Consider the following 55,818-nt stretch of genomic DNA (forward strand, 5'->3'; position numbering starts at 1 on the left):
CGGCCGGCACCGGCGGCGCGGCCACCGGCGGGACGACCACCGGCGGCACGGGCGGCGCCAACCCGGCCCCCACGGCCACCACCAGCGGCAACCCGATCGGCGGCGCGAGCGGCGGCAGCGGCAAGGTCGGCTTCGGCAACCCGCTGGCGCTCACCGCGACCGGCAGCTACCAGGGCAAGACCAAGGCCGACGTGACCCCGGTCTCGGTGGTCAAGGGCACCGCGGCCGAGATCGCGCCGTTCAACTTCAAGCCGGCCGACGTGGAGGGCAAGACCCCCTACTACGTCACCGTCTCGTTCACCAACCGCACCGGTGCCCCGCTGACCGACGAGTACTTCATGATGCGGTTCAAGGTGAACACGGACGCCAAGGCGTCCGGCATCCTGCCGGCCCCGGTCGTCATGAAGTCGATCCCGCAGTGCGACGCCGGCAAGAAGCCCGGCACCCTGCCGGACGGCCAGGCCCAGCAGCAGTGTGCGGTCTATCTCGTTCCGAACGGCACTCCGCCGCAGTTCCTCTCCTTCGGCAGCGTTCTGGACACCGAGCCGCTGGTCTGGAAGGTCGGCTAAGCCACCCGCCTGCCGATCGAAGGCAGGCACTGAGGGCGGTCCGGCGCGCGTCCCCGCACGCGTGCCGGACCGCCCCGCCGTACCCCTAAAGTAGGCAGGCATGCAGGTCATCCAGTCCAGCAAGCTCGCCAACGTCTGCTACGACATCCGCGGCCCGGTGCTCGACGAGGCGATGCGGCTGGAGGAGCAGGGCCACCGCATCCTGAAGCTCAACACCGGCAATCCCGCCGTGTTCGGCTTCGACGCGCCCCCCGAGATCCTCCAGGACATCCTGCGCAACCTCTCCTCCGCGCACGGGTACGGGGACTCCAAGGGCCTGCTCTCGGCCCGCCGCGCCGTGGTGATGCACTACGAGGACCGCGGCCTGCACGGCCTCACCGTCGAGGACGTCTTCCTCGGCAACGGCGTCTCCGAGCTGATCCAGCTGGCCATGACGGCCCTGCTGGACGACGGCGACGAGGTGCTCGTCCCCGCCCCGGACTACCCGCTCTGGACGGCCTCGGTCTCGCTGGCCGGCGGCACCGCCGTGCACTACCGCTGCGACGAGCAGTCCGAGTGGTACCCGGACCTCGCCGACATCGAGTCCAAGGTCACCGACCGGACCACGGCGATCGTGGTGATCAACCCGAACAACCCGACCGGCGCGGTCTACCCGCGCGAGGTCCTGGAGGGCCTGGTCGACATCGCCCGCCGGCACAAGCTCGTGGTCTACGCCGACGAGATCTACGACAAGATCCTCTACGACGACGCCGAGCACATCCCGCTGGCCACCCTGGCCCCGGACCTCTTCTGCGTCACGTTCAACGGCCTCTCCAAGGCCTACCGGGTCGCGGGCTTCCGCTCCGGCTGGATGGTGCTCTCCGGCGACCGGCAGCGCGCCCGCAGCTACATCGAGGGCCTGACCGTGCTCGCCTCGATGCGGCTCTGCGCCAACATGCCGGCCCAGCACGCCGTCGCCGCGGCGCTCGGCGGGCGGCAGTCGATCAAGGACCTCGTCCTCCCGGGCGGCCGGCTGCTGGAGTCCCGGGACACCGCGTGGCGGCTGCTCAACGACATCCCCGGGGTCAGCTGCGTCAAGCCGAAGGGCGCGCTCTACGCCTTCCCCCGGCTCGACCCGAAGGTCTACAAGATCAAGGACGACGCCCAGATGGTGCTGGACCTGCTGCGCGCCGAGCGGATCCTGCTGGTCCAGGGGACGGGCTTCAACTGGCCCGAACCGGACCACTTCCGCGTGGTCACCCTCCCCCGCGCGGAGGAGATCGCGGACGCCGTCACCCGCATCGGCGACTTCCTCGGCGGATACACCCAGCCCTGACGGCGTTCCTCCGCGAGCACGGCGCCTGGGCGGCCGCTCCCGGAAAAGCTACGGCCGGAGTCCCGGTCCGGACGATCTCCTTGGTCGGGGAAAGATCGTCCGGCGGGGCTCCGGCCGTCCTGTCGCTCGGTCGGTGCGCGATTCGTGCCACGCACCTCCGATGCACTCCGCTGAGGCTCAGGCTCAGCCGAGGCGCGCGACCAGGTCTCGGTACTCGTCCCACAGCTCGGTGGGCGTGTGGTCGCCGAACAGCTCCAGGTGGGCCGGGACGAGCGCGGCCTCCTGGCGCCAGATGTCGGCGTCGACGGTGAAGAGCAGGTCGAGGTCCTCCTTCGACAGCTCCAGGCCGTCCAGGTCGAAGCCCTCGACGGTCGGCAGCACGCCGATCGGGGTCTCGACGCCCTCGCCGGTGCCCTGCAGGCGCTCGACGATCCACTTCAGCACGCGGCTGTTCTCGCCGTAGCCGGGCCAGACGAACTTGCCCTCGCCGTTCTTGCGGAACCAGTTCACGTAGTAGATCTTCGGCAGCTTGGCCGCGTCCGCCTGGGCGCCGACCTTCAGCCAGTGGGCGAAGTAGTCACCCATGTTGTAGCCGCAGAACGGCAGCATCGCGAACGGGTCGCGGCGCAGCTCGCCGACGGTGCCCTCGGCGGCGGCGGTCTTCTCGGAGGCGATGTTGGCGCCCAGGAAGACGCCGTGCTTCCAGTCGAAGGACTCGGTCACCAGCGGGACGGCGGTGGCCCGGCGGCCGCCGAAGAGGATGGCCGAGATCGGCACACCCGCCTGGTCCTCCCACTCGGGGGCGATGGTCGGGCACTGCGCGGCCGGCACGGCGAAGCGGGCGTTCGGGTGGGCGGCCGGGGTGCCGGACTCCGGCGTCCAGCTGTTGCCGCGCCAGTCGGTCAGGTGGGCCGGCGGCTCGTCGGTCAGGCCCTCCCACCACACGTCGCCGTCGTCGGTCAGCGCGACGTTGGTGAAGACGGTGTTGCCCCAGAGCGTCTCGATGGCGTTGGCGTTGGTGTCCACGCCGGTGCCGGGGGCGACGCCGAAGAAGCCGGCCTCGGGGTTGATGGCGTACAGGCGGCCGTCGGCGCCGAAGCGCATCCAGGCGATGTCGTCGCCGATCGTCTCGACCTTCCAGCCCGGGATGGTCGGCTGGAGCATCGCCAGGTTGGTCTTGCCGCACGCGGACGGGAAGGCGGCCGCGACGTACTTGGGCTCTGCCTGGCCCGTGGCGTCGGCCGGCGGGGTGAGCTTGAGGATGAGCATGTGCTCGGCCAGCCAGCCCTCGTCGCGGGCCATGGTCGAGGCGATGCGCAGCGCGTAGCACTTCTTGCCGAGCAGGGCGTTGCCGCCGTAGCCGGAGCCGAAGGACCAGATCTCCCGGGTCTCCGGGAAGTGCGAGATGTACTTGGTGGTGTTGCACGGCCACGGCACGTCCGCCTGACCCTCGGCGAGCGGGGCACCGACGGTGTGCACGGCCTTGACGAAGTCGCCGTCCTCACCGAGCTGGTCCAGCACGGCCTGGCCCATGCGGGTCATCACGCGCATCGACACGGCGACGTAGGCGGAGTCGGTGATCTCGACGCCGTACGCGGCCAGCGGGGAGCCCACCGGGCCCATCGAGAAGGGCACCACGTACATGGTGCGGCCCTTCATCGCGCCGCGGAACAGACCGTTCTCCCCCTGGAAGACGGCCCGCATCTCGGCGGGGGCCTTCCAGTTGTTGGTCGGGCCGGCGTCCTTCTCCTGCTCGGAGCAGATGTAGGTGCGGTCCTCGACGCGCGCCACGTCCGTGGGGTCCGAGGCGGCGTAGTAGGAGTTGGGGCGCTTGTCCTCGTTGAGCTTCTTGAAGGTGCCCTGAGCCACCAGCAGGTCCGCGAGGCGCTGGTACTCCTCGTCCGAACCGTCGCACCACTCGATGCGCTCCGGCTGGGTGAGCTCCGCGATCTCGCTCACCCAGGCCAGCAGACGCTCGTGGCGGGTGGGCGCGGATGCGCTGAGAGCGAGGTTCTCGTTCGACACGATCGCTCCGTTTCACGCCATCTCGGCAGGGAGGCGGCGTAGCGGGGGTTTGAGGGTGCTTGCAGCGTAGCTCCGCCCTCCAGCCCCGAATACGGCGCAGCGGTGAAATTGACGCATCTTTTACTACATTCAGTCCGGTTACTGGTTGGTAATGCATCGCTTCCGGCCGGGCGGAGGCACCTCAACCCCACCCCCGAACACTCCAAAACGTCCAAGTAGTGATGAGCACCACTTCCTACGCGGCAGTAACCTACGGACCCGTAGGTAACAGGTAGCATGCAGCCCATGACTGCTGAGCTCGTGGAGAGCACGGAGCGTACGGAGAGCAAGCCGAAGTGGCGCGGCTGGCTGCACGCCGCGATGTTCCCCGCCACGGTGGCCGCCGGGATCGTGCTGATCTGCCAGGCCGGCTCCACATCCGCCAGGATCGCCTGCGCGATCTACTCGGCCAGCGCCTGGCTGCTGTTCGGCGTCAGCGCGGTCTACCACCGCTTCACCTGGGGCCCGCGCGGCGACGCCGTGCTGCGCCGGCTCGACCACGCGAACATCTTCCTGATCATCGCGGGCACCTACACCCCGTTCACCATCCTGCTGCTGGACGGCGGCGCGCGGCAGGCGCTGCTCTGGGTGGCCTGGGGCGGGGCGCTGGCCGGGATCGCGTTCCGGGTCTTCTGGGTCGGCGCGCCGCGCTGGCTGTACACGCCGGTGTACATCGCTCTGGGCTGGGCCGCCGTGTTCTTCCTGCCGGACTTCCTGCACACCGGCGGCGTCACGGTGGTGGTGCTGATGGTCGTCGGCGGAGTGCTCTACAGCATCGGCGGGGTGGTGTACGCGCTCAAGCGGCCCGATCCGTCACCGCAGTGGTTCGGCTTCCACGAGGTGTTCCACGCCTTCACCCTCGGGGCCTTCATCACCCAGTACGTCGGGGTCTCACTGGTGGCGTACAGTCCGGTCGGCTGAGCCGGGCACGCCATGACGGGCGGCCGACCGGTCCGGTGACCGGGTGGCCGCCCGTTCCGCTGTCCACTCCGGGGCGGGACGCGGCGGGCGGCCGTGATCGGGGCGACCGTGATCGGGACGGCCGCGGTCGGGGTCGGGGCGGTCGGGGTCGCGGTGCGCGGGACGGGCGCCCGCCGAACGGTCACGGACCTGGCGCTCGCGCGGCGCGCGCTCGTACGGCGCGCGCTCCTGCGACACCGCCGGGCGGGCCCGGCGCGGGCGGGAGCGGGCCCGGCGGGCGTCCAGCGCCTCGCGGGCCCGGCGGCAGCGCTCACAGTGCGCCGCGTCGGGGGTGACGCCGGCCGCCTGGTGGCCGCGCGGGGTGACCGGCTGGTGCAGCAGCCGCCAGCGGCGGCCGACGTACACCATCAGCAGCAGCACCTCGACCCCGGCGACCGCCAGCACCAGCGCGGCGCCGTTGATGAGATAAGCGGCGACCACGGCCAGCGCCGATCCCACCACCACGGCCGCACCCCAGATCTGGGCGCTCGACTCCCTGTCGGCCATTCGGTCTCCCCTTCCTGCGCCGGGCCAGTGGTCGGCTCCTGCCGCCCCACCCCTTCTCCGCTCTCGGCACGCGTCGGCCAGCACTGACCGATTGCCACATCGTATCTACCGACAGTCACCCGCAGCCGCCCCGAAGCGGCGAACGACAGATCAACGTTGCGTCAATTCCATGTGCGGAACGCGCACTTCCAGGACACATCACCGAGCGTGACGGCACGGGTACCACTCGGCGTATTGACGGTCACCATCTTTTGAGAGTTACTGTCATTTGACAGGAACTTCCCCGTCCTTCCGACCGGCTTCCGGAGGTTGCCCGTGTCCACCGCTCCCGCCCCGGCCCCGCCCGGGCCGCACCCACGACGCTGGCTGGCGCTGGTCGCCGTCGCGCTGAGCGTCCTGGTGATCAGTTTCGACATGACGATCCTCAACGTGGCCCTGCCCACCCTGGCCTCCCAGCTCCAGGCCACCACCGGGCAGCAGCAGTGGATCGTCGACTCGTACACCGTGGTCTTCGCGGCCGCGATGCTCCCGGCCGGGCTGATCGGAGACCGCTTCGGCCGCCGCCGCACCCTCACCGTGGGCCTCGCCCTGTTCGGCCTCGCCTCCGCGGTCGGCATGCTCGCCGACAGCCCCGGCACCCTGATCGCCGCCCGCGCCGCGATGGGCCTGGCCGGCGCGCTGGTCATGCCGATGTCCATGGCGGTCATCCCCGGGCTCTTCCCCTCCGGGGAGCAGCGCCGCGCCACCGCCCTGCTGGCCGCCGCACTGGCGGCCGGGGCCCCGCTCGGCCCGCTGATCGGCGGCTTCCTGCTCCAGCACTTCTGGTGGGGCGCGGTCTTCGTGATCAACATCCCGCTGACCGCCATCGGCATCGTCGCCTGCGTGCTGCTGCTCCCGGAGACCCGCAACCCCGCCGCTCCCGCGATCGACCTGCCGGCCACCGTGCTCGGCGCCGGCGGCCTGGCCGCCCTCACCTTCGGCATCATCGAGGGCCCCGACCGCGGCTGGGCCGACCCGCTGGTGCTCGGCATGATCGTCGGCTCGCTGGTCGCCCTCACCGCCCTGGTGCTGCGCAGCCGCCGCCAACGCGACCCGATGCTCGACCTCGCCCTGCTCGCCGACCCGACCTTCGGCTGGTCCGCGGTGGCCGCGACGCTGGTCTCGCTGGTCCTGTTCGGCGCCTTCTTCGTCCTGCCGCTCTACTTCCAGAGCGTGCTCGGCGCCGACGCCTTCGGCACCGGCCTGCGGCTGATGCCGATGATGCTCGGGCTGATGGTGGCCGCCAAGCTCAGCGACCGGCTGGTCACCCGGATCGGCGCCCGCGCGGTGATCACCGTCGGACTGGCCGTGCTGGCCGCCGCCCTGCTGCTCGGCAGCCGCACCGAGGCCTCCGACGGCTACGGCCTGGCCGCGGCCTGGCTCACCCTGCTCGGCCTGGGCATGGGCCTGTCGCTGATCACCGCCCAGGCCTCCGCCCTGCTCACCCTGCCGCCCGCCCGGGCCGGGGTCGGCGCCGGGCTGATCCAGACGCTGCGCCAGGTCGGCGGGGCGATCGGGGTGGCCGTCTTCGGCAGCCTGCTGGCCGGCTCGTACCGGGGGGCGCTGGACACCACCGCACTCTCCGCCGACGCCGCGCACAAGGCCGGGCAGTCGGTGGTCGCCGCCGACGCCGTGGCCGCCGCCACCGGGGACGGGGCGCTGGCCGCGTCCGCGCACGCCGCGTACGTCCACGGCATGACGGTCGTGCTGCTGGTCGCCGGGGGGATCGCGGTGCTGTCGGCGGTCCTGGTCGCGCTGCGGATGCCCGCCGTCGAGCCGCGCCCCGCCGAGGAGCGGGCCGGGACGGAGGAGGCGACGGAGGCGGCAGCCGCCGGGACGGGGCCGCGGCCCGGACCCCCGCCGGGGGCGTCGTCGGGGACGGCCACCGTGCCGGCCGCCGATCGCGGATAATCGAAGGTATGAGCGCAACGCGGCCGACAGCGGCACCCCCGGCAGCAGCCCCGGCCAACCCGGTCCAGGCCATGCTGGAGGCGCCGCTGTCGCTGCGCGAACGGAAGAAGCTGAAGACCCGCCAGGCGATCCGCCGCGAGGCGTACCGGCTGATCGCCGAACAGGGCTACGAGGGCACCACCGTGGAGCAGATCGCCGCGGCGGCCGAGGTGTCGCAGTCCACGTTCTTCCGGTACTTCGCCACCAAGGAGGACCTCGTCCTCACCGACGAGTACGACCCCGCGATGGTCACCGCGCTGCTCGCCCGCCCCTCTGACGAACCGTTTCTGCACTCCTGCCGCGAGGTCATGGTCGGACTGCTCCGCGAGCTGCTCCAGCACGAGCGCGACGAGCTGATCACCCGGATGCGGCTGGTCGACGAAGTCCCCGCGCTGCGGGCCCGGATGCACGAGACCGCCAACGACCCGCAGCGGCTCTACCTCACCGTGCTGGCCCAGCGTGCGGGGATCCCCGAGCCGACCTTCGAGATGCGGATCACCGCGGCCGCCATCGGCGCGGCCACCACCGAGACCGCGCTCCAGTGGGCCCAGGGCGGCGGCACCCAGGACATCGCCGACCTGGTCGACCAGGCCTTCGCCGTCCTGGAACGCGGGTTCACCGGACTGTAGGCGGTCCCGCGGGCGTGCACGCGGCGGCGGGGCCCGGCCGCCACGCCGGACCCCGCCGCCCCTCACCCGGTGGCGCTACCCGCGCCGGGCACCCGCCCGCCGCCGCAGCGCGACGCCCCCGCCCGCGAGCGCGGTGACGCCCAGGGCCGCGGCCGCCGTGACGGCGGGCAGCGCGGTACCGCCGCCCTGCGCCGCCTCCTGCACGGTGGCGTCCGGCTGGTAGCCGCCGCCCTTCCCCGCCCGGTCGTACGCCGAGCCGGGCAGCTTGTCCCCGTACCGCTGGCGGACCAGATTCTGGTACGCCGCCAGGCTCACCCCGGCCGCGCCGACCGAGCGCCTCGCCTCGTCGTCCAGCGGCAGCACCCGGCCGTCCCGCAGGACGTACCAGGCGTTGAGCTGCGGCTCGCGGAACGCCGTCCCGCCGCCGCTGCCGGCCGCCCGCGCCGCGTAGTCGTTCTCGTCACCGCCGGAGGCGATGTTGACGACCCGCCAGGAGCTTCCCTGCTTCACGGTCCAGACCGAGGCCACCTGGCCGTCCGCCGAGACGGCCCTGCTGGCGGTGAACTCCGCCTTCGCCACCGCCGCCCCCGGGGTCCCGGCCACGAACGCCGCATCCAGGGTGTAGACCGGCACGGTGTCGCCGGACAGCCTCGGCGCGGCCGCGCCCGCCGCCTGCGCCTCCTCGGCCGCGCCGATGGTCGACTGTTTGGTCGGCGGCACGCCCCTGCGGGCGAAGAAGTGGCCCAACTGCTCCAGGACGGCGGGGCTCTGGGCGGCGCCCCGGGCCTGCGCCAGCTCCTCGGCGGTGACCGGCGCGGGGGCGCCGGACCCGCTCTCGGCGTGGGCCGCAGGGGTGACGGCCAGACCGAGGCCGGCGGCGATCAGGACGGCCGCGGCCGCGTTACGGATGCTGGTCATGGTCGCCCCTCACGCGCCGATCCGGTACAGGGAGTGGGTCCAGGAGAACGTGCCGTTGGACACGTAGTAGTTGTAGTCCGCCCAGTTGTAGCGGTAGTTGGACGGCCACGGGTCGCCCCAGTAGACCTGGTTGCCGGCGGTGTCGTACCCGTACACGACGTGCATGTGGCCGCCGCCGGAGCTCCACTGGATCCGGGTCTCGATCGGGCGGTCGGCGTTCACCTCCGTCTGCACGGTGCTGTAGCGCAGGTACCCGGTGACGTACGAGCCCGGGTTGATGCCGACCCAGCTCAGGCCGTTCTGCACATCGCCCAGCGTGGCCTGGCTGTTGGGGCAGGTGGAGTTGGCCGAGCGGCCGAACGCGGCGTTGCAGAACTGGTTCTGGCTGTAGTCGTAGCCGAACCAGGTGGCGATGGTGTTGCCGCTCGCCGCCCAGCACCAGTTGGTCTGCTGTTGCTGCTGCATGGTGATGTTGAGCTTCTTGTACGTGCCGGCCAGGTCGGCCGTACTGCCCGCGGCGCCCGCCGGGCGGACGTGTGCGGTGGGGGCCGGCGCGCCGTTGGGGGCGGCGGAGGCCGGGGCGGTCGCGGCGACGGTGAACACCGGGCCGAGCACGCCGAGCGCGAGCACCGAGACCGCACGGCGCAGGCGTATCCGTGGAACTGACATGGGGGCGTTCCTCCTTGCACAGGCACAGGAGTGGAGAGGTGTGGGGGTGCGGTCCGGATCGCGTCACCGAGCATCCCGCCGTTGACAGAGCCTGGTCAACGGCCCTCCCGACCCCCGCCCGCAGATGTGAACGACCCCGCCCAGGTGTGAACGCCGCCCCCGGAACCGCCGCGCGGCAGCGCCTCCACCGGTGACAAACCGCCTTCCACATGTGAATATTCACGACCAACCGGAACCCGCCGGCCCGACCCCCGAAGAGGCCGCCATGCACCGCGGCGAACAGGCCGACCTCGCCACCGCCCTGCGCACCGGCCCGTTCCACCTCGCCCTGCGCACCGCCATCGCCGCCCGCGGTCTCGCCCTGCACCGCGTCCGCGAGCACCTCGCCCAACGCGGCGTCCAGGTCGGCATCACCAGCCTCAGCTACTGGCAGCAGGGCCGCCGCCGGCCCGAACGGGCCGAATCCCTGCGCGCGGTCCGGGTGCTGGAGGACGTCCTGGACCTCCCCGCGCACTCCCTCACCCGGCTCCTCGGTCCCCGCCGCGCCACCCCCGCCGACCCGGCCGGCCCGCCGGTCCTCCCCTACCGCGACCTCATCACCCCGGCCACCGCCGTCGACGACCTCCTCGCCACCATCGCGAGCCCGCGCGACACCGGCCTGCACACCATCACCCACATCGAACGGATCCGCGTCGGCCCCGACCGCCACCTCGTCCGCCGCGACTCCCAGCACGCCCTGCGCGCCCACCGCGACGGCATCGACCGCTACCTGGCCATCTACCAGGGCGATCCCGGCTGCGACATCACCCGCGTCGGCGTCCGTGCCGAGGAGAACTGCCGCCCCGGCCGCATCCGCCGCGACCCCGCCCACGACCTGCTCGTCGCCGAGCTCCTCCTCGACCGCCGCCTCCGGGCCGGCGACACCCACCTGCTCGGCTACGGCTTCGACGACGCCCCGTCACCCACGCCCAGCAGCGAGTACGTCCGCGGCTTCAACTCCGGCGCCGGCCAGTACGTCCTCCAGGTCACCTTCCACCCCGCGGCCCTCCCCGTCCGCTGCCACCGCTTCGCCCTCCACGCCCCAGGCGGGAAGCCGTACGGGACGGAGGAGCTGACGCTGGACGGCCACCACTGCGTCCACCTCGTGGGCTCGGCGCTCCAACCGTGCCTGCTGGGCATCCGGTGGGACTGGGAGTAGGACGACCGGGAGCACGAGCAGGACGGCCGCCGGGGTTCACGCCACCGGCCGGCCGCCGGCCAGCACCGGGCGCTCGGCGGCGCGGAGGGTGTCGTACGCCGGGTCGACGGTGCCGAAGAGCCGGTCCCAGACCGTGGTGTAGAAGCCCAGGTTGACCGCCGGGTCGGCGTGGTGGCCGGCGTGGAACATCGGCAGCGCGACCCACCGGAACACCACCCACCGCCGGACGCGGGCGGGGAACGGCTCGACGCCCAGATGGCCGAGCAGGCCGAAGACCAGGTTGACGCCGACGTACCCGGCCAGGGCCGCGGCGGAGATCTCGTGGAGGCCGAGCACCGCGAGCCAGGCGCCGCCGAAGCCCGCCACCTCCAGCGGGTGGAGCACGAAGAGGGTGGCCGGCCGCGGGTCGGGGTAGCGGTGGTGCATCTCGTGGGCCAGCCGGTAGAGCCGGCGGCGGTGGGCGGCCCAGTGGCCGCCGTACATCAGCCCGTCCATCACCAGCGTGAACACCAGGAGTTCGGCGACCGCACGGAGCCCGGTGTCCGCCGTGAGGCGGATCCAGCCGGCCTTCCAGAGCGCCCAGCCGGCCACGCCCACCGCGGAGTTGAGCAGCACGGCGGTGGCCGACAGCAGCAGCTCGCGCCGGTCGGGCGGCGGGGGCGGCGGGGTCACCCGGCGTTCGCCGTACCGCCGGACCAGCAGCCCGCCCGCGGCCAGTGCGAGCACCAGCAGCCCCAGGTTGACGGCGAGCGCACCGGCCACCACCTCACCCGGAGCGAGCCGGGCGGCCCACGTCAGCAGTCCGTCCGTCATCGCGCCACCCCCGCACCCCGCCTACCCCGCCCGGCCCGTCCGCAGACGCCCTCGGCCCACGCGGTCCGCGACGTCCACGAAGTCCAGCGTCAGACAGTCTTCCACCGGCCGGTACCCGATCTGCTGGTAGATCGAGTTGCTGGTCGGGTCGGCGAGGTCGGTGTAGAGCAGCACCTCGGCCGCGCCGCGGGCGAGGGCGGCCGCCGAGGCGGCCGCCGTGACACCGCTGGCGTAGCCGTGCCCGCGTGCCCCGGCGGGCGTGTAGACCGGGCCGATGCGGGACATGCCGGCGACCACGGGACTGTTCCCGGCCATCGCGACGGGCCGGCCGTCGTCCTCCCAGACGTGGAGCAGGCCGTCGGCGATGCGGTCGTCCACCGTGCCCGCGATGTCGGGGAGTTCGACGGTGCACTCGATCCCGAACGCCTCGTACCACTCGATCAGCAGCTCGCGGTCGGCCGGTACCGCGGCCCGGTGGCGGCCGGCGGGCGGGCGCGGCGGGCCGGTCGGCTCGCCGAGCCGGTAGAGCCGTTGCCTGAACCGGAGGGACCCGGTGGCGCCGGTGCCGGCCTGCCAGGCGGCGGAGAACGCCCGGACCGCCGACTCGCCGCCGGACACCCCGGTGACCTCGGTGAACTCCGGCCCGGCCGCGGCCAGTTCGCCGGCGAGCACGGCCGCGGCCCCGTCCGGCATCACACCGAGACGCAGCTCGAACGGCGGTGTCCGCAGGAAGGCGCCCTCGACCGGGCCGCCCGGCTCGCGGCTCCACCAGCCGAAGACCGGCGTGCCCTACCCGAAGGCGTGCAGGCCGCGCACGACCAGCCGGTCGACCACGGTGAGGAGCACGGTGTTCTCGGCCGGGCGCGCACCGAGGAAGTCTCCGGCCTGGGTACGGAAGTCGTCGAGGGAGGTGGTCAACGTCCAGGTCATGGCCGATTCTCGCCCGGCCGTTGCACCGGGGACAACCGGATTACCCGGCCGAGCCGACCGCCTCCGGCCGGGCTCCGAGCCGCTCGGCGAGCACCGCCGGATCGGTGGTCGGCGTGTCGCACGCGAAGTGTCGGCAGACGTACGCGGCCGGCGCCCCGGCCACCAGCGGCCGGTCGGCCAGCAACGGCACCTCCGCCGCGGGCCCGGGCTCACCGAGGGCGACCACCGCGCCCGGTGCCGTCCCCAGCAGTGCCGCCCGGTGCAGCGCGGCCGTCGCCGCCGCCCCGGCCGGGCCGACCACGGCGACCTCGCGCGGACCGTCCGCCAGCGCCTCGGCGACGGCCAGGCCCCAGCCGATGAACCTCGGCGCCCGGGTGGCCAGCGCCCCGACGATGCCCAGCGCCCGCTCGGCGGCGGTGCGGTGGCGCGCCGACCCGGTGTAGGCGGCGTAGGTGAGCAGGGCTCCGGCGGCGGCCGTCCAGCCGGACGGGGTGGCGTTGTCGGTCGGGTCCTGGGGCCGCCGGATCAGTTCCTCGGCGTCGTCGGCGGTGTCGTACAGCGCGCCGGAGGCCTCGTCGGCGAAGTGCTTGAGCACCGTGTCCAGCAGCCCGCCCGCCAGCTCCAGCCACTCCGCCTCGCCGGTGACGGCGTACAGCGCGAGGAAGCCCTCGGCGGTGTCGGCGTAGTCCTCCAGCACGCCCGCGTTGCGGTCGTTGCCCCGGCCGTCCCGGGAGGTGCGCAGCAGCCGGCCGTCGGGCAGCAGGTGGACGGCGAGCAGCAGGTCCGCGGCGCTCTCGGCGGCCTCGACCAGGTCGGGGCGGTCCAGCAGGGCGCCGGTCTCGGCGAGCGCGGCGATGGCGAGGCCGTTCCAGGCGGCGACCACCTTGTCGTCGCGGGCGGGCGCCGGCCGCCCCGACCGCGCCTCGAACAGCCCGGCCCGGACGCGTTCGGCGGCCTCGGCGTCCTGCGGGTCGGAGAGCAGTTGCAGCACCGAGGCGCCGTGCTCGAACGTCCCCGCGTTGGTCACCTCGTACAGCGCCGCCGCGAGCGCGCCGTCGGCCTCGCCCAGCACCTCGGCCAGTTGCCCGGGCGTCCAGGCGTAGTACGCCCCCTCGACGGACGCGCCGGTCGCCGCGTCCAGGCTGTCCGCGTCCAGTGCCGAGGCGAACGCGCCTTCCGGGGTGTGCAGTTCGCGCAGCAGGAAGTCCGCGGTGGAGAGCGCCACCCGCCGGGCGAGCGGCGAGCCGGTGGCCCGCCACAGGTGCAGGTAGGCGCGGAGCAGCAGCGCGTTGTCGTACAGCATCTTCTCGAAGTGCGGCACCACCCACCCGGCGTCCACCGAGTACCGGGCGAAGCCGCCGCCGAGCTGGTCGTGGATGCCGCCACGGGCCATCGCCTCGCCGGTGCGGACGGCCATCTCCAGGGCCGCCTCGGAGCCGGTGCGGGCGTGGTGGCGGAGCAGGAACTCGATCACCATGGACGGCGGGAACTTGGGCGCGCCGCCGAACCCGCCGCGCCGGGCGTCGAAGTCCCGGCTGAGCGCGACCAGCGCCTGGTGCAGGTCCGCCTCGCCCGGCGGGTGGTGGGCGCCCGCCGAGTAGACCGAGGCCCGCTCGGCCAGGTCGGCCCGGATCCGGGTGGCGACCTCGCCGACCTCGTCCCGGCGGTCGCGCCAGGCGGCGTCGACGCCTTCGAGCACCTGCCGGAAGGACGGCATCCCGTGCCGGGGCTCCGGCGGGAAGTACGTCCCGAAGTAGAACGGGTCCTTGTCGGGCGTGAGGAAGACCGTCATCGGCCAGCCGCCCTGCCCGGTCGCCGCCTGCACCGCCTCCATGTAGACGGCGTCGACGTCCGGGCGCTCCTCGCGGTCGACCTTCACCGCGACGAACCGGCCGTTGAGGTACTCGGCGACACCGGCGTCCTCGAAGGACTCGTGCGCCATCACGTGGCACCAGTGGCACGCCGCGTAGCCGACGGACAGCAGCACCGGCACCCCGCGCCGGCGCGCCTCCGCGAACGCCTCGGGGCCCCAGGGCCACCAGTCCACGGGGTTGTCCGCGTGCTGGAGCAGGTAGGGCGAGGTCGCGTCCGCGAGACGGTTCGGCATGCCCCCATCCTTGCGCATCGGCGCGCGGGCGGGGGCCCGGACTCACTCCTTCGGCGCCTCCGGCTCCTCCACGAAGTCGACGCGCTTGAACTGCTTGTTCATCGACTTGGCCAGGAACCAGGTGGCCACGCCGAGGGCGGCGAAGACCACGAAGCCCAGCAGGCCGGGGGTCACCTTGGTCTCGTCGAGGGCGAGCTCGGCGGCGAGGTGGGTGAGGTTCACGGGGGCGCTCATATCTCTATGGTGGCCCGGCTCACGGGGAGCCGGGCCATCGGGGGGTGGGTCAGTCGCGCGTGTCGGCGGCCTCGGCCGCCAGGGTGGGGGTGCGCAGGCCGGCGAACAGGTCGTCCTCCGGCAGGTCGGCGTCGATCAGGGTGCGGGCGAGCTCGTAGTCCTCGGTCGGCCAGACCTGGCGCTGGACGTCGAGCGGCACGCGGAACCACGGGCCGTCCGGGTCGATCTGGGTGGCGTGCGCGATCAGCGCGCGGTCCCTGGTCTCGAACCAGTCGTCGCAGCGGACCCGGGTGGTGATCTCGCGCTCCTTGCGGCCGCTCTTCTCCCACCCCGCGATCCACTCGCCGTACGGCGACTCGTGGCCGTGCTCGGTGAGGTAGGCGTGCAGCGCGCGGATCCGGCCCATCGGGAAGCCGTGGTTGTAGTAGACCTTCAGCGGCTGCCAGGGCTCGCCGGCGTCCGGGTAGGCGTCCGGGTCGCCGGCGGCCTCGAAGGCCACCATGGTGATCTTGTGGGTCATGATGTGGTCCGGGTGCGGGTACCCGCCGTTCTCGTCGTAGGTCGTGATGACCTGCGGCTTGAACTCGCGGATCAGCCGGACGAGCGGCTCGGCCGCCTCCTTGACGTCCTGCAGGGCGAAGCAGCCCTCCGGCAGCGGGGGCAGCGGGTCCCCCTCCGGCAGGCCGGAGTCGACGAAGCCCAGCCAGGCCTGCTTGACCCCGAGGATCGCGCGGGCCTCGTCCATCTCCTTGCGCCGGACCTCGTGGATGTTCTCCTCGATCTCCGGCTTCCCCTGGAGCTTCGGGTTGAGGACCGACCCGCGTTCCCCCCCGGTGCAGGTGGCAACGAGCACGTCCACCCCCTGGTCGACGTACATGGCCATGGTGGCCGCGCCCTTGCTGGACTCGTCGTCCGGGTGGGCGTGCACCGCCATCAGTCGCAACTGCTCAGTCAACGCGTGCGTTCCTTCCACAATGTCTGGGCTCCCGCGAAGTCCGGTCTGCCCACCGTCTGAGCCTCTCGGTCAGGGACCGCGTGACCGCGGGACCGGCCGCCGAGTGCGCCGCGGCGCGACGACGCCGCGCCGCCGGCACGGCCGAGCCCCGCCCCCCGCCGGACCGGCCGCGGGCGTGCCCCTCCTATAGTGACGGACTGGAGGACCGTCGCATTCCCCGCACCACCCCGGCGGGCCTCCGAGGAGAGGAGCAAGCCCGATGAGTGCCGGCACCACCACCAGCCAGCAGCCGCCCGAGGGACGCTACGGCCGGCGCGGCGACCGCGAGGCCGACCGCCGCCTCAAGGCGGTGGGCGCGGTGTGCGGCGTGCTGGCGCTGGGCCTGCTGACCTGGTTGGGCGGCTCCTACCTGATCCGCGAGACCACGATCAACGGCACCGTCCCGTCCTTCGAGGCGGTCTCGGACGGCGAGATGAAGCTGCACCTGGCGGTGCGCAAGAGCGACGGCACGGCGGGCAGCTGTACCGTCCGCTCGCAGGGCCAGGACGGCGCGGTGGTCGGGGTGGCCGACTTCCCCGTCCCGGAGGACGGATCCAGCTACGACGCCACGGTGAGCCTGAAGACCACCGCCCGCGGCACCACCGCCGAGCTGCTGGGATGCACGCCGGCGAAGTAGTCTGCGGCGATCGCGGCTCGCCCGGGCGCATATTCGATCCGCGGAGCGGGAATCCGTAGAGGAGCCCCCGGCACACCGGTCCTGTACACCTCGGCGCAATGCTGTCGTCAATGGCGCGCCAACGACTCTCCCGCTTGTCGGCGGGAGTTGTTAGGCTCGTGGTTTCGCCCCTTCCGCACCAAGAGGTACGGGAGCGGGCGTTGCTTTGTAGTTACGACCGATATCTCCACGACCGACATCTCCACCACCACCCTGCTGACGACTCACACCCTCAGCACAGCCCCAGCACCTACGAGGAGCACCTGTGACCCAGACCAGCGACCACGTGACCTGGCTCACTCAGTCCGGCTACGACCAGCTCAAGGCCGAGCTGGACCACCTGACCGGCCCCTGGCGCATCGAGATCGCCCAGAAGATCGAGGCGGCGCGCGAAGAGGGTGACCTCAAGGAGAACGCCGGTTACCACGCGGCCAAGGAGGAGCAGGGCAAGTACGAGCTGCGGATCCGCCAGCTCACCCAGCTCCTGGAGCGCGCCAAGGTCGGCGAGGCCCCCGCGGACTCGGGCGTGGTGGCCCCGGGCATGGTCGTCACGGTCGCCTTCGACGGCGACGAGGACGACACCATGACCTTCCTGCTGGGCTCGCGCGAGATGGCCGGCAGCGACGACCTGGACGTCTACTCCCCGCAGTCGCCGCTCGGCCGCGCGATCGACGCCAAGAAGGTCGGCGACGAGGCCGTGTACGAGCTGCCGAACGGCAAGCAGGCCTCGGTGACGATCACCGAGGTCAAGCCGCACAACGGCTGACCGACCGACGCACCGGGGCGGCCGTGGATCCCCTCCACGGCCGCCCCGGCGTGTCCGCGTCCGGCGTCAGCCCGCGGCGGAGCGGTACTTGCGCACCGACAGCCAGGAGAAGACGACGGTGATCAGCACCGACCAGAGCACCGAGACCAGCACGGCGTGCTGCATCGGCCAGGCGCTGTCCACCGGGCCGACCTGGTTGCCGAACAGGTTGCGGCAGGCCTGCACGGTGGCGCTGAACGGGTTCCAGTAGGCGATCGGCTGGAGCCAGCCCGGCATCGAGCTGATCGGCACGAACGCGTTGGAGATGAACGTCAGCGGGAAGAGCCAGATCAGGCCCGCCGAGGTGGCCGCCTCGGGGCTGCGCACCGAGAGGCCGATCAGCGCGCCGATCCAGGAGAAGGCGTAGCCGAGCAGGAGCAGCAGCGCGAACGCGCCGAGCGCCTGCGGCACCCCGTTGTGGATTCGCCAGCCGACCGCCAGCGCCACCAGCGCCAGCACCACCAGGGTGAACGCGGTCTGGCAGAGGTCCGCCAGGGTGCGGCCGACCAGGACCGCCGAGCGGGTCATCGGCAGCGAGCGGAACCTGTCCACCAGGCCCTTGGTCATGTCCTCCGCGATGCCGGCGGAGGCGCCGGCGGTGGCGAAGGTGACGGTCTGGGCGAAGATGCCGGCCATCAGGAACTGGATGTACGTGTCCGAGCTGGACTCCGCGCCGGGGATCTGGATCGCCCCGCCCATGACGTACGAGAACAGCAGCACGAACATGACCGGCTGCATGAGCCCGAACACCACGATCTCGGGTATCCGGGTCGTCCGGCGCAGGTTGCGCTTGGCGACCACCCAGGAGTCGTGCAGGGTGGCGGCCGCGCCCCGGCGCTGCTTGGGCACCGCCCCGCCGATGGCGTGCTCGGTGGCGGTCGTCATGTCACAGCTCCTTGCCGGCCGTGACGGCCTGCTTGTCCGGGCCCCGGCCGGTCCCGCCGTCCTCGCCGTCGTCCCCGGCCCGCCCCTTCCCCCGGCCGCCACGGCCCCGGCCGCTCTTGCCGGCGCCGCCGTTCTCCTCCGTCCCGGCCTCGGTGACGTGGCCGGTGAGCGAGAGGAAGACGTCGTCCAGGGTCGGCCGGCGCAGGCCGATGTCGTCGATCCCGATCGAGCGGGCGTCCAGCTCCCGGATGGCGTCCGCGAGCACCCGGGCGCCGCCGCTGACCGGCACGGTGATCCGGCGGGTGTTCTTCTCGACGGACGCCTCTCCCAGGGCGTACTCGGACAGCGCCGCGACCGCCTCGGCGGCCTGGTCGGCGCGGTGCACCACGACCTCGATCCGCTCGCCGCCGATCTGCGCCTTGAGCTGGTCGGCGGTGCCGCGGGCGATCACCCGGCCGTGGTCGACCACCGCGATGTCGTGGGCGAGGCGGTCGGCCTCCTCCAGGTACTGGGTGGTGAGCAGCAGCGTGGTGCCCTGCTCGACCAGGGTCTCGATGACCTCCCAGAGCGCGAGCCGGTTGCGCGGGTCGAGTCCGGTGGTCGGCTCGTCCAGGAACATCACCGGCGGGCGGACGACCAGGGCGGCGGCGAGGTCGAGCCGGCGGCGCATGCCGCCGGAGTAGGTCTTGGCGATGCGGTCCTTGGCCTCGGTGAGGTTGAACCACTCCAGCAGCTCCCGTGCCCGCGCCTTCGCCTCACGGGGGCTCATCTGGTAGAGCTCGCCGACCATCTGCAGGTTCTCGAAGCCGGTGAGGTACTCGTCGACCGCGGCGTACTGGCCGGAGAGCCCGATCAGGCTGCGGACCATGTTGGGGTGTTCGAGCACGTCGACGCCGGCGACCACCGCGCGGCCGGAGTCGGGGCGCAGCAGGGTGGTGAGGACGCGCACGGTGGTGGTCTTCCCGGCGCCGTTCGGGCCGAGCAGCCCGAGCACCGTGCCCTCGGGGACGTCGAGGCTGACGCCGTCCAGGGCGCGTACGTCGCCGAAGGTCTTCACCAGGTTCTCGGCTTGGATGGCTGGCGCCATGGGCCTGCCTCATCTCATCGGACGATATGGACGATATGAGTGACCTGTCCTACTCTGCCCCGTATTCAGGCGCCCGGGCGACTCGGCTCCCGGCCGCACGGCGGCGCAACGCGACGTCTCGCGGGTTCGCCGGTTTCCCGCCAAGGCCCGCCGGCCTACCGGGAGACGACGTACCCCGCGTCCTTCAGCTCGCCGAACACCGCCGCGCAGTGCTCCGGCCCCTTGGTCTCCAGGTGGAGGTCCACCTCGACCTCGGTCAGCCCCAGCTGCGGATCGATCCGCACGTGCGCCACGTCCAGCACGTTGGCGTCCACCCGGGTCAGCACCCCGAGCAGGTCCGCCAGCGCCCCCGGCCGGTCCGCCAGCCGTACCCGCAGCGACAGGTAGCGGCCGGCCGCCGCCAGGCCGTGCCGCAGCACCCGCTGCATCAGCTGGGGGTCGATGTTGCCGCCGGAGAGCACCGCCACCACGGGGCCCTCGAAGGAGTCCGGCTGTTCGAGCAGCGCCGCCACCGGGCTGGCCCCGGCCGGCTCGACCACCAGCTTCAGCCGCTCCAGGCCCAGCAGCAGGGCGCGCGAGAGCGAGTCCTCCGAGACGGTGCGGACGCCGTCGGCCAGCGTGTTGATCACCTCGAACGGGATGTCCCCGGGCCGGCCGACCATAATCCCGTCAGCCATGGTGGCGAAGTGCTCCAGCGTCACCGGGCGCCCGGCCGCCAGCGAGGGCGGGTACGCCGCCGCGCCCGCCGCCTGCACCCCGATCACCCGCACGTCCGGGCGCAGCGGCTTCACCGCCGCCGCGATCCCGGCCAGCAGCCCGCCGCCGCCCACCCCGACCAGGATGGTGCGGACCTCCGGGCACTGTTCCAGGATCTCCAGGCCGACGGTGGCCTGGCCGGTCACCACGTCCCAGTGGTCGAAGGGGTGGATGAACACCGCGCCGGTCGCCTCCGAGTACCGCTGCGCGGCCTGCAGGGCCTCGTCCACCGTGGCGCCGTGCAACCGGACCTCGGCGCCGTACTCGCGGGTCGCCGCCACCTTGGGCAGCGGAGCGGCCAGCGGCATGAAGACCGTCGAACGGACCCCGAGCAGCGAGGCCGCCAGCGCCACCCCCTGGGCGTGGTTCCCGGCGCTCGCCGCGACCACCCCGCCGGCCCGCTGCACCGGCGAGAGTCCCGCGATCCGCACGTACGCCCCGCGCAACTTGAACGAGCCGGTGCGCTGGAGGTTCTCGCACTTCAGGTGGACCGGCGCGCCGATCATCGCGGAGAGGTGCCGGCTGCCCTCCATCGGCGTCACCCGGGCGATCCCGGCGAGCATCTTCTGGGCGCCGCGGACATCGTCGATGGTGATCGGCCAACTGTGCATAAGGCCAGCCTACGACCGGTGCCGCCGCCAACCGGGGACGTCGGGCCTGTTCCCGGGCCCGCCCGGCGCGCGTACGCTGCTGGTCCTGAGCCTCCCTCACCGCACGACGATCGTGAGCCGCGATGACGACGACCTCGCCCCAGGCCACCGACCGCACCGACCCCGTCCACACCCAACTCCAGTACCAGCTGGCGGTGTTCGCCCGGCGCATGGAACAGGTCCGCAGCTCCGACGCGGTGGGCGCGCTGGACCGGGCCGCCTACCTGCTGCTCGACCGGCTGGAACGGCACGGGCCCGTCAACGTCAAGGCCCTGGCCGACGCGCTCGGCGTCGACTCCTCCACCGTCACCCGGCAGGTCGCCCCCCTGGTCGCCGCCGGGCTGGTCGGCCGGGTCCAGGACCCGGCCGACCGCCGCGCCGTCCGGCTCGCACTGACCCCGCTCGGCATCCACCGACTGGCCGAAGTCCGGGACGGACGGGCCGAGTTGGCGCGCCGACTGATGGCCGACTGGCCACCCGAGGAGCAGCGCGCGTTCTGCGCCCTGCTGGCCCGCTTCAACCACTCCATGGAGTCGTACACCGCGGGCCGGCAGGGCGACTGACGCCGGTCAGCCGAGCGCCTGCGTGAGGTCCGCCAGCAGGTCGTCGATCGACTCGATGCCGACCGAGACGCGCACCAGGTCGGCGGGCACCTCCAGGGCCGACCCGGCCACCGAGGCGTGGGTCATCCGGCCCGGGTGCTCGATCAGCGACTCGACGCCGCCCAGCGACTCGCCGAGGGTGAACAGCTGCGCCCGGTTGCAGACCTCGACCGCCGCCTCCTCGCCGCCGTTGACGCGGAAGGAGACCATGCCGCCGAAGGCCTTCATCTGCTTGGCGGCGATGTCGTGGCCGGGGTGCCCGGGCAGCCCCGGGTAGAGCACCTGGCTCACCTTGGGGTGGCCCGCCAGCAGCTCGGCGACCCGCTCCGCGTTGGAGCTGTGCCGGTCCATCCGGACGCCGAGCGTCTTGATGCCGCGCAGCACCAGCCAGGCGTCGAACGGGCCGGAGACGGCGCCCATCGCGTTCTGGTGGTACGCCACCTCCTCGCCGAGGCCGGCCTCGGCCAGCACCAGGGCGCCGCCGACGACGTCCGAGTGACCGCCCATGTACTTGGTGGTGGAGTGCACGACCGCGTCCGCGCCGAGCGAGATCGGCTGCTGGAGGTACGGGCTGGCGAAGGTGTTGTCGACCACGAGCAGCGCGCCGGCGCCGTGCGCGATCTCGGCGAGCGCGGCCAGGTCGGTGATGCCCAGCAGCGGGTTGGAGGGCGTCTCCACCCACACCGCGCGGGTGTTCGGGCGCAGCGCCGCGCGGACGGTCGAGAGGTCCTGGGTGTTGGCGACGGAGAACTCGACGCCCCAGCGGGTCAGCACCTTGGCGAAGAGCCGGAAGGTGCCGCCGTAGGCGTCGTTGGGGATCACGATGTGGTCGCCCGGCTTGAGGATGGTGCGCAGCAGGGTGTCCTCCGCGGCCAGGCCGGAGGCGAAGGCGAGCCCGCGCGCGCCGCCCTCCAGCGCCGCGAGGCACTCCTCCAGCGCGGTACGGGTCGGGTTGGCGCTACGGCTGTACTCGTAGCCGCCCCGCAGGCCGCCCACCCCGTCCTGCTTGTAGGTGGACACCTGGTAGATCGGCGTGACGACGGCCCCGGTCTGGGGGTCTGCTTCCTGACCCGCGTGGATGGCGAGGGTCTCGAAGCCCTGGGGAAGCTGGTTCTCGGTCATGGGTCCGAGCGTAGTGGCCGGGCACCGTCGTGCCCGTCCGAACCCGCACACCGCACGAAGGCCCTGGTGGAACGCGGTGCGGCCGAATGTGTCCGACCGCTACGATCTGCACCTGCCGCACACCTGTTCACCTGCGCCGCAGCCCCTCGCGGCACCCCTGGGGAGGATCACCGCATGGGCGCGTCCCAGCCCTCGACCGGCATGAGCGCATCTGTCAGGGCCATGACGGCCGTGGCCCTGCTCGCCGGCTTCTACCTGTTCGCCCTCGGCATCCTCGCCGCGCTGCTGGCCGTCGACGTCAGCCTGTACCAGGCCTCGGGGCAACTGCGCCCGGCCCTGTTCAAGGTCTGGGCGCTCAGCGCCGTCGTCGGGTACCCGGTGGTCCGGGTGGTCTTCCTGACCCGCCGCCGCAAGGACGACGACGAGCTGCCCGGCGTGCCGGCCACCCGCGAGCAGCAGCCGGCGATCTGGGCCCTGGTGGACCGGACCGCCGAGCAGACCGGCGTCCGCGGCCCGGCCGAGATCCGACTGGTCCACCAGGTGAACGCGAGCGTCATGGAGGAGACCCGGCTGCTCGGCCTGCTCCCCGGCAAGCGCCACCTGCTGATCGGCGTCCCGCTGCTGATGGGGCTCACCGAGGGCGAGCTGGAGGCCGTCCTGGCGCACGAGTTCGGCCACTACAGCAACCGGGACGTCCGCCTCGCCGGCGTCACCGTGGCCGGGCGCGCCGCCGTGCTGCACACCATCGGCGGGCTGCACGAGCGCGCCGACGCGCACCAGGCCAAGGAGACCGTCAAGCTCCAGGCCAAGGCCGAGAAGCGCCTCGCCAAGGGCCGCAAGCCGTCCGGCGAGGAGGCCACCGGCGGCGTCGACCGGGCGCTGGCCAAGGTGTTCACCCTGTACGCCAAGCTGTTCTTCCGGATCTCCGAGGCGGTCGGCCGCCGCCAGGAGTACGCCGCCGACCTCACCGCCGCCCGGATCGCCGGCCGCGACGCCACCGCCGCGGCGCTGCGCAAGCTCCCGGTGCTCGACAGCGCCCAGGACTTCTACCTCGGCTCCTACGCCACCATCGGCTGGGGCGCCGGCCTGCTCCCGCCCGCCGGCCAGGTGTACGGCGGCCTCGCCCACCTGCTGGCCGACCCGAAGCGCCGTCAGGAGCTGGCCGAGTACGCGCTCGAACTGCCCGCACACCGGCCCGACCCGTACGACTCGCACCCGCCGATCGACCGCCGGGTCGCCGCGATCGAGGCCCTGCCCGACGACGGCCGCGGCGTCGGCGCCGCCGCTGCGGCCTTCGGCCTGCTGCACGAGGCCGAGCGCGTCCTCGCCGAGCTGGAGGTCGTCTCGCTGGTCCCCGAGGCCGCCGGCAAGAAGCGGGTCGAGTGGCCCGAGCTGGTGCACGAGGCGATGCTGGCCGACGCCCGTGCGAAGGCCGGCCCGCTCTGCCACGCCCTCACCGCGCTGGGCCTGCCGCCCACCGCCCACGGACTGCTCGACATCGTCGACGACGGCAGGGCCTGGGAGTTCACCGACCGGCTCCCGAAGAGCGAGCAGGCCGCCGCCGCCACCGGCCGGGCCGCCCGCGAGCTGGCCCGCCCGATGCTGCGCGGGGCGCTGGCGCACACCGTCCTCCTCGCCCTGGCCGAGACCGGCCGGGCCGGCTGGGAGCTCTCCTGGTCGGGACCCGCCGAGCTGCGGCTCCCGGACGGGTTCGCGGAGTCCTTCGACGCCGCGCTCGACGCCGCCTCCACCGACCAGCCGGACACCGCCCCGCTGCGCGCCCTGCTGGCCGGCTCGGACCGCCCGGCCGCCGACGCGCCGGCCCACTGACTCCCCCACTCAGCACGAGGATCCCGCATGCCCACACCCGTCATCGTCCTGCTCGCGATCGTCGTCGTGGTCGGCGCGCTCAAGCTCTTCACCTGGGCCGTCAACCGCCTGACGGCCCGACGGCTCGCCAAGGTCGAGGCTCTGCACGCCTGGGTCGCCACCGAGTTCGACCTGCTGCCCCAGGACCGCCAGAACACCCGCAGGGCCGCCCCCGCCCCCGAGCTCGACGCCGCCCGGGCCGCCGCCGACCGCGACGACTGGCAAGCCTGCGCGGCGATGCTCGCGGACGCCGACGGCGACTGGGACGGCCGCTACCGGCTGGTCACCGAGCTGGCCGATGCCGCCGCCGAGTCCGACGACTGGCTGCGGGCCTGGCGCGCCGAGCGGCCGCAGGATGCGGACGCCGCGGTCGTGCACGCCGACGCCCTGGTCAAGCTGGCCTGGAACGTCCGCGGCGCGGCCACCGCGGACCGCACCTCGCAGGAGCAGTTCAACACCTTCCACCGACTGCTGGGGGAGGCCCGCGAGGCTGCCGCCGAGGCGCAGCGGCTCGCCCCGCAGGACCCGACGCCGTGGATCACGGAGCTCTGGATCGCCCTCGGCCTCGGCTACTCCGCCGCGGACTTCGAGCGGGTCTGGGCGGGCGTGACCGCACGCGACCCGCACAGCCACCCGGGCCACTACGCCGCCCTGCAGTACTGGTGCGCCAAGTGGCACGGCTCCGAGGAGGAGGCCCGGGAGTTCGCCGACCGTGCCGCCGGGCGGGCCCCCGCCGGCAGCCTGCTGGCCGTCCTGCGGCTGGTCGCGCTCCACGAGCACGAGCCGGACGGCGGCAAGGACGCCTACTACGGGACCCCGTACGCGGCGGCCGCCCTGGAGACCGCCCGGAGCGCGGCCGACGCGGCGCCCGCCGGCGACCCGCACGCCGCCGAGATCCGGCATCTGCTGGCCTGGTGCTACACGGCGACCGGCCGAGCGGTCGAGGCCCTGGACCAGTTCAAGCTGGTCGACGGGTACGTGGACGCCCTGCCCTGGCGCTACGTCGAGGACCCGGCGGCCTACTACTGCCGCATCCGCGCCCTCGTCGTCCGTTCCGTCGTCCGCTCCCTCGAGCAGAAGGGGGCCCGGGTGCCGGAGGAGCAGTCCGCCTGACGCAGGCGCCGCCCGACCCGCCCGCAACGCCGTGCTCCGCCCCGCCGACGGCCGCTCCCGGAATCCGGGGGCGGCCGTCGGCGTTGCAACCTGCGCCACCCTTCCCGACCCGCTGGAGCAGGCCGTGCTGTTCAACCGCCACAAGACCTCGCTCGTCCCCGCCGACCAGGCGCTGCCCGGCCGTGAGACGCCGGCCTTCACCCTGCGCGAGCCGCACACCGTGCTCGGCCACCCGCTCACCGGGCCCTATCCGGAGGGGCTGGAGGTGGCCGACTTCGGGCTGGGCTGCTTCTGGGGCGCCGAGCGGACGTTCTGGCGCCTGCCCGGCGTCTGGACGACGCTGGTCGGCTACCAGGGCGGGCACACCCCCAACCCGACGTACGAGGAGGTGTGCAGCGGGCAAACCGGGCACACCGAGGCGGTCCGGGTGGTCTACGACCCGGCCGTGATCCCGTACGAGCGGCTGCTGAAGACCTTCTGGGAGGCGCACGACCCGACCCAGGGCAACCGCCAGGGCAACGACGTCGGCACCCAGTACCGCTCCGCCGTCTACACCCACTCCCCGGCCCAGGCGGCGGCCGCGGTCGCCACCCGGGACGCCTTCCAGCCCGCCCTGACCGCGATCGGCCTGGGCCCGGTCACCACCGAGATCGCCCCGGCCGGCCCCTTCTACCCGGCCGAGCCGTACCACCAGCAGTACCTGTCCGACGCCAAGAACCCGAACGGCTACTGCGGCCTCGGCGGCACGGGGGCAAGTTGCCCGATCGGGGTCGCCCGCACCTCGCAGGGCTGAGCGCAGCGCGGCCGGCCCCGGCCGGGCGCAGACTGGAAGGACCAGCCCGCCGGCCCCCGTCACCGAGTGCTGGTGACGGGGGCCGGCCCTGTTCCGAGGAGGACCGATGGCCGGCCTCATCCGCAAGAACTTCGACGACCAGGCCGAGGAGGTCCGCCCCTTCGAGGCGGGCACGGGCGAGCTGCGCCTGGTCAACCTGGAGGGCGGCGCCGTCGGACGGGCGGTCTTCCAGCCCGGCTGGCGGTGGTCCCGGCACATCAAGCCGATCGCCGGAACCGACAGCTGCCAGGCCTCCCACCTGGGGTACGTGGTCTCCGGGCGGATGAAGATCGTGATGGACGACGGCGAGGAGGCCGAGTTCGGCCCCGGCGACTTCATGATCTGCCCGCCCGGCCACGACGCCTGGGTGATGGGCGACGAGCCCTGTGTCGCCCTCAACTGGCAGGGCTTCGTCGACTACGCCAAGCGCTGAACCGCCCGCCGGAGAGTCCGCCGGGGAGTCCGCCGCGGGCCCTCAGGCGCCGCGGCGGACCTCGTGCATGAAGCAGCCGAAGTGCAGCGCGCGGACGTGCACCACGGCCACCTCCGGGTCGGCGAGCAGCGCGGCGGCGCCCGCCTCGGCGGTCTCGGGGGTGACGGTCACGCCGCCCAGGATGTGCCCGCGCCGGTCGTACGCGCGCAGCACCCGGTCGCCGGTGTGGAACGCGGCCGGCCAGGCCGCCCCCGTGCCGGGGCACGCTCCGTCGTGCACGAAGACCGGGCCGACCTCGTCGTACGGGCCCGGGTCGGCCCCGGTCTCGGCCGCCCAGCGGCGGAGCGGGGCGTAGCCGACGAGGGCGATCCGGTCGCCGGGCAGCGCCCGGGTGAGGCAGCACCGCAGCGGGGCGCCGCCGGTCTCGTCGGTCGAGCGCACGGGCGGGCGCCCCGCGTCGTCGCGCACCAGCAGGGTGCGGTGGACGGCCGGGTCGATCGGGCGGACGGCCGGGGCGGGCGGGGTGGTTGTCGTCATACGGTCCACCCTGCCGCCCGGCCCGCGCCGGGTCCGGCGGGTTTCGGCCGTCGCGTTCGGGAGCGGCGGCGCCCCTGGGTCCCGGCCGGCGTGTACCGGAGCAGCGTCCGGGTCCGCCCGTCGTGCACGGGGCCGCCGTCACCCCGCCGGGAACGCTACAGCCGGGCCGGGGCCTTCTCCTGGGCGCCGTCCGCGCCCAGCCCGGGGAGCTCGGCCAACAGCCTGCCCTCGGCGTCGTAGGCGGCGAGGGCAGGACTGGTGGGCCGGCCGCCCGGGAGCTCGGGCATGCCCGGCAGCACCACGTAGTAGGCCGTCCAGTCCTTCATGCCGGGGGTGGTCACCAACGTGGCGACGGTCGGCTTCCCACCCACGAAGGCGACGATCCTGGCCGGCTGCGGGCCCAGGTAGAAGCTGGCCAGGAGGCTGCGGTCGCGGCCGAACGTGCCCTGGGCGTAGATGCTGGGCTTGTCGTGCTCCAGGTTGTCGCTGGTGACGTCCCGGCAGCCCGTTCCACTGCCCCAGGTACCGGAGGCGTCGCGGTACTCGTCGCACTTCTCCCTGGTGGTCACCCACATCCGGGCGCCGTCGGCGAACTCGACCTTCTCGCCGGCGGCCACCTGCCGGACCGGGGAGAGCGGCAGCGCCGTGGTGCCGGGCGTGGGCACGGCGGTCGGCGTGGCGGTCGGCGTGGACGCCGCAGCCGCACCGGGCACGGCCCCCGCCGACGGTGTCAGCGCCTCGCCGGCGGCCCCCGCCACCCCGCCGGTCTGCCGGGCGCTGCCGACCGTGACCGCCGTGACGCCGCAGATCAGCGCCACGGCCAGGGCCGCCGCCCCCGCTCCCGCCGCCCGCCGGCCCCGGCGGCGGCGGGCCCGGGCGATGATCGGCCCGGGCGCCAGCCCGGCCGTCCCGCGTTCCTGCTCCATCAGCTCACCGAGCCGCTTCTCGACGCTCATGCCGTCACCGCTCACACCGTCACCTCGACGTTCCTCGGGGTCGGACCCGCCGTACCGCCCTCGCGGTCGGCGAGTTCTGGCAGTGCGCGCAGCTTCGACAGCGCCCGGTGGAGCGTGCTCTTGACCGTGCCGGGGGCGATGCCCAGTTCGGCGGCGGTGTCGGCCTCGCTCAGGTCACCGTAGTAGCGCAGCACCACGACCGTCCGCTCCCGCCGGGTGAGGGTGGCCAACGCCTGGTGCAGCAGGGCCTGTTGGGCCTGCCGTTCGGCGAGGTCCTCGCGGCCGGGCCGCTCGGGCGTGCGGTCGGTCGGCAGCTCCCGGTTGCGCAGCCGCCGCCACCAGTCGCGGTGCTGGTTGACCACGATCCGCCGGACGTACGCGGTCGGGTCGTCGGCGGTGATCCGGTGCCAGTGCAGGTAGGCGCGTTCCAGCGCGGACTGCACGATGTCCCGGGCCCGGTGCGGGTCGCCGGTCAACAGCTCGGCCAGCCTGATGAGTTGGCCGCTGTTACCGATGACGAACGCACTGAACTCGGCATCCTGGCGCTGTCTCTGCTCGCGTTTCACACCCTCCCGACTCCTCGGGCGGGCCACGGGGTTCTGTCCGTCCGGGAGGAATTTCCGGGGAGCGGCCCCGGTCACCCGGGACCGGTCTCACCACCGGGACCGGTCACACCACCGGGGCGCGGGCTCACCACCGGAGGGCGGGCTCAGCCGCCGCTCAGAGTGCGCTGCCGGCCTTCCACGCGGCCCAGCCGACGTTCCAGCCGTTGAGGCCGTTGGACGGCTCGACCGTCTTGTCCCCGGAGTTCACGACCTCGACCACGTCGCCGATCATCGAGCTCCGGTAGAACCTGTAGCCGTCCGCGCCCTGGTCCTGCCCGCCCTGGGCGTCCTTCAGGCCGACGCAGCCGTGGCTGGTGTTCTGGCCGCCGAAGATCGACGACGGGGACCAGTAGTTGCCGTGGATGAAGGTGCCGGAGGTGGTCAGCCGCTGGGCGTGCGGCACGTCGGCGATGTCGTACTCGCTGCCGAGGTTGACGGTCTGGGAGTTCATCCGGGTCTGCTGGAACTGCTCGGAGATGACCATCTTGCCGCCCCAGGTGCGGTGCTCGGGGGCGCCGCCGGAGATCTTGTACACCGCGCTGACCTGGCCGTCGGTGGTGACGGTGAGCGTCTTGGCGGCGAGGTCCGCGACGCTGGTCTGCGCGCGGCCGACGGTGAAGCGGACGTCCTTGGACTGGGTCCCGTAGACGCCCTTCGCCCCCTGCACGTCCTTGAGCCGGAGCTTGACGGTGACCTTGGTGCCCTTGGCCCAGTACTCCTGCGGCCGGAAGTCGAGGCGGGTGCTGGAGAACCAGTGCCCGACGATCTCGACGCCCGGCTCGGCTATGACGGTGATCGCCTGCTGGACGGCCTTGCGGTCGGTGACCGGCTTGCTGAAGTTGATCGAGACCGGCATGCCGACGCCCACGGTGGAGCCGTCCTCGGGCGTGAAGTAGCCGACGAAGGTGTTGGCGGGGGTCGCCGTGGTGAAGGTGGCGTTGGCGTCCGCCTCCAGCTTGTCCTTGTCGGTGGCCGAGGCGGTGACGGTGTACTTGGTGCCGCTGGCCGGTGCGGCGGCGGAGGTCCAGCTGGTGCCGTCCGCGGAGAGCTCGCCGGCCAGGGCCCTGCCGGTGGCGTCGGTGACCTTGACCGTGCCGAGGGTGCCGCCGGCGACGGCGACCCTCACCGGGTCGCTGAAGCTGGCCGCGGTGGCGCCGTCGGCGGGGGTGACCGTGATGACGGCGACGGAGGTCTTCGGCGAGCTGCTCGCAGCGGTGCTCGCCCCGCCGGTCCCCGCCCCCGCGTCGCTGCCAGCTCCCGAGCCACTGCCCGGGGACGTCCCGCCCCCGGCGTTGGCGCCCTCGCCGCCCTTGGTGTCGTTGCAGGCCGCCAGCAGCAGGACCGGCGCACCGATCAGGCCGGCCAGCACGCCGCGCCGCGTCCAGCTGCCTCCGCCTGCCCGCCCCTGACCGTCCCGTGCCGTCACGTCGCGTTCTCCCTGCTGATCATCCCGGGCATTACGGATACAGAAACGCAAACTGCCCCTTCACGGTTCCACCATCAACGGAGATCGATCGTATGAGATGACCCAACTTCCGACCAAATATGGACAAAACGCCCGGCCTGCGAGGAGCAGGCCGGGCGGTCACCAACCGTGACGGTGGCGGGAGGAGCAGGGCGACTACTCGGCGGACTCCTCCACCGTGTACTCGTCCCAGCCCTCGCCCTCGGGGTCGAACTCGGTCTGCGCGGACTCCCAGGTCGCCGAGGCGAGCTCCACGCCCGGGACGTCGCCGAGCAGGGCGACCGGGTCGATGAAGTGGGCGAGCGAACCCGACGGGTCCACCTCGATCGCCTCGACGGACTGGGCGCGCTCCTCGTCGTCGAGGTACTCGTCGTCGGTCACCTGCTTCAGGGCGGCCGCCTTGAGGGCGCCCTCGTCGGTGATCTCGGCGATGAGCTCGATGCTGAGCCGGACGTAGCGCGGGGCGTCCTGGCCGGTCGTTTCAGTGCTGGTCATGCGTGCGAGCGTACGGGAAACGGGCACCGGAGCCGGACACCGGAAGGGCCGGTCCCTCCGGGGAGGGACCGGCCCGCCGTCTCCGCCGGGGCTCCCCCACCCGGGAGCCGCGGAGACGCGCCAAGCGGCGCGCTGGTCGTCGCAGGAGCCGCCGCACCCTGGTGACCGGCCGGAACCGGGCAGGGGCGGGACGACGGCGCCTCCTGTGACGGGCCCCTCCCGCCCGATGCCGGGCGGGGAGGGCGGACACGGCCGCCGGCCCAGGGCCGACCGACGTGTCCGGAGACGACCGCGTCCGCCGGGGAGCCGCTCCCGGACGGTTGCCGTCGCCTCACTCGGCGTCTTGCCGTTGACCACCACGATGCCCGGGTGTTGTTAAGCGCGTGCTGCGCGCAGGTGACGCCGGTGTACCACTTCGCCCGTGGACGAACCCCCGGCCGCCCCTGCGGGCCGGGCGGGCCGAGCGGGCGTCAGTGCCCCGCACGGCCCGGCCGGCTGAGCGGGCGTCAGTGCGCGGCGCGGCCGGCCAGGAAGCCCAGCAGGTCCTGACGGGTGACGATGCCCTGCGGCTTGCCCTCCACCAGCACCACCGCGGCGTCGGCCTTCTCCAGCACGCTCATCAGGTTGGTGACCGTCTCGCCCGAGCCGACCACCGGCAGCGGCTTGGACATCACCTTGTCCAGCGTGTCGGTCAGCTGGATCTCGTTGGCGAAGACGCCCTCCAGCAGCAGCTTCTCCGCCACCGACCCGATCACCTCGCCGGCCATGATGTCGGGGTGCCCGGCGCCCGGGGAGACCACCGGCATCTGCGAGACGCCGTACTCGCGCAGCACCCGGACCGCCTCGGCGACGGTCTCGTTCGGGTGCATGTGGACGAACTGCGGGATGCCCTCGTGCTCGATGGCGTCCTTGCGGGCCAGCACCTCGCCGATGTGCGCCTCGTCGGTGGCCGAGGGCAGGAAGCCGTAGTCGGCCATCCAGTCGTCGTTGAAGATCTTGGACAGGTAGCCGCGGCCGCCGTCCGGCAGCAGCACGACCACGACGTCGTCCGGGCCGAGCCGCTTGGCGACCTCCAGCGCGGCCACCACGGCCATCCCGCAGGAGCCGCCGACGAGCAGGCCCTCCTCCTTGGCGAGGCGGCGCGTCATCTGGAACGAGTCCTTGTCGGAGACGGCCACGATCTCGTCCGCGACGTTGCGGTCGTAGGCGGTCGGCCAGAAGTCCTCGCCGACGCCCTCGACCAGGTACGGCCGGCCGGTGCCGCCCGAGTAGACCGAGCCCTCCGGGTCGGCGCCGATCACCTGGACCTTGCCACCGGAGACCTCCTTCAGGTAGTTGCCGGTGCCGGAGATGGTGCCGCCGGTGCCGACGCCCGCCACGAAGTGGGTGATCTTCCCCTCGGTCTGCTCCCACAGCTCCGGGCCGGTGGAGTGGTAGTGCGAGGCCGGGTTCTCCGCGTTCGAGTACTGGTCCGGCTTCCAGGCGTTGGGCGTCTCACGGACCAGGCGGTCGGAGACGTTGTAGTACGAGTCCGGGTGCTCCGGGGCGACGGCGGTCGGGCAGACGACCACCTCGGCGCCGTAGGCACGCAGGGTGTTGATCTTGTCGGTGGACACCTTGTCCGGACAGACGAAGATGCACTTGTAGCCCTTCTGCTGGGCCACGATCGCCAGGCCGACGCCGGTGTTGCCGGAGGTCGGCTCGACGATGGTGCCGCCGGGCTTCAGCGCGCCCGAGGCCTCGGCGGCCTCGATCATGCGCATCGCGATCCGGTCCTTCACCGAGCCGCCGGGGTTGAAGTACTCGACCTTCGCCAGCACTGTCGCGCTGATGCCCTCGGTGACCTTGTTCAGCTTGACCAGCGGCGTGTTGCCGACGAGGTCGATGATCGAGTTGCTGTACCGCACGGGGGTCCTCCCGGGATGTGGGCATGCGAGTGCTTTCGGTACTGCAAAGCCTAGGGCGTGCCACCGGCCCCAGCCCGCCCTTGCGCCGCACCCGACCCGACGCCCCCGTCACACCCGGCCGGCCCCGCGCCGGCCCCGCGCCGGCGCCACGGATGGCCCACCCCCGTCGTAGCGCGCCGCCAACGCGGGTAGGAGGGGTGTACAGGTGCACTGGAGAGGCCCCGCCGGGGGCGGCACGAGGACGTGAAGGGGGCACCGGATGCCAGGGGCACAGGAGTCGCGGGCCCGGGTGGCCCGCCGGATCGCGGCCGCCGCGGCGTACGGCGGCGGGGGGCTCGGCCTGCTGGGGGTGGGCCTGGTGGGCGTGCTGGTGACCGAGAGCAGGCTCGCCATCCAGGCCATCGGCATCCTGGACGGCGACCCGCCCAAGGCCGACGGCGTCTACGGCGAGGCCTTCGCCGACGGCGCCGATCCGCAGCCGCCCCTCGTCCTGGCCTTCCTCGGCGACTCCACCGCCGCCGGCCTCGGCGTGCTGCGGGCCCGCGAGACCCCGGGGGCGCTGCTCGCGGCGGGCCTGGCCTCGGTGGCCGAGCGGCCGGTCGAGCTGGTGAACGTGGCCCGCTCGGGCGGGCGCTCCGGCGACCTCTCCGGCCAGCTGGAGCTGGCCCTGCCGCACCGGCCCGACATCGCCGTGATCATGGTCGGCGCCAACGACGTCACCCGGCACAGCCCGGCGCAGGTCGCGGTGCGCCAGCTCGGCGAGGCGGTCGCGGCGCTGCGCGCCAACGGCTGCGAGGTGGTGGTCGGCACCTGCCCGGACCTCGGCACCATCAAGCCGGTGCGCCCGCCGCTGCGCTGGGTGGCCCGCCGGCTGAGCCGGCAGCTGGCGGCCGCGCAGACCATCGCCGTGGTGGAGGCGGGCGGCCGGACGGTGTCGCTGGGCTCGCTGCTCGGGCCGGAGTTCGCGGCACGCCCGGAGATGTTCGCCGCCGACCGCTACCACCCCTCCGCCCAGGGCTACGCGACGGCGGCGATGGCGGTGCTGCCCTCGCTCTGCGCCGTGCTCGGCCTCTGGCCCGAGGAGGAGCGCCCGGCCGGCCCGGTGCCCGGCGAGGCGGTGCTGCCGGTGGCGGTCGCGGCGGCGGCCGCGGCCGGCCGGGCCGGCACCGAGGTGGCGGCGGTCGGCGCCGAGGGCGCGGTCCGGCGCTGGGCGATGCTGCGGCACCGGCTGCGGGTCGGCCTGCCGGGCACCCCGACGGCGGAACCGCAGGCAGGGCCGGTGACGGAGGACGGGAATACGTCGGCCAGCTCACACGCTGGGGCGGGTGACGCCTGAACTACCAGGCGGTAACTTTCCTCCCGGACGTCCGCGTCCGACCGGCCCCCGCGGCCGGGAGGCCGCCGGGGCGCCCCAGCCCGAAGGACAGTCCGAAGGTCACTCAGCGAGGAGCCCGCCATGCCCGAAGCCGTCATCGTCAGCGCCGCCCGTTCGCCGATCGGCCGGGCCTTCAAGGGCTCGCTCAAGGACGTCCGCCCGGACGACCTGACCGCGCACATCATCGGCGCCGCGCTGGCCAAGGTGCCCCAGCTCGACCCGCGCGAGATCGACGACCTGATGCTGGGCTGCGGCCTGCCCGGCGGGGAGCAGGGTCACAACCTGGCCCGCATCGTCGCCGTCCAGATGGGCATGGACTACCTGCCCGGCGCCACCATCACCCGCTACTGCTCCTCCTCGCTGCAGACCACGCGGATGGCGCTGCACGCGATCAAGGCCGGCGAGGGCGACGTCTTCATCTCGGCCGGCGTGGAGACCGTCTCGCGCAGCGTCAACGGCACGTCCGACGGCATGCCGGGCACCATGAACCCGCTCTTCGACGAGGCCCAGGCCCGCACCGCCAAGCGCGCCGAGGAGGGCGGCGGCGAGTGGCACGACCCGCGCGAGGACGGCCTGGTGCCGGACGCCTACATCGCGATGGGCCAGACCGCGGAGAACCTCGCCGCGCTCAAGGGCATCACCCGCGCCGAGCAGGACGAGTTCGGCGTCCGCTCGCAGAACCTCGCCGAGGCGGCCATCAAGGCCGGCTTCTGGGAGCGCGAGATCACCCCGGTCACGCTGCCGGACGGCACCGTGGTCAGCACCGACGACGGCCCGCGCGCGGGCGTCACCCTGGAGGGCGTCTCCGGCCTGAAGCCGGTGTTCCGCCCGGACGGCACCGTGACCGCCGGTAACTGCTGCCCGCTGAACGACGGCGCCGCCGCGCTGGTCATCATGTCCGACACCAAGGCCCGCGAGCTGGGCATCACCCCGCTCGCCCGGGTGGTCTCCACCGGCGTCAGCGGCCTCTCCCCCGAGATCATGGGCTACGGCCCGGTCGAGGCCTCGAAGCAGGCGCTCAAGCGCGCCGGGCTCTCCATCGGCGACATCGACCTGGTCGAGATCAACGAGGCGTTCGCGGCGCAGGTCATCCCGTCCTACCGCGACCTGGGCATCGACCTGGACCGCCTGAACGTCAACGGCGGCGCGATCGCGGTCGGCCACCCCTTCGGCATGACCGGCGCCCGGATCACCACCACCCTGATCAACTCGCTGCAGTGGCACGACAAGCAGTTCGGCCTGGAGACCATGTGCGTCGGCGGCGGCCAGGGCATGGCGATGGTCATCGAGCGCCTCAGCTGACCTCCGCGTCACCGGTGCGTCAACCCCGAAGGGTCCAGACCACCCATTTGGAGTGACGCTGCGTAATTGAGGGCCGGATCACACCGCGAGGTCGATCCGGCCCTCTTTTCTTCCGAATCCCGACCGGAAATCGACGGTGCGGAGCGGATCAACTCCGCAGCGTAGAGCGGTGTTACCTAACAATTTGGGGACAAGTGCGTAAGTCTCGGACAAATTAGACATTCGCCACTGCGATAACACCCCCGCATGCGGCAGTGTGGAGATGTAACCCCGTTCCGCTCCTCCCTAGGAGTACGTTCCGTGAGCGTCGTCTACACCATCCTGCTGCTGATCCTGATCACCGTGTCGACCGCCGCCCTGCTCCGCCTCCGGGGACTCTCCCGCCGGCTGGACGCGCAGGCCGCGGCCTCCGCAGGGCCCGCACCGGTCGACGAGGCCGCGATACGCCGGGCCGTCGCCGAGGCACTCGCCGCCGACCGCGAGCGGGAGATCACCGAGGCCCGGGCCTTCTGGGCCGAGCAGGAGGCCCGCGCGGCCGAGGACGCGCCACTGTTCGACTCCCCGTTCGCGAGCGTGCTCGGCACCGACGAGTGGCCGCTCTTCTTCCCCCGGCCGACCGGCCCGCAGGACGCCGCCGACAACGCGGGCACCATGGACCCGGAGTTCGGCGAGGCGCTGCGCTCCGCGCTGGAGGACCTGATCAACGAGGGCGGCACCGGCCCCGCCGAGGCCGGCCCCGAGGGCGGCGCCCCGCTGCGCCCCGGCCACCCGGCCGGTGCGTCCGCGCCGACCGGCGAGTCCGGCGGCGACGCCCGGGCCCGACGCGAGGCCGACCTGCTGGCCACCGGCCTGGAGGCCGGGCTGCTGGACGCCGAGCCGGTCGTCGAGGACGCGCCCGCCGCCGCCCCCGACCCGCGCCGCCACCCCTCGCACCCCGACTTCGTGCCCAGCCAGGCGCCGTCCCGCGAGTGGACCGACACCCGTCTGGCCACCCTCGCCGAGGAGGGCGTGGCCCTGGTGGACGTCCGCCCCGGCCCGCTCGGCACCCTGGACGTGTACGCCTTCGCCGACGGCACCACGCTCTGCGTCGCCCCCGGTGACCGCGAGGCCGCCTACCGGCTGATCGACGCCGTCCGGGCCGGCGAGGACGTCCGGCTGCTCGGCGGCTCGCGGTTCTCCGGCTCGTACTCGCTGACCTTCTCCACCGACGAGGACGCCGTTTACGTGCTCGCCGACCGGGTGGTCGCCAGCATCTGACGCCGGACACGACGACACGGGGCGGACGCCGCGCCAGGAGGCCGGCCGGATCAAGGGGTTACCGATCCGGCCGGCCTCCGGCGTTCCGGCCGTTCGCCGCTCTCCCCGCCCGCCATTGCGACCGCCCGCCATTGCGACCGCCCGTCGTTGCGGCCGCCCGTCGTTGCGGCCGTTCGTTGCCCTGCCGCCCGCCGTGCCGGCCGCCCGCGGTGCCGGGGCCCGCCCGACCGGGGCTCAGCCGCAGAGCGCGGCCGTGGCGTTCACCTCGGCCAGCGCCCCGGCGAGGACCGCCGCGGCCGGCGCGGGAGCGCCCAGCGCCTCCGGGAGTGCCACCTCCGCGTCGTCCGGCAGTGCCGCCAGCGCGGCCGCCAGGTCGTGCCCGGCCACCGACAGCTGGTCGCCGACCGCGAAGGCCCCGGCGTCCGGGAACTCCCGCACCGGCCCGCCCTCGGCGGCCTGCGCCACCGCGGCCAGCCGGGAGGCCAGGGCCAGCGCGGCCGCCGCCCGCGAGGGGTGGCCGGGCACGGCGCCCAGCAGGCGGCTCTGCGGCATGGAGCGGAAACGATCCGCCAGGGAGTCGACGGCCTCGACCAGGGGCTGTGCTTCGGACATGCAGGGAGCCTAACCAAGAACCGCCGGGTCCCGGGGCGAGTGCCCCGGGACCCGGCGGTGCTTCAGCAGTGCTTCAGCAGTGCCTCAACGGCACGGGATCAGTCGTCGCCGCGCAGGATCGCGATCAGCCGCAGCATCTCGATGTAGATCCAGACCAGCGAGAGGGTGAGCCCGAATGCGGCCCGCCAGGCCTCCTTCTGCGGGGCGCCCTGCGCGATGGCCTCCTCGACGGCGGCGAAGTCCAGCGAGAGGAAGAACGCGCCGAGGCCGATGCCGACCAGGCCGACCACGATGCCCAGCGGGCCCGCGCGCAGCCCCATGTCCGCGCCGAACATCGACGCGACCATGTTGACCATCAGCAGCAGCACGAAGCCCATGGCGATCGAGATGCCGATCCGGGTGTAGCGCGGGGTGACCCGGATCCGGCCGCTCTTGTAGCCGATCAGCATCGCCGCGAAGACCGCCGCCGTCCCCAGCACCGCCTGGATCGCGATGCCCTCCCAGATGGTGTCGAAGACGTGTGTCACCGCACCGAGGGCGAAGCCCTCCAGGCCCGCGTAGAGCAGGATCAGCGGCGGGCTGACGCTCCGCTTGAAGGAGATCACCATGCCGATGACGAAGGCCACCAGGCCCGCGCCCACGGCGACGCCGTAGTTCTCGGCCGGCAGCGCGAACCAGGCCAGCGCGCCGGCGGCGACCAGGGTGAGCAGCGTCATCGCGGTGCGCGCGACCACGTCGTCGAGCGTCATCCGCCCCGTCGCCAGCGGACCGGCGGACGGCGCCCGGTACATCTCCACCAGCTGCTCGTCCGTCAGCTGCTGCTGCCCCGGGGCCTGCTGCGCGTACGGGTTGTTGTCGTACGGATTGTTCCCGTACGGGTTGGTGCCGTACGGGTTGCTCTGACCGTAGGGGTTACCGCCGGACGGGCTCCCGGCCTGCGTGGTGCCGAAACCCGCGTAGCCGGACTCGCGGGTGAACGACCCCTCCCGCGAGAAGACCGGGTTGCTGCTTCTCATTGCTCATTCCCTCCGTGGCGGTACTGCACCGCCCGAACCACAAGGGTAATGGCTTGGCAAAAAAATGGGGATACGCCGCGAGGAGGATCCGTCGAACGGCAACCGGCGGGGACGCCGGATCGGCGCCCCCGCCGGTGAGAGCGGTGCCCGGAGCCGGACTCGAACCGGCACGGCCTCTCGGCCAAGCAGTTTTAAGCTGCCCGTGTCTGCGTTCCACCATCCGGGCGTCCCGTGGACCGGCCCGGCGGTGACGGGGAGTGCTGTTCCGACTCCGTCCCGGGCCATGCCTGAGCCTAGTCGCCCACAACGCCCTTTCGCATGTTCCCAGCCAGGGAAGTTGTCATGTTTCCTTGCCATCTGACGAATAGTTCGTGATTTGGCCATGCGAGGCGCGCTATCCGGCCACGGAGCCCCAATCAGGGTCGGCGTCATACCGGAGGATGAGGGCTTTACCTGGGCGTACGCCCAGCGGTGGTCAGGCCAACCGTCCGGCGGAGCGACGAATAACCATGATCACGTGGCTGAGCATTGAGGTACGGCCGGAAGCCCCCGGGGCCCGGCCGTCCAACGACCTCCCGCCGGCCCCGGCACCGTCCGCAGCCCGCGCCCCGCCCGCAGCCCGCGAACCCAAGGAGCACCCCCGTGACCACGTCGACCGCAACCGCCGTCCGCACCGGCCGGGCGGCCGCCCGCGCCACCGGCCTGAACAAGGTCTACGGGGAGGGGGAGACCCGCGTCGTCGCCCTCGACAACGTCAGCGTGACCTTCCCCCAGGGCGAGTTCACCGCCATCATGGGCCCCTCCGGCTCCGGCAAGTCCACCCTCATGCACTGCATGGCCGGCCTGGACACCGTCTCCTCCGGCTCCTCCACCATCGGCGACACCGAACTCGTCGGCCTCAGGGACAAGCAGCTCACCCAGCTGCGCCGCGACCACATCGGCTTCATCTTCCAGGCCTTCAACCTGCTCCCCACCCTGACCGCCCTGGAGAACATCACCCTCCCGATGGACATCGCAGGCCGCAAGGCCGACAAGGCCTGGCTGGACCGCGTGGTCGAGACCGTCGGCCTCTCCGGCCGCCTCTCCCACCGCCCCAGCCAGCTCTCCGGCGGCCAGCAGCAGCGCGTCGCCTGCGCCCGCGCCCTCGCCGGAAAGCCCGACATCATCTTCGCCGACGAACCGACCGGAAACCTCGACTCCCGCTCCGGCGCCGAAATCCTCTCCTTCCTGCGCAACTCCGTACGCGAACTCGGCCAGACCGTCGTCATGGTCACCCACGACCCGGTCGCCGCCGCCTACGCCGACCGCGTCGTCTTCCTCGCCGACGGCCGCATCGTCGACGAGCTCACCGGCCCCACCGCCGACACCGTCCTGGACCGCATGCGCCGCTTCGACGCCAAGGGCCGCACCAGCTGACGCCCCACCGGCAGCCGCCCCGCCCCTCCACAGCCCCAGGACACCCCATGTATCGCACCGCACTGCGCAACGTGCTGGCCCACAAGGGCCGACTGCTGATGACGGCTCTGGCCGTCATGCTGGGCACCGCCTTCGTGGCCGGCACCATGGTCTTCTCCGACACCTTCGGCAAGGCCATGCGGGACAGCAACTCCAAGAGCTACTCCGACGTGTCGGTCCAGATCGTCGACCGGGCCGCCGGCTCCGGCGCCTCCGCCCGCGAGAAGAGCGAGAAGAGCCCGGCCACCCTGACCGACGCCACCGTCCAGCAGCTCGCCGCCCTCCCCGGCGCCGCCCAGGCCCGCGGCGTGGTCAGCGGCTTCACCGGCGTGGCCGACAAGAGCGGCAACCTGATCGGCCAGGCCTGGTCCGCCAAGGGCGCCAACTTCGCCCCCGGCCCGGACGGCAAGGACACCCGCTACCCGATGGCCGAGGGCCAGGGTCCGAAGAACGCCAAGGAGATCGCGCTCGACCGCAAGACCGCCGAGAAGGGCGGCTACAAGGTCGGCGACACCGTCCGCGTCGGCTCCAACGGCCCGGTCACCGAGGCCAGGCTCACCGGCGTCTTCACCACCGACGACCCGGTGGTGAACACCGGCGGCACGCTCACCCTGTTCGACCGCGCCACCGCCCAGCAGCTGCTGCTGGAGCCCGGCCGCTACAGCGGCATCGTGCTCACCGCCAAGCCCGGCACCACCGAGGACGCACTGCGCGCCGAGGCGAAGCAGAAGCTCCCGGCCGGTCAGCAGATGGACGTCGAGACCGGTCAGGAGCTCAAGGACGACCAGCAGAAGATGATCTCCCGGGGCACCGAGAACATGCGCACCATGCTCCTCGCCTTCGCCGGGATCTCACTCTTCGTCGGCATCTTCATCATCGCCAACACCTTCACCATGCTGGTCGCCCAGCGCACCAAGGAGCTCGCGCTGCTGCGGGCGATCGGCGCCAGCCGCAAGCAGGTCACCCGGTCGGTGCTGATCGAGGCCCTGGCGATCGGTACCGTCTCCGCGCTGGCCGGTCTGGTCGCCGGTGTCGGGATCGGCGCCGGGCTGCAGTCCCTGGTCCACTCGATGGACGACGGCATGCCGACCGCCTCGCTGGTGATCAAGCCGCTGACCGTGACGGTCACCCTGGTGGTCGGCGTCCTGGTGACGGTCCTCTCCGCCCTGCTGCCCGCCGTGCGCGCCTCCCGGATCGCCCCGGTGGCCGCGATGAGCAGCGGCGACCAGCCGAGCAGCCAGAAGAGCCTGGTCGTCCGCAACAGCATCGGCTCGGTGCTGACGGCCGGCGGCGGCGCGCTGATCGCCTACGGCGCCTCCACCGGCGACAGCGGCGGCCGGATGCCGGTCGCGATCGGCGCCCTGCTGGCCCTGGTCGGCATCTTCATCCTGCTGCCGCTGCTCTCCCGCCCGGTGATCGCCCTGGCCGGCCCGGTGCTCGGCAAGCTAGCCGGCACCCCCGGCAAGCTCGCCCGGCAGAACGCGGTGCGCAACCCGCGCCGCACCGCCTCCACCGCCGCCGCCCTCACCATCGGCCTGACCCTGGTCAGCGGCCTGACGGTGATCGGCGCCTCGGTCGGCAGTGCGGTCGACAAGGCCGTCACCAGCGCGATGAAGGCCGACTACCTGGTCTCCGCCGCCAACAACATGAGCCTGTCCGAGAAGCTCCCCGCCGAAATCGCCAAGGCTCCCGGGGTCGCCGCCTCGTCGCCGCTGACCACCGTCTACTGGGAGCTGAACGGCACCACCAAGGCGATCACCGGCCTGAACGCGGACACCTTCGACAAGCTCGTCTCGGTCAAGCTGACCAGCGGCTCCACCGCCTCGGTCGGCAAGGGCCAGCTGCTGGTGGACGAGGACGTCGCCAAGAAGTTCAACGTGACCACCGGCTCGACCATGAAGGTCACCTACCCGGACGAGACCGAGGGCCAGCTCACCGTCGGCGGCGTCTACGAGAAGGGCGGCATGCTCGGCCCGGTCATGCTGGCCAACAGCGAGATCGTCAAGCACGAGCCGCAGCCCTACCTCAACGACGTCCTGGTCAAGGGCGCCAACGGAGAGACCGGCGCGCTGAAGCAGGCGCTCAAGGACGCCACCGGCGCCAACCCGGTCATCGAGGTCAAGTCCAAGCAGGACGTCCGGCACGACTTCAGCCAGACCATCAGCTTCGCGCTGAACATGATGTACGGCCTGCTGGCGATGTCCGTGATCGTCGCGATCCTCGGTGTCGTCAACACGCTGGCCATGTCGGTCTTCGAGCGCAAGCGCGAGATCGGGATGCTGCGGGCGATCGGCCTGGACCGCGGCGGCATCAAGCGGATGGTCCGTCTGGAGTCCGTGGTGATCTCGGTCTTCGGCGCCGGCATCGGCCTGCTGCTCGGCTGCTTCATGGCCTGGGCGATCAACGGCACCCTGAAGTCGACCATGACGGGCCTGACCACCGTCCTGCCCTACGGCCAGCTGCTGCTCTTCCTCGGCCTGGCCGGCGTGGTCGGCCTGGTGGCCGCGATCTGGCCGGCCCGCCGGGCGTCCAAGCTGGACATCCTGGCGAGCATCAAGACCGACTGACGGACCGGCGGGCGGTCAGGCCGCCCGACCGACTCGCCACCCCCACCGGCCCCGGGCACCCCGCCCGGGGCCGGTGTTGCGTTCCACCGCCCGCGGCCACCGGGACGGCCGTCCCCGGCCCGGGCGGACAGGGCAGGGCGAACGGCGGTCACGGCCGCGAACGCGGCAACGCGAAGGCCCCCGCCGGAGGGTTCGGCAGGGGCCTTCGCGTACTTCTGTACTCCGCCCGGTCGCACGGCCGGCTGAGCACCACGGAGGTCGTGGTCCGGCGACATTGCCGGGCGGAGGGCCTCCGACTCATGCCCCGGTGCTCCCACACCGGGGGTGCAGTCGCTTACTTGCTGGCGAGCTCCTTGTCGGCGGCCGGCTTGGCGGCCTCGACCGGCTTCGGCGCGGGCGCCGCAGCCTCCTGGAACGCCTCGAACGGCTTCTCCATCTGGGCCAGACCCACGGTCTCGCGCTTCAGGAACATCGCCAGCGTCCAGTCGGTGAAGACACGGACCTTGCGGTTCATGGTCGGGACCATGGCGCCGTGGTAGCCGCGGTGGAACCACCAGGCCAGGCGGCCCTTGAGCTTGACCTTGCCGAAGAGGATCGCGACACCCTTGTGCAGGCCCAGGCCGGCGACCGCACCGAGGTTCTTGTGCTTGTACTCCTTCTGCGGGAAGCCCCGCATGCCGGAGATCACGTTGTCGCCGAGGACGACGGCCTGACGGCAGGCGTGCTGCGCGTTCGGCGGGCACCAGGCGCCCTCGCCGGAGGCGAGGTCGGGCACCTGGGCGTTGTCGCCGGCGGACCAGACGTAGTCGAAGCCCTGGACCTGGAGGGTCGCGGCGGTGTCGACGTGGCCGCGCGGGCCGAGCGGCAGGCCGAAGTTGGCCAGCACCGGGTTCGGCTTCACGCCCGCCGTCCACACGATGGTGGAGGCGTCGACCTCGACGCCGTTCTTCAGCACCACGTGCTGGTCGACGCAGGAGTCCATCGAGGTCTCGATGAAGACCTCGATGTTGCGCTCTTCGAGCTTCTCCTTGGTCCACAGACCGAGGTCCGGGCCCACCTCGGGGAGGATGCGGTTGGCCGCCTCCACCATGATGAAGCGCATGTCGTCGCGGCTGACGGTCTTGTAGATCTTGGCGGCGTCGCGCGCCATGTCCTCGATCTCGGCGATCGTCTCGACACCGGCGAAGCCACCGCCGATGACGACGAAGGTCAGCGCCTTGCGGCGGATCGCCTCGTCCGTGGTGGACTCGGCCTTGTCCAGCTGCGCCATGACGTGGTTGCGGAGGCTGATGGCCTCCTCCACGGTCTTCATGCCGATGCCGTGCTCCGCCAGACCCGGGATCGGGAAGGTGCGGGAGACCGAGCCGGTCGCGACGACCAGGTACTCGAAGGGCAGCTCGTACGAGTCGCCGGCCGCGGGCTGGATCGTGGCGACCTTGCGGGCGTGGTCCACGCCGGTGACCGCACCGGTGAGCACCTCCGCCTTCTTCAGGGCGCTGCGCAGCGGGGCGACGAGGTTTCGGGGCGCGACGTTGCCGCCGGCCGCCTCGGGAAGGAAGGGCAGGTACGTCATGTACGACCGCGGGTCGACGACCGTGACGGTCGCTTCGCCGTAACGCATCTTCTTGAGGATGCGCATCGCGGCATACAGGCCGACGTAACCACCGCCGACAATGAGGATGCGAGGACGCTCCGTGGTGCTCATATCCGAAAGTATCCAGCACCGTCCGGAGCAGCATTCGTGAGCCCGCTCACAAGCTCCTGGACACCCTGTGCTACACTTCGCGGCCCTTCTGGCGACCCCGGGGTGTCACCTCACAGCCCCCGGGACCCCTCCGTGAGCACGGGCGTTCGGACGGCCCGGCTGAGCTGCAACGATCCGTGCTGCGCCTGGGTTCCCGTGTGTGATTTCGATTTTCAAACCCGCACGGGGGCCGCGCCTGCGATCCAGCGGTCGCCACGCCGACCGCGCCTTCAGTCCCACATTTCGGACGTTGCGGGCATGCGGACACGACGAATGGACGGATCGCCATGTGAAGAAATTCACGAACTTTCTCGCCCGGCTCCGACTGCGCCCCGGCCCCGGGCCCCTCCAGGGGGCTCCGGGGCCGGACGGGTAAGGACCGCAGCCGATCAGGAGGCCATACTCCAGGCGATCCCGTCCAGGATGTCGTGCTCGCTGACGACCACCTCGGCGGCACCGGTCCGCGTCATGATCTCCAGCAGTTCGAGCGCTCCGGCCGCGATCACGTCCACCCGGCCGGGGTGCATCGACGGGATGGCCGCCCGCTGGTCGTGGGTGGCGGCGAGCAGCTCGTCGGCGATCCGGGCCACCTGCTCACGGCTGATCCGCGAATGGTGGATCGCCTCGGAGTCGTACGCCGGCAGGTTCTGGGCGATCGCCGAGACCGTGGTGACCGTCCCGGCCAGGCCCACCAGGGTGGCCGCGCCGGTCAGCGGGACGACCTCCTCGGCCTTGTCCAGCTCGGCCCGCACGTGCGCCCGGGCCTCGGCGATCTGCTCCTCCGAGGGCAGCTCGGCACCGCCGAAGTGCCTCTCGGTCAGCCGGACGCAGCCGATGTCCACCGAGCGGGCCGCCTGGACGTCCGCCCCGCCCAGCACGAACTCGGTGGACCCGCCGCCGAGGTCGAAGACCAGGTACGGCGCGGGGAACTGACCGCCGGTGAGCTCCTTGGTGGCGCCGACGAAGGAGAGGTGCGCCTCCTCCTCGCCGCTGACCACCTCGGGCCCGACACCCAGGATGTCGCGCACGCCCTTGGCGTACTCGTCACTGTTCTCGGCGTCCCGGGAGGCGCTGGTGGCGACGAAGCGGATCCGGTCCGGGCCGACCCCGAAGCCGGAGATGACCTCCGCGTACTCGCGGCAGGCCGCGAAGGTGCGGGCCAGCGCGTCCGGGTGCAGCCGGCCGGTCCGGTCCACGCCCTGCCCCAGCCGGTTGATGATCATCCGACGGTCGAGGTCGGTGATCTCCCCGGTCTCCGGGTCGAGGTCGGCGACCAGCAGACGGATCGAGTTGGTGCCGCAGTCGATCGCGGCGACACGGGTCGTGGTCATTCGCCGGCCTCCTCGGTGCCCTCGGCCGCGGCCCGCTTCGCGGCGCGCTCGGCCGTCTTCTGCTCCTTGGCGGCGATCACCGCCGCGTGGTCCTGCTCCTTGGCCCGGTTGCGCGCGACCCGCTCACCGGCGGCCTCGACCTCGGCCGCGGAGACGCACGGGCCCTTGGCCCACCAGTCCTCCAGCATGCCGATCGCCTCGTCGCCGAGCGGGTTGACGCCCTCTCCGGCCGCCAGCGAGTGGCCGACCAGCACGTGCAGGCACTTCACCCGGTCCGGCATCCCGCCGGCACTCGGGAAGCCCTCCAGCACCTCGATGGCGTCACGGCGGGCGATGTAGTCCTCGTGCGCCTTCTGGTAGGCGGCGGCCAGCTCCGGGTCCTCGGCGAGCCGGGCGGTCTGCTCCTTCATCACGCCGTCCGCCTCCAGGGTGCCGATCAGCGAGGCGGCCTTGGGGCAGGTCAGGTAGTAGAGGGTGGGGAACGGCGTGCCGTCCGCGAGGCGGGGAGCCGTCTCCACGACGTCCGGGTTCCCGCAGGGGCAGCGGTGCGCCACGCCGCGCAGACCGCGCGGGACCCGTCCGAGCTGGGCGGCGATGGCCGCGACGTCGGCGTCGGGAACGGAGGGGTGGTTCTCAGTGGTCATGGGGGGAGCTTGCTCCAGCGGGGGCGGGGGCGGGTGAAGAGGGAGGGGCGAGGGCTGCGGTGTCGGCGGCGTCCACCGAGTCCCAGACGCTGGCGTACCAGGGCTTGGCGGCCTTCGCCTGGGAGGCGGCCGCACCGTCGGACGGGGCGGGCGAGGACGCGGAGGACTTGGCGGCACCCTGGCCGGCCGGGTCCACCGCGATGTACGGGGTCTCCCCCGGCATCGCGTAGTGCAGCCGGGAGCGGGCCTGCGCCTTGACGTACTCCGGGTCCTGCCAGCGCGTCTTCTCCCGGCGCAGCTGCTCGACCTGCTGCCGGGCGTGCTCGGCCTTCGCCCGCTGGGCGGAGATCTCGGAGCGCTGGGAGATGAACTGCCGGGTCGGGTAGGCCAGGATCGCCACCAGTGAGCAGAGCACCAGGACGAGGACGGTCGCCCGGCTCGTGAAGCGAGGCCGGGCCGCCAAGCCCGGAATCCTCCAGCCTGCCATCTCCCGTATCCCCTCCTGGTCGCGACGGTGCCCCGCCGTCCACCCTACGGGGTGAACGGCGGGGCACCGGTCAGGCTTGCGCCGGCGGGCGCGGGTCAGCCCTCGGACGTACGGCGTTCACCGGTCCTCGGGACGACCGTGCGCGTCACTCCGCAGCGCGGAAGCGCGGGAAGGCGCCGCGGCCGGCGTACTCGGCGGCGTCGTCGAGGATCTCCTCGATGCGCAGCAGCTGGTTGTACTTGGCGACGCGCTCGGAGCGGGCCGGGGCACCGGTCTTGATCTGGCCGCAGTTGGTGGCGACGGCCAGGTCGGCGATGGTGACGTCCTCGGTCTCGCCGGAGCGGTGCGACATCATGCAGCGGTAGCCGTTGCGCTGGGCCAGCTCGACGGCGTCCAGGGTCTCGGTCAGCGAACCGATCTGGTTCACCTTGACCAGCAGGGCGTTGGCGGTGCCGGTCTCGATGCCCTTGGCCAGGCGGGCCGGGTTGGTGACGAACAGGTCGTCGCCGACCAGCTGGACCTTGTCGCCCAGCTTGACGGTCATGGCCTTCCAGCCGTCCCAGTCCGACTCGTCCAGCGGGTCCTCGATGGAGACCAGCGGGTACGAGGCGACCAGGTCGGCGTAGTACTCGATGAGCTCGGCGGAGGTGAGCGCCTTGCCCTCGAACTGGTAGGCGCCGTCCTCGTAGAACTCGGAGGCGGCGACGTCCAGCGCCAGCGCGATGTCGCGGCCGGGCACGTAGCCGGCCTTCTGGATGGCCTCGGTGATGAGGTCCAGGGCCTCGCGGTTGCTGTCCAGGTTCGGCGCGAAGCCGCCCTCGTCGCCGAGGCCGGTGGAGAGGCCGCGCTCCTTCAGGACGCCCTTGAGGGTGTGGTAGACCTCGACGCCCCAGCGGACGGCCTCGGAGAAGGACTCCGCGCCGATCGGGGCGATCATGAACTCCTGGATGTCGACGTTGGAGTCCGCGTGCGAGCCACCGTTGAGGATGTTCATCATCGGGACCGGCAGGACGTGCGCGTTCGGGCCGCCCAGGTAGCGGAACAGCGGCAGGTCGCTGGCCTCGGAGGCGGCGTGCGCGACGGCCAGGGAGACGCCCAGGATGGCGTTGGCGCCGAGCGAGGACTTGTCCGGGGTGGCGTCCAGGTCGAGCATGGCCTGGTCGATCAGGCGCTGCTCGGTGGCGTCGTAGCCGACCAGCTCCGGGCCGATCTGCTCGATGACGGCCAGGACGGCCTTCTCGACGCCCTTGCCGAAGTAGCGGTTCTTGTCACCGTCGCGCAGCTCCAGGGCCTCGAAGGCACCGGTGGAGGCACCCGACGGGACAGCGGCACGACCGGTGCTGCCGTCGTCGAGGCCGACCTCGACCTCGACCGTGGGGTTGCCACGCGAGTCGAGAATCTCACGGGCTACGACGACATCGATGGACGGCACGAGGCATCTCCTAGCGGAAGCAGGTTCGACTGACGGTGGGTGCTGTCGGGCGAACGATTGCGGAGTCGTTACGACCAGAGCCTAACCGCACGGGCTCTCGGGGCCACGCTGACCTCGGTCCCGTCTCAGCGTGTGGCCCTGCTACCCCCCGGTAGTTCACCTGGTTGCCCGACGGAAGCCGACCAGATGTGGACGAAGGGGGCCAAATCCGGCCCCCTTCGCCGAGTCACCGTGAGAGAGGTTGCGCTCAGCCGAGGTTGAGCACCTGTCCGGGCATGATCAGGTCCGGGTCGGCGCCGACGGTGCCGCGGTTGCCGTCGTACAGCGCCTGCCAGCCCCCGGGGAGACCCTGGGTGGCGGCGATGCCGGCCAGCGTGTCGCCGGACTGGACGGTGTAGCCGTGGCCGGCGTGCTGCTGGGCCGCGGGGGCGCTCTGCGCGACCGGGGCGGCCTGCGCGGCCGGAGCCGCCTGGGCGGCGCGGTTGTCCTGACCCGCACCCTGGCCGGCGTACTGCTGGTAGACGCTCTGGTGGCTGGTCCAGTACCAGTCACCGTTGCTCTGGTACCAGTACACCTTCGCGTCGGCGTCCCAGCCGCCGTGGCCGGAGAAGTCCGGGGTCGTGGCCTGCTGCTGCCCGTACGGCTGGGCCTGCTGCGCGTGCTGCTGGGCGGCGGGCTTCTGGGCCTGCTGCTGGGCCGGCTTCGGCTGGGCGGGCTTCTGGGCCGGCTTCGGCGCGGCGGGCTTGGCGTCCGAGGCGGTGTCGACCGAGGCCGGGGCACCGCCCTTGCTCAGGCCGGCCTTCTGCGAGCAGACCGGCCAGGCGCCCGGGCCCTGCGAGGCGAGGACCTTCTCCGCGACCGAGATCTGCTGGCCCTTGCTGGCCTGGTTGGCCTGCGGAGCGTAGGACGTGCCGCCGTACGCCTTCCAGGTGCTGGAGGTGAACTGCAGGCCGCCGTAGAAGCCGTTGCCCGTGTTGATGCTCCAGTTGCCGCCGCTCTCGCACTGGGCGACCGCGTCCCAGGTCGAGACGGGGGCCGCCGAGGCGCCGGTGGCGGTGAGGATCGGCATCGCGAGTCCGACGCCGGCCACACCGGCGACTGCGATGGCCTTCTCGGCCTGGGTGCGACGACGGTGACGGCCAGTTCCAACGAACAGCATGAATGGGTCCCTCTCCGCACGCCTGCGAGGTGAGCTGTCGGGTTCGGACCGGGAGGTGGCCCGGCCGCTCGCGCGGAAGGCTTTCTGCCCGCGCGGGCGGCTTCACCCCAAGCCGTGGGGGACGGCAACAAACCTGGTTCCCCCGCCCCTGCCCAGGGGTCTGGTCGGTTTCCCGTGGCACGGCGGGCAGGATTCGGCGTTCCGCGCACGAGGTCCGCAGCTGCGAACTTCAGGGAGGGTAGGCAGATCCTCTTACCAATCACAAGCTCATATCGCCGATATCACACAGAAATTACGGTGAGTGGCTGATCGCCTACCAACGAAGGCGGTATGTCCGCTTTGATGGCGGTTCAACCCCCCTGTTTCGGCGTGTCGGAGACGTCCCGTCAGTGTGTCGAGGCATCAGTCCGTGATGTCGGAGGCCCCGACGGAGGGCTCGTCAGCAGGGACGACGGGCTTCTTCTCGGGAGTGAATTCGACCGGAAGTTCACGAAGTCCACGCATGATCAGACCACCTCGCCAGCGCAGGTTGTCCGGGTTCTCGGCCAGCCGCAGATCCGGCAGCCGGGAGAGCAGGGTGGCCAGCGCCGCCCGCCCCTCGAGCCGGGCCAGCGGGGCGCCGATGCAGTAGTGGATTCCGTGCCCGAAGCCCAGGTGCGGGTTGTCCGCCCGGGCCAGGTCGAGGGTGTTCTCGTCGGCGAACCTCGCCGGGTCCCGGTCCGCCGCCGCGAGCACCACCAGCACCGGATCGCCGACCGGGATCGCCACCCCGCCGATGGTCAGCGGGCTGGTCGCGAACCGCCAGGTGGCCAGCTCCACCGGCCCGTCGTAGCGCAGGAGTTCCTCGATCCCGGTCTCCAGCAGGGAGCTCTCCCCGCGGGCGATCGAATCCTGCAGCAGCGCCCGCTGGTCCGGGTTGCGCAGCAGGCCGTAGGTGCCGTTGCCGATCAGGTTGACGGTCGTCTCGAACCCGGCGAAGAGCAGGATGAAGGCCATCGCCGCGGCCTCGTTCTCGGTCAGGTGCTCGCCGTGGTCGCTGGCCCGGATCAGGCCGGAGATCAGGTCGTCGCCGAGGTCCGCCCGCTTGCGGTGGATCAGCTCCGCCAGGTAGGCGCGGATCCGCTTCACCGCCCGCCCCACACCACCGCGCTGGCCCCCGCCCTGGCCCGGCCTGGTGTGCCGCACCATCATGCCCGCCCAGTCCCGGAAGTCGTCCTGGTCCTCCGCGGGCACGCCGAGCAGGTCGCAGATCGCGTAGATGGGGAGGGGGAAGGCGAACTCGTGGATCAGGTCGGCGCTGCCGCGCTCCGCGAAGCCGTCGATCAGCCGGTCGGTGAGCTGCTGCACCCTCGGCTCGAACTCGGCCACCCGGCGGGGCGTGAACGCCTTCGAGACCAGCCGGCGCAGCCGGGTGTGGTCCGGCGGGTCGATGTTCAGCAGATGCGTCATCAGGTTGGCCTGGCGTTCGCCCGGGATGCCGACCCGGCCCGTGCTGTGGGCCTGCGTGCTGTGGTGGAGCGGGTTCTTGGAGAGCCGGCTGTCGGCGAGGGCCTGCCGGGCGTCCGCGTACCTGGTCACCAGCCAGGCCTCGACCCCGCTCGGCAGGGTGGTGCGGTGCACCGGCTCGTGCTCCCGCAGCCACGCGTAGGCCGGGTACGGGTCGGCGGCGAAGTCCCAGGTGAAGAGCGGCGGGCGGGCGGAATCGGGCTGAACTGGCATGTGTCGACGGTATCCGGTGGGATCCCCGGGGTCCGGGGGGCGGGTTCCCGGAGGTGCGGGGCGTCGGCGGGACGTGCGCGGGACGTCGGCGGGGCGTCGGCGGGACGTCCGTCCGACGGGGCCGGGGGGCGGTTCCTCGGGGTGACGCGGGGCGTCGGCGGCGTGTCGCGGGGCGTCGGCGGGGCGCCTGTTCGAGGGGCCCTGCCGAAGGGTTCCCGGGCGTGGCAGGCGTGAGCCTGGTCACCTGAGGGGTAATCCCTGTTGCGGAGGGTCAGGACAAGCCTACGATCCTCCCGCAAAGCAACACGTGGGCGCCGGTGCGGAGCCGCCCACAGGGAGGAGCGCACCATGCGGGTCACCGGGGCAGTCGTGGTCATCGCCGTACTCGACGGCGGGTCGGGTGCCGATCTCGCACGCCGCTTCACCGCCGCCGGCGCCGTCGGGGTGCTCATCGCCGACCAGCGGGAGGGCGTCGCCGAGGACCTCGCCACCGAGCTCGACCGGCCCGGCTGCCCGGTCGTCGGCGTCTGCGGCGACATCCGCCGCCCCAGCGACGTCGCCGCCCTCGTCGACACCGCCGAGAAGCACCTCGGACCGATCGACCTGTTCTGCGTGGCCGGCCCGGACGGCGAGCGCATCGTCTCCCTCGCCGAGCTGCCCGACCACCTGGACCTGGAGCGGCTCGCCGAGCTGCTCGCACTGGTCGGCGAGGCCATCGGCGAGGTCGTGGTGCCGCAGCAGCGCCGTCCGGTGGAGAACGCCGCCGCGGTCGTCTGACCCGTCCTGCCCGGACGCCGTCCCCCCGGGGGCCGGGAGCCGTCCGGGGGCGGGGACTCGTCGGGGCCGGGAGCCGTCCGTCCGGGCCGGGGGCTCGTCGGGGCCGTGAACCGTCCGGGGGCCGGGTGGTGCCCGGGGTTCAGTCGTTCGGCTTGAGCCCCTCCGCGGCGCGGACGGCGTCCCGGTACCCGCGCGCGGCCGCCCGCAACGCGGCGTCCACGTCCACACCCGCGTCGTGCGCCCGCTGCGCCACGGCCAGCATCAGCGTGCCCGCCGACTCCGCGGTGAGCTCGGCCGGCAGCTCGTACGGCGCGTCGGGCACTCCCGCCACCCCGGCCCGGCGCACCCGTGACACCAGCTTCGCCGCGTACGCCAGCGACGGCAGCCCGGCCGGCACGCCGTCCAGCACCGACTCGCGGTCCGACTTCTCGGCCGCCTTCAGCGTCTCCCAGTTCGCCTCCACCTCGGCGGCGCCCTCGGCCTCGGCGTCCCCGAACACGTGCGGGTGGCGGTACATCAGCTTCTCGACGATGTCCCCCGCCACGTCGTCGATCGAGAACGCGTCGGTGGGGTGCTCCTCGGCGATCCGGGAGTGGAAGAAGACCTGGAGCAGGACGTCGCCCAGCTCCTCCCGGAGCGTCTCGCGGTCCCCCTCCTCGATCGCCTCGACCAGCTCGAAGGCCTCCTCCACCAGGTACTTCACCAGGCTGGCGTGGGTCTGCTCGGCGTCCCAGGGACAGCCGCCCGGCGAGCGCAGGCGGTCCATCACCGAGACCAGGTCCAGCAGGCGCGCACCCGGCAGGTCGTACGAGCCCGGCAGCACCTCGATCTCGGGCACCTCGCCCGCGTGCTCCACCGCGAGGCGCGCCAGCGCGTCGGTCAGCCCCGGGTCACCGTCCGGGCTGCCCAGCCAGACCGTCGGGCCCGCTCCGGCCGGCAGGTCCGTCGGCAGGTCGGTCAGCAGGCGCGCCAGGGCCGGCGCGGAGCCCGGAGGCACGACCTCCACCTCGACACCGGCCTGCCGCACCGCCGCCAGCTGCGGGTTCCCGGCGTCCCCCGCCAGCACCCGCCCCGCCGAACGCAGCGCCTCCCACGCCGGCCACGCCAGCAGGCCGGGGGCCACCCGGTGGGTGGTGGTGAGCAGGATCAACTTGGCGCCCGGAGAATTCGTCACACCCCGAACCTACCCGCCCCGGCCGACGCCCTGCCTCCGCGCTTCCCCGGGGGGAAACACCCGCCCCACGCGCACCCCGCCGACCCATGCGCCGGAAGTCGGCCCCACCGACTTTCCCGTGCGCAGCCCACCAACCCCGCGCACCAGAAGTCGACCCCACCGACTTCCCGTGCGGCCCCTTTCGCTCCGGTCAGGGGGCCAGCCAGGGCGGGGCATCGGGGAGGAGGGCGACCTGGTCCGGGTTCCAGGTGCCGTAGCGGGGGTTGACGTGCACGCGGAGGGCGATGGCCGCGGCGGCCAGGGCGAGGCGGACGGTGGCGTCGCCCACGGGGGTGTCGGCGTCCTGGCCGGCTTCGGCGGCGAGGCGGGTGATGCCCAGCCTGCGGCGGTAGTAGTCGTCGATGCCGCTGCCCGGGACGCCCCGGGACGCCAGTGCCCGGGCGAGCGCTCCGGCCCCGCCGTACCGCTCCTCGTCCGCCGTGCGGGCCGCCGCCACCTCGGTGTTGCCGATGGCCGGCCCCCGCTCCGCCACCGCACGGGCGACCACCGCGTCGAGCACCAGGTCGGAGACGGCCCGCCGGGCCAGCCCGTCCGGCTCCTCCCGGGCGTCCGCCGAGGCGCCCCCTGCCGTGTGCCGCAGTTCCGCGACCCGCGCCTCGACCGTGCCCACCGGGATCCGCCGGCCGTCCAGCACCGCCGCCGTGCCCGGCGTGAGCCTGCCGCCCCCGCACGCCGCCAGCGCCGAGGCGGCGAGCAGGACGCCTGCGACGGCGGTCCGACGGTGCATGGCTGGTCTCCGGGGTGACGGCGGCGCGCGACGGAGGTCCGGTGAGGGGCCCGGCGTTGTCCCGAGGGTAGGGCGGACGGGGCCGGGTCGCGCGGACCGTGACCCGAACGGGTCATCCGCGCGGAACGCAACGACTGTCAACCCTGACGATCGTCCAGGTCTCCCCCTGACTTTCGGGTCGGGCGGCCGCCCGGCCGTCGCTCCTACCGTCCTGGTCATGAGGAACACGGGCAGGAGAGAGACGGTCGGGACGACGGGCCGTCGGGTGGCCGTCGCCGTGGCGCTGCTGGCGGCGGGCACCGGCGTGGTCGGGTGGCTGGCGCCGGCACACGGTGGCACGGGCGCGCCGGCCAGGGTGGTGGACGGCCCGTCCGCCACCCTCTACCGGCGGGTGGCGGACGCCGTCGCCGACGCCCCGCACTGGCTGTCCTCGCTGCTGGAGCCCGCGACCGAGGCCGGCCTGCTGGTACTGGGCCTGCTGCTGGCGCTCTGCTGGTGGAGGGCGCGCGGGCGGCAGGCCGCCGGGCTGGTCGCAGGAGTCGCGCTCACCGGCCTCGGCACGGTGCTCGCGTACGCGGTGAGCGAGGTGCTGAAGGTGGTGATCGACGAGGAGCGCCCCTGCCGGGCGCTGCCCGGCGCGGCCACCGCTCGGTGGGCGGTTGCCGAATGCCCTCCGCCGGGCGACTGGTCGTTCCCGAGCAACCACGCGACGCTGGCCGTCGCCCTGGCGACCGGCCTGGTGCTGCTGCGCCCGCGCCTGGCCATGCTCGTCGTCCCGGTCGGCGGTGCCACCGCCGCGCTGCGGGTGGCTGCGGGCGTGCACTACCCGCACGACGTGGTCGCCGGCTCCGCCCTGGGCGGAGCGGTCACGGCCGCGGTGGTCGTGGCCCTGCTGCCGCTCGCCACGGCAGCGGTGACCGCACTGGCCGGCGTGCGCGTCCTGGGGCCCCTGCTGTTGGGGCACCCGCCGCTCATACCCGCCGGCTCAGGTGCGTGGGCCGCCCGCGCACGTTCCGCCGAGGGTCAGGCCGGCCTCGTGCGCGAGGACGGCGGCGGCCGCCCGGTTGGGCACACCGAGCCGTACCAGGATGGAGCTCACGTGGGCTTTCACCGTCCCCTCCACCACCCCGATCCGGCGGGCGATCTGGCCGTTGGAGAGCCCGGCGGCGACCAACGTCAGCACGTCCCGTTCCCGGGCGGTGAGGGCGGCCACCTGTTCCCTGGCGGAGGCGCGCCGGTCGGCCGGCCCGCCGGCACCGGCGGAGGCCAGGTGGGCGACCACCCGCGCGGCCACCTTGGGTGAGAGGTAGGCGGCACCGTCCGCCACCGCCCGGACACCGGCGATCAGCTCCTCCGGCTCGCCGGACTTGATCAGGAAGCCGTTGGCACCGCCGCCGAGGGCCCGCAGGATGTAGTCGTCCTCGCCGAAGGTCGTCAACATCAGGATCCCGGTGGCGGCGCCGGTCCGGCGGATCTCGGCAGCGGCGCTGATGCCGTCCGCACCGGGCATCCGGATGTCCAGCACGGCGACGTCCGGCCGGTGGCGGCGGACCAGTTCGACGGCGTCCCGGCCGTCCCCGGTCTCGGCGACGATCTCGATGCCCGGATCGGTGGCGAGCACCGCGCGGATACCGGCGCGCACCATCGGCTCGTCGTCGGCGATCAGCACACGGATCGGCGCGGCGGTCGCGTCCCCCTCCCCGCCGCTCATCCGGCACTCACGCGATCAGGGCGTCCAAGGAGATCAGCACGTCGCCCTGGAAGCAGAGCCGGTACGCGTCTCCGGAGCGGTCGTCGTTGAACGGCTTGGCCGTGATGGCGTAGTACTCGCACGTCACACCTTCTCCCCGGGGTGGCGGGTTCCCTGCGGACGGATGGTACGGAAACTGACGCTCCGGCAGAAATCGCTGCACCGTCGCACGGTCCTGGCCGACCCGCAGCAACGCGTAGTCCGCCGGGTCCAGCACGGCGCGGCCGGCGGTGTAGACCGCCCATCCTCGCAGGACGGTGGTGAGCACCAGCACGGTGGCCAGCGGCACCAGGACGACCGCCACCATCATCCGGCCCACCCGGCGGCGGGCGTGGTGCAGTTCGCGGGCCGGCGAGACGGTGACGGGCACGGCGGCGGCGACGGGGGCACCGGAACGCGGAAGGTACGCGGAGACCTCGAAACCGCCACCGCCGGCGCGGGGCCCGTGGCTGAAGGTTCCGCCCGCCAGCCTGACCCGCTCGGCCAGGCCGATCAGGCCCCGGCCGCCACCGCCCGCCCCGGCCGCCGGACCCACCGCT

The 55,818-nt window shown here is 73.0% G+C and carries 51 protein-coding genes, 1 tRNA gene, 2 pseudogenes and 1 riboswitch (1 of these 55 only partly in view); of the genes and pseudogenes, 20 read left to right on the forward strand and 34 right to left on the reverse strand.

The window, feature by feature from the left end; genetic code table 11:
* Together J5Y04_RS36580 and J5Y04_RS36585 are read left to right on the forward strand one after the other, a co-directional pair.
* A partial coding sequence (locus J5Y04_RS36580) for a hypothetical protein (protein WP_209416852.1) occupies positions 1-569 on the forward strand: 569 nt, incomplete at its 5' end.
* A gap of 100 nt (positions 570-669) precedes the next feature.
* Positions 670-1,884 (forward strand): pyridoxal phosphate-dependent aminotransferase, encoded by a 1,215-nt coding sequence (locus J5Y04_RS36585; RefSeq protein ID WP_209416853.1) that lies wholly within the window; start codon positions 670-672, stop codon positions 1,882-1,884.
* Between the two features lie 183 nt (positions 1,885-2,067).
* Here the strand turns inward: J5Y04_RS36585 and J5Y04_RS36590 are convergent, their stop codons facing one another.
* Positions 2,068-3,909 carry a phosphoenolpyruvate carboxykinase (GTP) gene (locus J5Y04_RS36590; protein ID WP_209416854.1) on the reverse strand — a complete coding sequence of 614 codons (1,842 nt, stop codon included), beginning with the start codon at positions 3,907-3,909 and terminating at the stop codon, positions 2,068-2,070.
* 276 nt (positions 3,910-4,185) lie between these two features.
* On the opposite strand from J5Y04_RS36590, the gene J5Y04_RS36595 reads away from it, so the two are divergent.
* Positions 4,186-4,869 (forward strand): hemolysin III family protein, encoded by a 684-nt coding sequence (locus J5Y04_RS36595; RefSeq protein WP_209416855.1) that lies wholly within the window; start codon positions 4,186-4,188, stop codon positions 4,867-4,869.
* Here the strand turns inward: J5Y04_RS36595 and J5Y04_RS36600 are convergent.
* Positions 4,840-5,415 (reverse strand): hypothetical protein, encoded by a 576-nt coding sequence (locus J5Y04_RS36600; protein ID WP_209416856.1) that lies wholly within the window; start codon positions 5,413-5,415, stop codon positions 4,840-4,842. The genes J5Y04_RS36595 and J5Y04_RS36600 overlap by 30 nt on opposite strands.
* A 315-nt stretch (positions 5,416-5,730) precedes the next feature.
* Between J5Y04_RS36600 and J5Y04_RS36605 the strand changes: the two genes are divergently transcribed.
* Positions 5,731-7,365 carry an MFS transporter gene (locus J5Y04_RS36605; RefSeq protein ID WP_307853486.1) on the forward strand — a complete coding sequence of 545 codons (1,635 nt, stop codon included), beginning with the start codon at positions 5,731-5,733 and terminating at the stop codon, positions 7,363-7,365.
* 8 nt (positions 7,366-7,373) lie between these two features.
* The gene (locus J5Y04_RS36610; RefSeq protein WP_209416857.1) at positions 7,374-8,033 is read left to right on the forward strand and encodes a TetR family transcriptional regulator; all 660 of its coding nucleotides are present in this window, start codon (positions 7,374-7,376) and stop codon (positions 8,031-8,033) included.
* Between the two features lie 75 nt (positions 8,034-8,108).
* Here J5Y04_RS36610 and J5Y04_RS36615 read toward each other — a convergent pair whose 3' ends face one another.
* Both J5Y04_RS36615 and J5Y04_RS36620 read right to left on the reverse strand, forming a co-directional pair.
* Complete coding sequence (locus tag J5Y04_RS36615; protein ID WP_209416858.1) at positions 8,109-8,951, reverse strand: hypothetical protein; 843 nt, start codon at positions 8,949-8,951, stop codon at positions 8,109-8,111.
* Positions 8,952-8,960: 9 nt separating this feature from the next.
* Complete coding sequence (locus J5Y04_RS36620; RefSeq protein ID WP_209416859.1) at positions 8,961-9,620, reverse strand: papain-like cysteine protease family protein; 660 nt, start codon at positions 9,618-9,620, stop codon at positions 8,961-8,963.
* A 265-nt stretch (positions 9,621-9,885) separates the two neighbouring features.
* On the opposite strand from J5Y04_RS36620, the gene J5Y04_RS36625 reads away from it, so the two are divergent.
* Positions 9,886-10,818: a hypothetical protein gene (locus tag J5Y04_RS36625; RefSeq protein ID WP_209416860.1), complete on the forward strand. Its 933-nt coding sequence runs from the start codon at positions 9,886-9,888 to the stop codon at positions 10,816-10,818.
* Between the two features lie 36 nt (positions 10,819-10,854).
* Here J5Y04_RS36625 and J5Y04_RS36630 read toward each other — a convergent pair whose 3' ends face one another.
* The 6 genes from J5Y04_RS36630 to mca form a co-directional block, all read right to left on the reverse strand.
* A complete protein-coding gene (locus J5Y04_RS36630; RefSeq protein WP_209416861.1) occupies positions 10,855-11,631 on the reverse strand; it encodes a sterol desaturase family protein in 777 nt (258 codons plus the stop codon).
* Between the two features lie 21 nt (positions 11,632-11,652).
* Positions 11,653-12,324: a GNAT family N-acetyltransferase gene (locus tag J5Y04_RS36635; protein ID WP_307853487.1), complete on the reverse strand. Its 672-nt coding sequence runs from the start codon at positions 12,322-12,324 to the stop codon at positions 11,653-11,655.
* 96 nt (positions 12,325-12,420) lie between these two features.
* Positions 12,421-12,561, reverse strand: coding sequence for a hypothetical protein (locus J5Y04_RS43780; RefSeq protein WP_307853488.1), 141 nt, complete (start codon positions 12,559-12,561; stop codon positions 12,421-12,423).
* A 40-nt stretch (positions 12,562-12,601) separates the two neighbouring features.
* Positions 12,602-14,668, reverse strand: coding sequence for a thioredoxin domain-containing protein (locus J5Y04_RS36640; protein ID WP_209416862.1), 2,067 nt, complete (start codon positions 14,666-14,668; stop codon positions 12,602-12,604).
* 42 nt (positions 14,669-14,710) lie between these two features.
* Entirely contained in the window at positions 14,711-14,902 is a 192-nt protein-coding gene (locus J5Y04_RS36645) for a hypothetical protein (RefSeq protein WP_148643133.1), read from the reverse strand.
* Between the two features lie 49 nt (positions 14,903-14,951).
* Entirely contained in the window at positions 14,952-15,857 is a 906-nt protein-coding gene (gene mca / locus J5Y04_RS36650) for a mycothiol conjugate amidase Mca (RefSeq protein WP_209416863.1), read from the reverse strand.
* 259 nt (positions 15,858-16,116) lie between these two features.
* On the opposite strand from mca, the gene J5Y04_RS36655 reads away from it, so the two are divergent.
* Positions 16,117-16,533, forward strand: coding sequence for a DUF4307 domain-containing protein (locus J5Y04_RS36655; RefSeq protein WP_209416864.1), 417 nt, complete (start codon positions 16,117-16,119; stop codon positions 16,531-16,533).
* A 304-nt stretch (positions 16,534-16,837) separates the two neighbouring features.
* A complete protein-coding gene (greA, locus tag J5Y04_RS36660) occupies positions 16,838-17,338 on the forward strand; it encodes a transcription elongation factor GreA (RefSeq protein ID WP_148643136.1) in 501 nt (166 codons plus the stop codon).
* Between the two features lie 66 nt (positions 17,339-17,404).
* On the opposite strand, the gene J5Y04_RS36665 is transcribed toward greA, so the two are convergent.
* The 3 genes from J5Y04_RS36665 to ilvA form a co-directional block, all read right to left on the reverse strand.
* Complete coding sequence (locus J5Y04_RS36665; protein ID WP_209416865.1) at positions 17,405-18,262, reverse strand: ABC transporter permease; 858 nt, start codon at positions 18,260-18,262, stop codon at positions 17,405-17,407.
* Between the two features lies 1 nt (position 18,263).
* On the reverse strand, positions 18,264-19,349 hold the full coding sequence (locus J5Y04_RS36670; RefSeq protein WP_209416866.1) for an ATP-binding cassette domain-containing protein: 1,086 nt from the start codon (positions 19,347-19,349) through the stop codon (positions 18,264-18,266).
* 155 nt (positions 19,350-19,504) lie between these two features.
* The gene (gene ilvA, locus J5Y04_RS36675) at positions 19,505-20,716 is read right to left on the reverse strand and encodes a threonine ammonia-lyase (RefSeq protein ID WP_209416867.1); all 1,212 of its coding nucleotides are present in this window, start codon (positions 20,714-20,716) and stop codon (positions 19,505-19,507) included.
* A 122-nt stretch (positions 20,717-20,838) separates the two neighbouring features.
* Between ilvA and J5Y04_RS36680 the strand changes: the two genes are divergently transcribed.
* Positions 20,839-21,318, forward strand: a complete 480-nt coding sequence (locus J5Y04_RS36680; protein WP_209416868.1) for a MarR family winged helix-turn-helix transcriptional regulator — start codon at positions 20,839-20,841, stop codon at positions 21,316-21,318.
* 6 nt (positions 21,319-21,324) lie between these two features.
* On the opposite strand, the gene J5Y04_RS36685 is transcribed toward J5Y04_RS36680, so the two are convergent.
* Complete coding sequence (locus J5Y04_RS36685) at positions 21,325-22,479, reverse strand: cystathionine gamma-synthase (RefSeq protein WP_209416869.1); 1,155 nt, start codon at positions 22,477-22,479, stop codon at positions 21,325-21,327.
* 174 nt (positions 22,480-22,653) lie between these two features.
* Here J5Y04_RS36685 and J5Y04_RS36690 point away from each other — a divergent pair, with 174 nt between their 5' ends.
* The 4 genes from J5Y04_RS36690 to J5Y04_RS36705 all read left to right on the forward strand — a co-directional run bounded on the left by J5Y04_RS36690 (position 22,654) and on the right by J5Y04_RS36705 (position 26,726).
* Positions 22,654-24,309: a M48 family metalloprotease gene (locus tag J5Y04_RS36690; protein WP_245206197.1), complete on the forward strand. Its 1,656-nt coding sequence runs from the start codon at positions 22,654-22,656 to the stop codon at positions 24,307-24,309.
* A 27-nt stretch (positions 24,310-24,336) separates the two neighbouring features.
* The gene (locus J5Y04_RS36695) at positions 24,337-25,461 is read left to right on the forward strand and encodes a hypothetical protein (RefSeq protein ID WP_209416870.1); all 1,125 of its coding nucleotides are present in this window, start codon (positions 24,337-24,339) and stop codon (positions 25,459-25,461) included.
* Between the two features lie 124 nt (positions 25,462-25,585).
* Positions 25,586-26,254, forward strand: coding sequence for a peptide-methionine (S)-S-oxide reductase MsrA (gene msrA / locus J5Y04_RS36700; RefSeq protein ID WP_209416871.1), 669 nt, complete (start codon positions 25,586-25,588; stop codon positions 26,252-26,254).
* A 106-nt stretch (positions 26,255-26,360) separates the two neighbouring features.
* Positions 26,361-26,726 carry a cupin domain-containing protein gene (locus J5Y04_RS36705; protein WP_209416872.1) on the forward strand — a complete coding sequence of 122 codons (366 nt, stop codon included), beginning with the start codon at positions 26,361-26,363 and terminating at the stop codon, positions 26,724-26,726.
* 42 nt (positions 26,727-26,768) lie between these two features.
* On the opposite strand, the gene J5Y04_RS36710 is transcribed toward J5Y04_RS36705, so the two are convergent.
* The 6 genes from J5Y04_RS36710 to J5Y04_RS36735 all read right to left on the reverse strand — a co-directional run bounded on the left by J5Y04_RS36710 (position 26,769) and on the right by J5Y04_RS36735 (position 32,691).
* Positions 26,769-27,263 (reverse strand): DUF1203 domain-containing protein, encoded by a 495-nt coding sequence (locus J5Y04_RS36710; RefSeq protein ID WP_209416873.1) that lies wholly within the window; start codon positions 27,261-27,263, stop codon positions 26,769-26,771.
* A 155-nt stretch (positions 27,264-27,418) separates the two neighbouring features.
* Positions 27,419-28,219 (reverse strand): hypothetical protein, encoded by an 801-nt coding sequence (locus tag J5Y04_RS36715; protein WP_209416874.1) that lies wholly within the window; start codon positions 28,217-28,219, stop codon positions 27,419-27,421.
* An 11-nt stretch (positions 28,220-28,230) separates the two neighbouring features.
* The gene (locus J5Y04_RS36720; protein WP_209416875.1) at positions 28,231-28,785 is read right to left on the reverse strand and encodes a SigE family RNA polymerase sigma factor; all 555 of its coding nucleotides are present in this window, start codon (positions 28,783-28,785) and stop codon (positions 28,231-28,233) included.
* A 154-nt stretch (positions 28,786-28,939) separates the two neighbouring features.
* Positions 28,940-30,250 carry an Ig-like domain-containing protein gene (locus J5Y04_RS36725; RefSeq protein WP_307853489.1) on the reverse strand — a complete coding sequence of 437 codons (1,311 nt, stop codon included), beginning with the start codon at positions 30,248-30,250 and terminating at the stop codon, positions 28,940-28,942.
* Positions 30,251-30,445: 195 nt separating this feature from the next.
* Entirely contained in the window at positions 30,446-30,784 is a 339-nt protein-coding gene (locus tag J5Y04_RS36730) for a hypothetical protein (protein ID WP_209416876.1), read from the reverse strand.
* 506 nt (positions 30,785-31,290) lie between these two features.
* Complete coding sequence (locus tag J5Y04_RS36735) at positions 31,291-32,691, reverse strand: cystathionine beta-synthase (RefSeq protein ID WP_209416877.1); 1,401 nt, start codon at positions 32,689-32,691, stop codon at positions 31,291-31,293.
* Between the two features lie 259 nt (positions 32,692-32,950).
* Between J5Y04_RS36735 and J5Y04_RS36740 the strand changes: the two genes are divergently transcribed.
* The 3 genes from J5Y04_RS36740 (at position 32,951) to J5Y04_RS36750 (ending at position 36,625) form a co-directional block, all read left to right on the forward strand.
* A complete protein-coding gene (locus J5Y04_RS36740) occupies positions 32,951-34,027 on the forward strand; it encodes an SGNH/GDSL hydrolase family protein (protein ID WP_209416878.1) in 1,077 nt (358 codons plus the stop codon).
* A gap of 120 nt (positions 34,028-34,147) precedes the next feature.
* On the forward strand, positions 34,148-35,368 hold the full coding sequence (locus tag J5Y04_RS36745) for an acetyl-CoA C-acetyltransferase (protein WP_148643151.1): 1,221 nt from the start codon (positions 34,148-34,150) through the stop codon (positions 35,366-35,368).
* Positions 35,369-35,668: 300 nt separating this feature from the next.
* Complete coding sequence (locus J5Y04_RS36750) at positions 35,669-36,625, forward strand: hypothetical protein (RefSeq protein ID WP_209416908.1); 957 nt, start codon at positions 35,669-35,671, stop codon at positions 36,623-36,625.
* Between the two features lie 234 nt (positions 36,626-36,859).
* On the opposite strand, the gene J5Y04_RS36755 is transcribed toward J5Y04_RS36750, so the two are convergent.
* The 3 genes from J5Y04_RS36755 to J5Y04_RS36765 form a co-directional block, all read right to left on the reverse strand.
* On the reverse strand, positions 36,860-37,237 hold the full coding sequence (locus J5Y04_RS36755) for a hypothetical protein (RefSeq protein WP_209416879.1): 378 nt from the start codon (positions 37,235-37,237) through the stop codon (positions 36,860-36,862).
* A 98-nt stretch (positions 37,238-37,335) separates the two neighbouring features.
* On the reverse strand, positions 37,336-38,253 hold the full coding sequence (locus J5Y04_RS36760; RefSeq protein ID WP_209416880.1) for a Bax inhibitor-1/YccA family protein: 918 nt from the start codon (positions 38,251-38,253) through the stop codon (positions 37,336-37,338).
* 144 nt (positions 38,254-38,397) lie between these two features.
* A tRNA-Leu gene (locus tag J5Y04_RS36765) sits at positions 38,398-38,479 on the reverse strand.
* A 416-nt stretch (positions 38,480-38,895) separates the two neighbouring features.
* Here J5Y04_RS36765 and J5Y04_RS36770 point away from each other — a divergent pair.
* Both J5Y04_RS36770 and J5Y04_RS36775 read left to right on the forward strand, forming a co-directional pair.
* The gene (locus J5Y04_RS36770; protein ID WP_209416881.1) at positions 38,896-39,669 is read left to right on the forward strand and encodes an ABC transporter ATP-binding protein; all 774 of its coding nucleotides are present in this window, start codon (positions 38,896-38,898) and stop codon (positions 39,667-39,669) included.
* Between the two features lie 47 nt (positions 39,670-39,716).
* On the forward strand, positions 39,717-42,275 hold the full coding sequence (locus J5Y04_RS36775; RefSeq protein WP_209416882.1) for an ABC transporter permease: 2,559 nt from the start codon (positions 39,717-39,719) through the stop codon (positions 42,273-42,275).
* Positions 42,276-42,609: 334 nt separating this feature from the next.
* On the opposite strand, the gene J5Y04_RS36780 is transcribed toward J5Y04_RS36775, so the two are convergent.
* The 7 genes and pseudogenes from J5Y04_RS36780 to J5Y04_RS36815 form a co-directional block, all read right to left on the reverse strand.
* Positions 42,610-43,980 (reverse strand): NAD(P)/FAD-dependent oxidoreductase, encoded by a 1,371-nt coding sequence (locus J5Y04_RS36780; RefSeq protein WP_209416883.1) that lies wholly within the window; start codon positions 43,978-43,980, stop codon positions 42,610-42,612.
* Positions 43,981-44,408: 428 nt separating this feature from the next.
* Positions 44,409-45,350, reverse strand: a complete 942-nt coding sequence (locus J5Y04_RS36785; RefSeq protein WP_209416884.1) for a Ppx/GppA phosphatase family protein — start codon at positions 45,348-45,350, stop codon at positions 44,409-44,411.
* A gap of 122 nt (positions 45,351-45,472) precedes the next feature.
* Positions 45,473-45,994 (reverse strand): annotated as a pseudogene (locus J5Y04_RS36790) (DUF501 domain-containing protein); the annotation flags it as partial.
* Entirely contained in the window at positions 45,984-46,457 is a 474-nt protein-coding gene (locus J5Y04_RS36795) for a septum formation initiator family protein (RefSeq protein WP_245206198.1), read from the reverse strand. The pseudogene J5Y04_RS36790 and the gene J5Y04_RS36795, both read right to left, overlap by 11 nt.
* Before the next feature lie 169 nt (positions 46,458-46,626).
* Positions 46,627-47,913 (reverse strand): phosphopyruvate hydratase, encoded by a 1,287-nt coding sequence (eno, locus tag J5Y04_RS36800; RefSeq protein WP_209416887.1) that lies wholly within the window; start codon positions 47,911-47,913, stop codon positions 46,627-46,629.
* Between the two features lie 247 nt (positions 47,914-48,160).
* Positions 48,161-49,072, reverse strand: a complete 912-nt coding sequence (locus tag J5Y04_RS43350; protein WP_305852884.1) for a transglycosylase family protein — start codon at positions 49,070-49,072, stop codon at positions 48,161-48,163.
* A 5-nt stretch (positions 49,073-49,077) separates the two neighbouring features.
* A riboswitch (cyclic di-AMP (ydaO/yuaA leader) is annotated at positions 49,078-49,248 on the reverse strand.
* Between the two features lie 226 nt (positions 49,249-49,474).
* Positions 49,475-50,791: a cytochrome P450 gene (locus tag J5Y04_RS36815; protein ID WP_209416888.1), complete on the reverse strand. Its 1,317-nt coding sequence runs from the start codon at positions 50,789-50,791 to the stop codon at positions 49,475-49,477.
* A 348-nt stretch (positions 50,792-51,139) separates the two neighbouring features.
* On the opposite strand from J5Y04_RS36815, the gene J5Y04_RS36820 reads away from it, so the two are divergent.
* Positions 51,140-51,568 (forward strand): SDR family NAD(P)-dependent oxidoreductase, encoded by a 429-nt coding sequence (locus J5Y04_RS36820; protein ID WP_209416889.1) that lies wholly within the window; start codon positions 51,140-51,142, stop codon positions 51,566-51,568.
* Positions 51,569-51,707: 139 nt separating this feature from the next.
* On the opposite strand, the gene J5Y04_RS36825 is transcribed toward J5Y04_RS36820, so the two are convergent.
* Together J5Y04_RS36825 and J5Y04_RS36830 are read right to left on the reverse strand one after the other, a co-directional pair.
* Positions 51,708-52,742 (reverse strand): MazG family protein, encoded by a 1,035-nt coding sequence (locus J5Y04_RS36825; RefSeq protein WP_209416890.1) that lies wholly within the window; start codon positions 52,740-52,742, stop codon positions 51,708-51,710.
* A gap of 190 nt (positions 52,743-52,932) precedes the next feature.
* Positions 52,933-53,529, reverse strand: a complete 597-nt coding sequence (locus J5Y04_RS36830; RefSeq protein ID WP_209416891.1) for a hypothetical protein — start codon at positions 53,527-53,529, stop codon at positions 52,933-52,935.
* 217 nt (positions 53,530-53,746) lie between these two features.
* Between J5Y04_RS36830 and J5Y04_RS36835 the strand changes: the two are divergent.
* Positions 53,747-54,355, forward strand: a pseudogene (locus J5Y04_RS36835) (phosphatase PAP2 family protein); the annotation flags it as partial.
* Between the two features lie 159 nt (positions 54,356-54,514).
* Here the strand turns inward: J5Y04_RS36835 and J5Y04_RS36840 are convergent.
* The gene (locus J5Y04_RS36840; RefSeq protein ID WP_209416892.1) at positions 54,515-55,240 is read right to left on the reverse strand and encodes a response regulator transcription factor; all 726 of its coding nucleotides are present in this window, start codon (positions 55,238-55,240) and stop codon (positions 54,515-54,517) included.
* Positions 55,241-55,247: 7 nt separating this feature from the next.
* On the reverse strand, positions 55,248-55,818 hold the end of the coding sequence (locus J5Y04_RS36845) for a histidine kinase (protein WP_307853490.1). The gene runs 923 nt beyond the window's last position; the window shows 571 of its 1,494 coding nt (coding positions 924-1,494); its start codon lies off the right edge, out of view — the gene reads right to left on this strand; it ends in the stop codon at positions 55,248-55,250.

Origin of the sequence: Kitasatospora sp. RG8 (assembly GCF_017813315.1) — a bacterium.
Taxonomy (GTDB): domain Bacteria; phylum Actinomycetota; class Actinomycetes; order Streptomycetales; family Streptomycetaceae; genus Kitasatospora.

Excerpts from the sequence above, each read along its gene's own strand:
- J5Y04_RS36585 (WP_209416853.1), top strand. The coding sequence starts at position 670 with ATGCAGGTCATCCAGTCCAGCAAGCTCGCCAACGTCTGCTACGACATC.
- J5Y04_RS36595 (WP_209416855.1), top strand. The coding sequence starts at position 4,186 with ATGCAGCCCATGACTGCTGAGCTCGTGGAGAGCACGGAGCGTACGGAG.
- J5Y04_RS36600 (WP_209416856.1), bottom strand. The coding sequence starts at position 5,415 with ATGGCCGACAGGGAGTCGAGCGCCCAGATCTGGGGTGCGGCCGTGGTG.
- J5Y04_RS36610 (WP_209416857.1), top strand. The coding sequence starts at position 7,374 with ATGAGCGCAACGCGGCCGACAGCGGCACCCCCGGCAGCAGCCCCGGCC.
- J5Y04_RS36615 (WP_209416858.1), bottom strand. The coding sequence starts at position 8,951 with ATGACCAGCATCCGTAACGCGGCCGCGGCCGTCCTGATCGCCGCCGGC.
- J5Y04_RS36620 (WP_209416859.1), bottom strand. The coding sequence starts at position 9,620 with ATGTCAGTTCCACGGATACGCCTGCGCCGTGCGGTCTCGGTGCTCGCG.
- J5Y04_RS36625 (WP_209416860.1), top strand. The coding sequence starts at position 9,886 with ATGCACCGCGGCGAACAGGCCGACCTCGCCACCGCCCTGCGCACCGGC.
- J5Y04_RS36630 (WP_209416861.1), bottom strand. The coding sequence starts at position 11,631 with ATGACGGACGGACTGCTGACGTGGGCCGCCCGGCTCGCTCCGGGTGAG.
- J5Y04_RS36635 (WP_307853487.1), bottom strand. The coding sequence starts at position 12,324 with ATGCCGGACGGGGCCGCGGCCGTGCTCGCCGGCGAACTGGCCGCGGCC.
- J5Y04_RS43780 (WP_307853488.1), bottom strand. The coding sequence starts at position 12,561 with ATGACCTGGACGTTGACCACCTCCCTCGACGACTTCCGTACCCAGGCC.
- J5Y04_RS36640 (WP_209416862.1), bottom strand. The coding sequence starts at position 14,668 with ATGCCGAACCGTCTCGCGGACGCGACCTCGCCCTACCTGCTCCAGCAC.
- J5Y04_RS36645 (WP_148643133.1), bottom strand. The coding sequence starts at position 14,902 with ATGAGCGCCCCCGTGAACCTCACCCACCTCGCCGCCGAGCTCGCCCTC.
- J5Y04_RS36655 (WP_209416864.1), top strand. The coding sequence starts at position 16,117 with ATGAGTGCCGGCACCACCACCAGCCAGCAGCCGCCCGAGGGACGCTAC.
- J5Y04_RS36665 (WP_209416865.1), bottom strand. The coding sequence starts at position 18,262 with ATGACGACCGCCACCGAGCACGCCATCGGCGGGGCGGTGCCCAAGCAG.
- J5Y04_RS36670 (WP_209416866.1), bottom strand. The coding sequence starts at position 19,349 with ATGGCGCCAGCCATCCAAGCCGAGAACCTGGTGAAGACCTTCGGCGAC.
- ilvA (WP_209416867.1), bottom strand. The coding sequence starts at position 20,716 with ATGCACAGTTGGCCGATCACCATCGACGATGTCCGCGGCGCCCAGAAG.
- J5Y04_RS36680 (WP_209416868.1), top strand. The coding sequence starts at position 20,839 with ATGACGACGACCTCGCCCCAGGCCACCGACCGCACCGACCCCGTCCAC.
- J5Y04_RS36685 (WP_209416869.1), bottom strand. The coding sequence starts at position 22,479 with ATGACCGAGAACCAGCTTCCCCAGGGCTTCGAGACCCTCGCCATCCAC.
- J5Y04_RS36690 (WP_245206197.1), top strand. The coding sequence starts at position 22,654 with ATGGGCGCGTCCCAGCCCTCGACCGGCATGAGCGCATCTGTCAGGGCC.
- J5Y04_RS36695 (WP_209416870.1), top strand. The coding sequence starts at position 24,337 with ATGCCCACACCCGTCATCGTCCTGCTCGCGATCGTCGTCGTGGTCGGC.
- J5Y04_RS36705 (WP_209416872.1), top strand. The coding sequence starts at position 26,361 with ATGGCCGGCCTCATCCGCAAGAACTTCGACGACCAGGCCGAGGAGGTC.
- J5Y04_RS36710 (WP_209416873.1), bottom strand. The coding sequence starts at position 27,263 with ATGACGACAACCACCCCGCCCGCCCCGGCCGTCCGCCCGATCGACCCG.
- J5Y04_RS36715 (WP_209416874.1), bottom strand. The coding sequence starts at position 28,219 with ATGAGCGTCGAGAAGCGGCTCGGTGAGCTGATGGAGCAGGAACGCGGG.
- J5Y04_RS36730 (WP_209416876.1), bottom strand. The coding sequence starts at position 30,784 with ATGACCAGCACTGAAACGACCGGCCAGGACGCCCCGCGCTACGTCCGG.
- J5Y04_RS36740 (WP_209416878.1), top strand. The coding sequence starts at position 32,951 with ATGCCAGGGGCACAGGAGTCGCGGGCCCGGGTGGCCCGCCGGATCGCG.
- J5Y04_RS36745 (WP_148643151.1), top strand. The coding sequence starts at position 34,148 with ATGCCCGAAGCCGTCATCGTCAGCGCCGCCCGTTCGCCGATCGGCCGG.
- J5Y04_RS36755 (WP_209416879.1), bottom strand. The coding sequence starts at position 37,237 with ATGTCCGAAGCACAGCCCCTGGTCGAGGCCGTCGACTCCCTGGCGGAT.
- J5Y04_RS36760 (WP_209416880.1), bottom strand. The coding sequence starts at position 38,253 with ATGAGAAGCAGCAACCCGGTCTTCTCGCGGGAGGGGTCGTTCACCCGC.
- J5Y04_RS36775 (WP_209416882.1), top strand. The coding sequence starts at position 39,717 with ATGTATCGCACCGCACTGCGCAACGTGCTGGCCCACAAGGGCCGACTG.
- J5Y04_RS36780 (WP_209416883.1), bottom strand. The coding sequence starts at position 43,980 with ATGAGCACCACGGAGCGTCCTCGCATCCTCATTGTCGGCGGTGGTTAC.
- J5Y04_RS36785 (WP_209416884.1), bottom strand. The coding sequence starts at position 45,350 with ATGACCACGACCCGTGTCGCCGCGATCGACTGCGGCACCAACTCGATC.
- J5Y04_RS43350 (WP_305852884.1), bottom strand. The coding sequence starts at position 49,072 with ATGCTGTTCGTTGGAACTGGCCGTCACCGTCGTCGCACCCAGGCCGAG.
- J5Y04_RS36815 (WP_209416888.1), bottom strand. The coding sequence starts at position 50,791 with ATGCCAGTTCAGCCCGATTCCGCCCGCCCGCCGCTCTTCACCTGGGAC.
- J5Y04_RS36820 (WP_209416889.1), top strand. The coding sequence starts at position 51,140 with ATGCGGGTCACCGGGGCAGTCGTGGTCATCGCCGTACTCGACGGCGGG.
- J5Y04_RS36830 (WP_209416891.1), bottom strand. The coding sequence starts at position 53,529 with ATGCACCGTCGGACCGCCGTCGCAGGCGTCCTGCTCGCCGCCTCGGCG.
- J5Y04_RS36840 (WP_209416892.1), bottom strand. The coding sequence starts at position 55,240 with ATGAGCGGCGGGGAGGGGGACGCGACCGCCGCGCCGATCCGTGTGCTG.